A 41,076-nucleotide genomic window follows, 5' to 3' on the forward strand; every position below is an offset into this window, starting at 1 on the left:
AGAACCGAAGAAGTTACGAAGGGGAGAACCGAAGAAGTTACGAAGGGGAGAACCGAAGAAGTTACGAAGGGGAGAACCGAAGAAGTTAAAGTCCCCCTTTTTAAGGGGGATTTAGGGGGATCTGTTACAGATTGAAGGGAAAACGGTCTAATGGGATTATCTGTGCTATCGCATCCATCTCATACCAAATCCGGATCGACAACCCCTCTTATCTTCCTCTTCTTCTTCTTGGCGTTCTACCCTACGGGAAGCCGCTGCGCGTCTATGGCGTCTTGGCGGTTCATTTAAAAAGGGGGTTATGGAAGGAGATTTTGAAAACTACACCCAAACTAACCCCGATACTGAATCCGATAAATCCGGTTATTCGTATCATCGGTTAATAGTAAACTACCATCAGATAAAGTTTGCAAACCTGTAGGTCTTGCCCAAGTCGTCGGCACAGATGGATTTACCAGAAAACCCGTCAGAAAATCTTGGTAATAACCTAAAGGACGACCATCGGCACTAAAAGGTGCAAAGGCAATTTTATAACCCGTTCCTCGATCCCGATTCCAAGAACCTCGAAACGCAACAAACGCACCATTGCGATACTCTTGCGGGAAAGTTTGACCGTCATAAAATTGCAGTCCCAAAGGTGCTGAATGCGCTTGGAACAATACATCAGGCGTTTTAGTACTTGCTGCTAAATCCGGACGTTCGCTTTGTCCGTTAACTGTGCGACGGGGATCGAGTTTATTGGGTGCAAGATAAGTATAAGGCCAACCATAAAATTCGCCTGAACTTAAACTTGTGAGGAAGTCTGGAACCAAGTCATCGCCTAATCCATCCCGTTCGTTGACGACAGTATAAAGTTTGCCGGTAATCGGATTAATATCGAGTCCCGTCGGGTTTCTTAACCCCGAAGCAAAAGTTTGGCGATTCGACCCGTCCAGGTTCATCACAATTACTGAAGCGCGCGGTGCCGGTTCTGGATCGACATTAGATAAAGACCCAATTGAGACATATAATTTCTGTCCATCTGGAGAAACGGCAAGGTTGCGCGTCCAGTGTCCGCCGCTGGGTAGGTCGGCAATTTTTTCCCCCGTTCCTGTTATTTGTAATTCTCCGTTGCTGTAGGGAAACCGCACCACAGCATTCGTATTGCCAAGATAGAAATATCCCCCTGCGAATGCCATGCCAAACGGTAAATTTAACCCATTTTCTGGACCGGCGAAAGTAGTCCGAATATCGGCGACGCCATCCCCGTTGGTATCCCGCAGCAAGCGAATGCGATTTTCTGGCGTTTCGGTTACTAATACATCGCCAGTGGGGGTTGTTGCTAACCAGCGAGGTTTGTCTAATCCGGCGGCAAAAACGTTAACTTGAAAACCGGGTGGGACTTGCAAAACGGGGTTTTCTGGAATCGGAATTACTTGGGCGGGTTTGGCAACGCTGGGAGTTTGGAAAGGTGGGGGTAATGAATCAAGAGTAATATTAATTGGGGTGGAAGATAGGGTTTCGGTTCGCACAATGCTGCTATCTAGAGGGATGGCAGATAGCAGGTTGTTAACCGCATCGCCTTCGGTGGTGAGTAAGGTATCAACAGAGATGAAGCGATCGCTTCCTATTTGATTTGGCAATACTCCTTCCACCCAAGCCAAAATTGCACCCGATGCCCTAATTTTAATCAGCGTATCTCCCATACCGGGACCGAGAGAACCGGGTTCTAAAGCAAGATCCGCTGCGGTTAATCCTCCAGTCAGTCCAATTCGATCCAACCCATTATTAAACTCGCTGATAATATCCGCACTAGCGGCATCATTTACACCTGTATCGGTTCGCAATACTAGGGTATCTTCCCCAGCACCGCCGATTAAAGTATCCCTACCAAAGTCGCCGATTAAAATATCATTTCCTTCTAAACCTGTCAGCAAGTCATCGCCTTTCCCACCCCGCAACGAGTCGTTTCCTTTATCTCCAGAAAGGACATCGTTTCCTTGGTTACCAGAAAGGTAGTCGTCATCTTGACTGCCGAAAACAGTATCCGCACCATCGTCACCAAATAATAGATCCCTACCTTGGTTTCCGATTAAGAGATCTTCGTTCTTACCGCCAAATAGCGCATCGTTTCCCGCCGCACCCATTAAGGTATCGTTACCTTGATTGCCGTAGATAATTTCAGGCGCAGCAGATCCGACGATGCGATCGCTTCCCTCCAACCCACGCAATCCCAATGGCAGTCCAGCCAGAAATCCTACCGTTAACTGAAAATTATCGGCGTTGGTAGTAAGGTCGTAAAAACCATCGGTACTTGCGCCATTCATGGCTATTTCCTCGCTCCAAGTTACCAATTATTTTACCATTTTGTGAACTATTGGTACACAAATTGCGCCAAACCCACGTCAACTACCTACAGCGAGGTATTGCTACCATTGTCGGCGCGAGCGCTCGAATTTTGCAGCGATGCGGATACCTTCAGCAACTCTTTCTCAGTTTTCACTTGAGAAATTGTAATTTCCAGGGCACTTAAGTTATATTTGAGTAGATCTACTTGAGCAGTTTGCAAATCCAAAATAATTTTTAGACAAGCAGCACTATCGGCATCGGCTTTTTGCCGGATAGACCATTCTTTTACTTGAGCTTCATCGCGATTTTGCGCGGATATCCGAGCGCGTCGTTGCCAGTTGTTGGCTAAAGATTGAGCTAAGTAAAATTGTTTTCGAGTATTATTTTCAGCAGTAGTAGCTTGAGTAGTGCAGGCACGGATATAAACTAAATCTGACTGCATTTGCGATATCAGCCACTCCAAACGTTGAATTTGTGCGGAATTAGGTAGGTCGAAATTTGTCAGGATTTCCAATTGTTGCCACCTCGCTTTCAATGCTGATTCAATTTGCTGAATACCTTTGGCATTTATTAGTGCCGCGAGTAATTCTTTTTGGATTTTAATTTCTGAAAGTTTGACTTCCAATTCAATGATGTTTTGTTTAAGCGTATCTAACAAAAGCAATTGCCAATCCAAACTAAATCTCAGCGAAGCCGCAATACTGGCGTTCGCTTTCTGCCGGTATAAAGCTTCTTTAGCTAAATTTTCATGGCCTTTTTGCAAGGCAATTTGAGCGCGCGTTTCCCAGTTATTAGCTATCGATTGAGCAAAGTTATACTGTTTTTCGGTATGCTTTTGAGTAGTAAAAGCCTTAGCCATTGCCTGACGCATCTGCACCAATTCTGACTGCATTTGAGCAAGACTCGATTCTAATTGTTGAATTTGCTCGTCAGTTGGTTGTTGGTAACCCGTCAGGGTTTCCAACTTTTGCAAACAAGCTGCAAACGCTGTTTCTAATTGATCGTAGGTGTAGAGATCTATCAATTCCGCCAGTAGGGGCGACTTTAACGAAATATCTAGTGCCTCGCCACACTGGTCGGTAACACCCGCCGCTACAGTTCCTGGCACGATTAAATCTGGCAAGGAGTTTTCTTCCATCGCATGTTGTAAATCGAGTTCCATATGATTTGGGATAATTTTAGTTTTTTCTGTTGTGAAAAAATATCCTGGTTGGTTTCGCACCCATTTTTGTCAGATCCCGCCTCTTGCTGCTGCGACAGTCTGTCGCGCAAAAGGTTAATATCCAGACTGGGGATGCGATCGCACAGTCCAAACGACTGTTGCCAAAGTCTGGTAGCACCTTCTGGGTGCGTATCGCGCTGTTCCACCTGTTGTTCCTGCATGACAATAAGGGAGCGATAGTACCTTCTCAACGTTTTTCGCGCTAAATTCGCCACGCCAGGAAATATGGCAAAAAATTCTTAATACGACCCGCCTGAAGCATACCTATTTAACTCAAGTTGGTAGTTATCTCTCGCAGCGTTGCTAATCGCTAATGGCTAATGGCTAAGGTCAGTAAAAATCCTATATTAGCAATTAGCAATTAGCCATTAGCAACGCGCTTGTTTATAACTAGCAAATTACGTTATTTAACAAACTTTATGCTATTTTTTCCCCCTGGGAAAGAGGCGTTCCAAACTCTCTTGCAGATGTTTATGAGGGTAAATGTCTGCCTTTTTGCTCCAAATGTAATCCAGAGTTTGTTGGTAACTCCAATCAGGATGCTTGTAAAAACAATAGGCAATGCTCGCAGAGCCACTCCTGCCAATACCTGCTCTACAATTGATTAACACCTTCTTTTTTCCATTCTTAACTTGTTCATCTATCCAGTTAACAGCTTCTAATAATACTTCATCACCGATAGGATGTTGCGATCCATCTAAAACTCCCAGTTTTTTAGATACGATGTTAGAATCAGATGGAAAAGTTAAATTAAATTCCGTAGCCAGGTTGAGGACAGCATCTATTCCAAGTTGCTCAGCTTGGGAAGCAGCTATAAAATTTCCCACATAAACATGTGGGAAAAACTCAACGTAACTTGCGCCTTGCGTCCATTTCATCAAGGGAGATGGAGGTTCAACTTTAAGATATCCATTCTGTTTAAACTCTCCTACCCATTGCCAACGATCGTCATCCTCAAGCCCGATTCTATAAGTAAATTGATAAAAACCTTCACTCGTAGGCATGAAACCACCTTGAAAGATGAACGTATCTTCTGCTTCTCTGGATTGGTAGTCAAAGTCTATGGTATGCCAATTTCCTTCGCTGTTTAGCTTGGTTAAAGCATTTGTCCAGATTTGTACTCTCAAGTTTTGGGGTGGATATTTGCTAGCTAATTTAATAGTAGCACCAAAATTCTCCAACATATAGAGAGTAATATCAGAATTGAGGGAAGGATTAACATCTTGGATTTGGACAAAGGGAAATTCACTATCGCGAGACATCTTTTTGAATCTACATATGAGGGATTAGGGATTTTTATATTATACTATTTGAGCGAAGGCAAAACTAAAAAACACTACAATTACCAAATATAAAAAATGATTCTTTCAGAACGGTTTACAGAAGCTCTCACCTATGCAACTAAGCTACACGCAAACCAAGTCCGCAAGGGTAGCGGGGTTCCCTACGTTGCACATTTGTTAGGGGTTGCCAGCATTGCCTTGGAATATGGGGCAAATGAAGAAGAAGCAATCGCTGCCCTCCTGCATGACGCAGTAGAAGATCAAGGCGGAGACCCCACGCGATCAGAAATTCGCCGTCGCTTCGGCGATACCGTCACCGCAATTGTAGATGGTTGCACCGACGCCGATACTACGCCCAAACCTCCCTGGCGACAACGCAAAGAAGCATACATTGCCCACATCCCCACTGCTTCCCCCTCGGTGCTGTTAGTTTCCGCAGCGGATAAATTGCATAATGCGCGCTCAATTTTAAGAGACTATAAAATATTGGGCGAATCGGTTTGGGAACGCTTCAAAGGTGGAAAAGACGGCACGCTGTGGTATTATCGCGCCCTAGTCGAGGCGTTTCGCGGGGCAAGTTCAATGCCGATTGTTGACGAGTTAGAGCAAGTGGTTTCAGAATTAGAAAATCAGGTAATGGGTAATGGGTAATCGCCAATTACCAATTAGCAATTAGCAATTAGCAATTAGCAAAAGGTTTTGATTTGGGTATTCGTCCGGAAGATATAAGAGTGATTGAACCGCAGAGACGCAGAGAACGCAGAGAAGAGGAGGGAGAGTTAGAAGCTTCTGTTAAGGTTTTGGAACCTTTGGGAAGGGAGGTTTTGCTTCGGGTTGGGTTAGATGGGGTGGATGTTCAGATGAATGTTCAGGTGGGGGGAAGTTGGAGGGGGAAGGTTAGCGATCGCATTTCTATCCAATTCGATCTGGATCGGTTGTTTGTTTTTGACCCGACTACGGGTAATGTTTTGTATCCCGTTTAATATTATGTCCGCAACGATCGCAGAATTAGCTACATCGAACTCAGTTTAAGTCAATGAAACATATCGATCCGGAGCGAAGAAAAGCGCTTCTCGCTCGTAGAGAAGAGTTAAAGAAAAAGCTTTATCGTCAACAACAACGCGAGTCCCGAAAAGATTTGCTCAATCAACTTGATGAAAAGTTGGCTCAGTACAAGATTATTTGGGCAGAAGACTCGGTTGCCGATCCCATTTCCGCTTGGATAGGAGAAAGTTTTGCTGTCGCTTGGTGGGGACGAATAGATTGGACTCAGGTTCCAAATTGCGATCAAAGATATTGGAATATTAATCAATATTCCGATTTGCTCGCAACGTTTAAGCAGCTGCTCCTTGACCACCAGTTAGGAGATCCAATTGTGAGAGTAACCTGGGCTGATGCGAATTCGCTGAGCCTCGAACTCAGTCTGTCACTTGTGGCACAGTATGCGGAGTGGGTATTCGAAGAAGGCTGGGACACATGGATAATATGTCTCGAACAAAGCTGGTGTATAGAGTGTTATCACGAAGGTGAGCTTTGCTTCGGCTACTCACAGAAAAAGGTAAATTCAGGATTTAAGCACGAAATCAATCAGCCTATTTAAAAAGTTAACAACCTTCGCAATCGTTGCTTTACTGCTTAATAAATTTTATCTGCGTATCCTTCGGGAAGCCGCTTCGCGTCTTTATCTGCATTTATCTGCGGTTTTTAATCCAAGCTCTAGGACTTTTGCCAGAAGTCTACTGTTGCGCCTTAACGAGAAACCCGGTTTTTCCAAAAAACCGGGTTTCTCTATTGCCGCGTTAATACTAAACTACCTGTTTCGGCATATCCCAGGGGATTTCGTTTACCAAATCGCCAATGTTGTTGATACTTATTCAGGAAGTTTTGACCGATAATGCCGTCGATTCCTAGTAAGTTAAAAAGATTATTGTTTTCCAGAATTACGGTATCTAGTTGACTGGATTCGTATTGTTGTAAGCTGACTTTTTCTAATTTTATTTTCTTTCCTTTTTCGTTGCCGCAAAATCCCATAATGTCGATTTCTTCTGCTTTAGTTGCGTCTATTCCCAATTGTTGAACTAATCTTTTTGAGACTACAACTGTAGAAGCGCCCGTATCTAAAAGGAATGAAAATGTCCCCCTTCCGTTCACCCTAACTTGAGCGATGATACTGCCTAATTTACCTACTAAAGGAATTGCATTTTGTACTGGAGGCGAAGCGGGTAAAAGTTTGAGTTCCTGCTTTTTAGGATTTATTATTAGATCGTAATTGCTTAAAAAATCAAGTCCTAAAACTCCAGATAAATTGCCTGGAATAGATGTTTGGGGCAGTCCCATGCCAAGAATTCCTTCAACCTCCGCACCTGCTACTGTTAGAACGGGTAAGGGATGTAAGTTTACTTGTACGTTGGAGCAGTTATTTCCAACTACGGTATATTTGAACAGTTCGGTGGGAACGGGGGTGCTTTCTAGTTCTAATTGTTTGGCGATTTGACTATCGATAATTGAACCAGAAGCTCCTGTATCTAATAAAAAGGTTTTGGTTTGTCTGCCAATTTGGACGGGAAGGGTAAAAAGTTGGCTATCTGGTAGCAATTTTAGTGGAATGTTTGCTTGACCTTTAGCGACGGGTTGAGGGAAACTAACGCCGCTGAATTGGACAAAGGCGGTGAGGCGATCGCTGGCATCATCTCGGACGGTACCATCAGGATTGAGCAGCACCAAGTCAAACATACACTGGGTGGAAGCTGCTTGCAAAGCCGTCTCACTCAGTTGGTTAGGATTGGTAATTTTACCTTTGACGCATTCGACTACTTGTTGAAACAGTTGTTGACCGAGGTTTTCTGGTGCGGTTGAATTTCTGTTCTGGGTTGCTGGTTTTTGAGAGAGGATTGCAGGTATGCTAACCGCAGGTTGAAATAAACTAGACCCAACAAGGGTCAAAACAATACCTGCAATAAAAATTGCAGCAAAAAGCAGAGGTTTGAAGCGGCGTTTATTGTCTCTATCAAACAACACTTTTTCTCCTCCCTCTCGCTTTTTCTTCTTATCCAGCTTGTCTGGTTTGAAACTGTATCAGCTGACTTGGTGTAACCGCCCCATGTTCGGTAATGATAGCTGTAATTAAGTCGGCTGGGGTGACATCAAACGCGGGGTTATAAAATTCTGCCCCAAATGGAGTTAAGTTTACCTCGCCTACCTGATAAATTTCCGATGGATCTCGTTCTTCGATGGGAATTTCGCTGCCGTCGGGTAAGTCAAAATCAATTGTAGAAAGGGGTGCAGCGACGAAGAAAGGAATTTTATGGGCGTTGGCGACAATTGCCAAACTGTACGTGCCAATTTTATTGGCGGTATCGCCGTTAGCGGCAATTCTATCTGCGCCTACGACTACGGCGTGAATTAAACCTTGTTTCATGCAATGCGCCGCCATGTTATCAGAAATAACTGTAACGGGGATGCGTTCTTGTACGCATTCCCAGGCGGTGAGTTTAGCGCCTTGCAAGCGAGGGCGGGTTTCGTCGGCGTATACTTTGGCTAGACGACCTTCGCGCCATGCAGATCGCACTACCCCTAAAGCAGTGCCGTATCCGCCTGTGGCTAAGGCTCCGGCGTTGCAGTGGGTTAAGATTGTTAGCTGATGCGGGTCTTTGGGTAGAACTTCTAGACCGCGATCGCCTATCATCCTACAAATTTGGATATCGTCGGCGTTGATTTTTTGCGCTTTGGTGAGTAAAACGCTTTTGATGTAGCTTACCGATCCTAGAGTTTGGCGGGCGGTTTTGAGCATTTGCGCGATCGCCCAAAATAAATTTACCGCCGTCGGGCGCGTCGCCCCCAACACTTCGCCTACTTTTTCCAATTCGGCGATAAACTCTTCGCGATCGTCTGTTTCAATCTCCCGCGCCCCCAAGTACATCCCGTAAGCTGCGGCGACTCCTATTGCTGGCGCGCCTCGCACTATCATATTTTTGATCGCCTGCGCCATATCTTCATAACATTTAATTTCTACCATCGCGTACTCGTTGGGCAAGCGAGTTTGGTCGATGAGGAAAACGCGGTCTTCTTCCCAAACTACAGGGTAAACGTTGTTGGTGGGTTGCATATCTGTTGCTCTTTGTAGTCGTCAGTATATTAGTTTCTTATATTTTTGACAACATTCACCAAGATGATACCAGATGCGAAGCTAGATTTCATAATTTTGCTCTAGGGCAACTTTCCCAAAATATAACATTTGAATGAAGATTCTGGACTTTGCTACGCAACTAAAAATCCGCTCGATACTTTCAGGGGTTATAAAATATAGTGCTTTTTCTTTAAGTTCTTCTTCCCTGAGCGTTAAACATAAAAACATCTCTTAAACATTTTATTATTTTTACGCTTCAACTGCCTCTAAAATACCCACCAAAATGCTGACTAAACTCTCTAAATCATCAGGAACTTTAAATAAGTTTAGATCTTGGACAATCTGTTGTTGAGTGCGATCTATTTTGCCAAATTGCCAAACATTACCAATCGTTACGGCTCCATATAATATATCTTGTTCTTCACTTTGCGAAAGCGCAATTAACTCCATTGCTAGCGGAATGAATCCTCTGGTTAGGTCATCATTTTTAGCTTCAATAACTAGGAAATTGGTTTTTGACCGCAACAGATAATCCAAATTGCCTTTCAACCAGTTATTCACAACAAGGGGATATTCAATCCGCAGCTGACATTGGCAATAACGAACCACCTCCAGTATCACTGGAGATACTAAAGTTTCTCTTCTAGCTGTTTCATTACTCAAACTAATAAAGGGTAAGATTTCCTCTATGGTTTGCTTTAGTTGAGGCAGTCGATTTAGTTGCTGAGTTGTTTTAGGTAGAGATAAGCGCGATTTAATCAGCGAGTAATTCAACTCGGCTAGAATATCATCAGCTTCGTAGGGTAACTCGAAGTAGGAGCGAAAGGTATAGGACTGGTCTTCTTGTAAAATCTTTCTTTTAGACATAGATTTATCCATATCGTTCCATATCGTTCCAAGGTTCTACCTTGGAACGCCCTACTAGAGGCTCTGCCTCTATTCTAAGGCGGCAGAGCCGCCGCAAGGCATTTCCAGGCTCCCAGGATCGCTGTCTTGATAAATCACTTGCGATCGGTCTTTTTGACTTTATCTAGCATTATAGTAAGCAGCTGATCTCGCTCAAGGGAGGAGCCATCAAACCATGTGACCTGTCCGAAAGTATCATCAACAATTTTATTTCCCCCTTGATAGATGTGAACGTGAATACCTGTTTCTTGGGGCTGATAGCTAGTCCAGATAATAGCTGGGGTTGATGACCACACCTTTATTTTACAGTCCTGGTAGTTTCTCAGGTCAAGGGTGCGATCGCTCGCAACAAAATCTGAGTTCTTGGTGATATTGTCCGCTATTTCTTTGAGAGGGCTACTGATAATTGGTTCCTTAGACCAGTTAGAATCAACACCGCAATTACCACAAAAGTGCTTCTTGTGTGGGTTTTTAGCAAAATCTCCCAGGTCAAGGTGAGGATGTTGGCAAGTGTGACACTTCAGTGTTCCCAAAGGTAGCTTATTAATCAAGGCTTCTAGGTAGGCTAATGCAGAGGGAGGAGCAACGATAACTCTTTTAATTGAAATGTTTTTAAACAGCGGTGTGTCTTCTGATGAAGTTATTACTACAGCAGGGTAGCTGGTATAGATGCTCTTTTTACCCTGCGGCTGTAGTCTAGCGTGTACGTGAATGGCGACATCTTGTAAATCCGGCTCATCTGTAGTATTGATTGCAGTTGGCAACGCCGCCCAAATACCAATTCCTCCAGCATAATCATCAGGGTTAATCACTAGGGGATTTTTGGTATAATTCATCGGCTGGCTTGCATTCGAGCATCTAATATCCCCTTCATTTTGTACGGCCTGTTGCAAGTCGGCTTTTGTCCCCCAGTGTACTTGGTGAGTGCGACACCACCAGCGCTCCTTGCCATTGCGAAACTTGCCGCATGGAACGATGTCGCAGGGGAGTATTACGCCACAGCCACTATCTTCTTCTGGAAATTTTCCTTTAACTCTCTCGCTAAACGGTACCGCGTTACCCAACGTTCTGCCCTCCGCCCAAACAATAGCGAATTCTTCAGTCATGCTATTGAGCGGAGTTATGGGTTCTTCTACTCCCAAGTCTTTTATTTTTGTGATTTGACCACGCTTCTTTTGAGAGTTATAGCTTTCCTCAACCAGGGACAAATAAGTAACATTATTTTTGGTTTCTCGCTTAATAAGCATAAGTGTCCTTTTGCTCGTTTATTATCGTTACTGTGGTTTTTTATTATTCCTATTCTCGTTATCCTCGTTCCTCGTTCCAAGGTTCTACCTTGGAATGCCCCACTAGAGGCTCTGCCTCTATTCTAAGGCGGCAGAGCCGCCGTAAGGCATTTCCAGGTAGAACCTGGAAACGAGAAAAACAAGAGAAGCTAACTAACAACCGCTGGCTGTTGTTTAAAGAAAGCAGTGCGAATTTGGTCGGCAATTTGAGCGGGCATTAAGCGCAAATCTGCCTTCGATTCGTCTGGTTCGGCATGATCGACTAAAATATCGGGAATGCCAATCCGCTTCACGGGTACGACTACATCGTTATCTAACAAAGATTCAGCAACAGCTGAACCAAAACCGCCGATGACGCAACCTTCTTCTAAGGTGACAACTCGTCCAATTTGTTTCGCTAACGGCGCAATTAATTCAGTATCCAAAGGTTTAGCAAATCGGGCATTAACTACCGTTGCTTCAATTCCATGTTCGCTGAGAATTTCCGCCACTTGCATTGCCGGATATACCATTGTCCCGTAACCCAACAACAGTACATCATCGCCTTGACGCAGAATTTCGGCTTTCCCAATCGGTAATCCTTCCCATCCTTCTTCCATCAAGGGAACGCCGTAACCGTTGCCGCGCGGATACCGCATCGCAATCGGGCCAGCAGTATAATTAACCCCAGTCACGAGCATTTGTTGCAATTCGGCTTCATCTTTGGGTGCCATTAACACCATATTGGGAATGCAACGTAGATAGGCAATATCGTACATTCCTTGGTGCGTTGGGCCATCTGCGCCCACAATTCCCGCCCTGTCCAGACAGAAGAAAACGGGTAAATTTTGAATGCAGATATCGTGAATAATTTGGTCGTAGGCGCGTTGCAGGAATGTAGAATAAATTGCTACAACCGGGCGCATTCCTTCGCAGGCTAAACCAGCGGCGAGGGTAACGGCATGTTGTTCGGCAATGCCTACATCGATATATTGTTTGGGTAGTTTGGCTTGCAGTTTATCTAAACCAGTTCCCGTTGCCATTGCGGCGGTAATGCCGATAATTTTGGGGTTATTTTCGGCAAGTTTAACTAAAGTGTGGGCAAAGACTTTGGCGTAGGCGGGAGGTTTAGGTTTGCTAGAAGGAATCGCTTTTCCAGTTGCTAAATTAAACGGCGATTGGGCGTGGTACCCAACTTGGTCTTTTTCGGCAATTTCGTAGCCTTTTCCTTTGGTTGTTGCCACATGTAGCAAAACTGGTCCGGTAATTTTATGCGCTTGTTGGAATGTGGCAATTAATTCTTCTAAATTATGCCCGTCTACTGGACCGATGTAAGTAAAGCCGAGTTCTTCAAATACCGCCCCGACTTTTGGTACTGCTAGGCGCTTCATCCCTTCTTTTACCCGCGCCAATTCTGGGGATAAAGATTCGCCGACGAAGGGCAGGTGCTTGAACTGCTCTTCTAAATTATCGGTGATAAACTGCACCGGGTCGCTGAGGCGTATTTTGTTTAAATAGCGGGGAATTGCGCCAACGTTGGGCGAAATTGACATTTCGTTGTCGTTTAACACCACTAGCAGGTTGGTTTTGGGCAAGTGTCCCGCATGGTTAATCGCTTCTAGCGCCATACCGCCGGTTAAAGCACCGTCACCAATCACGGCGACGACTTTAAAGTTATCGCCTTTGGCGTCCCGCGCCAAGGCCATGCCCAAACCAGCAGAAATACTGGTGGAAGCATGTCCGGCACCAAAGTGGTCGAATTTGCTTTCGCAGCGTTTGAGATACCCGGCGATACCGTCTTTTTGCCGCAGGGTGTGGAAGCGATGGTAACGCCCGGTAATCATTTTATGGGGATACGCTTGGTGTCCCACGTCCCAGATGACTTTATCCCGGTCTAGGTCTAGAGTCTGGTAAAGTGCTAGTGTTAGTTCCACCACACCCAACCCAGGGCCGAGGTGACCGCCGCTGGTTGCTACGGTTTGTAAATGCTTCTCCCTCATCTGACGGGCAATTTGCTTAAGTTGATGTATCGACAGCCCGTGCAACTGGTTGGGATGGGTGACTTCACTCAAGTGCATGGCATTCTCTCTTGTTTATTGAGATTTTATTTACCTTTATTAATTTAATGGATTTGTTAGTTACTTCTTTGTAAGTAAATATTATTAATATTTAATATAGGTAATATTCCCGATCTATCTGAGGCCGATTCTCCTGCAAGCCTACCCACGAAGCGCTTTTCGTCGGGGCTGAGCCAAATCGAGCGCTCCCCTCCTCATTTGACAATTACAAATAAATATGATATATATAAGAATTTTTCTGTCCGGTGCGTTTACAGAGCGGATAAAAAAGTAGGTAGCGCCAACATAAGGAAAACGGTACAAGATGAAACTTTCTGGTCGAGCTGGGAAACTGGGTACAATTTTTCTCTTGTGGCTAAGTGCCACTAGCTCTGCGTTTGCACAAATCGTCCCCGATCGGACGCTGCCAAACAATACGGTTGTTATCCCCAACGGGAATAATTTTCAAATTGAAGGCGGTACTCAAACTGGCAACAGTTTGTTTCACAGTTTTGGGGAGTTTTCTGTCCCTACAGGCAGTGAGGCATTTTTTAACAATGGTTCAGGGATAGAAAATATCTTTAGCCGCGTCACGGGGGGAAACATTTCTAATATTGATGGATTAATTCGCGCTAACGGAAGCGCTAATTTATTTCTGCTTAATCCCAACGGCATTATTTTTGGTCCCAATGCCAGGTTAAATATCGGTGGTTCGTTTATCGGCAGTACCGCCAACAGCATTAGATTTGCCGATGGTAGTACTTTTTCGGCGACCAATCCCACCGCCCCACCTCTGCTAACAATTAATGTACCCATTGGCTTGCAATTTGGCTCAAATCCAGCCAGGGAAATTCAAGTGCAAGGGTCTAATATTGCCGTAGAAACTGGAAAAACTTTAGCACTGTTGGGAGGGAATATAACGATTTCTGGCAGCAACGATCCGCTGTATTCGGGTTTAACCGCTGGCGGAATTCCCCTAGCCATTGTTGATGGAAATATTGTGCCAACAACCCCAGGGGGACGGATTGAACTTTGGTCGGTTGTTAATGGTGAGTTGTCAGTTAATAATAATGGCAAACTGAGAATTGAAAATCGACAAGTAACGACCGAATTTGGCAATATTCAACTGTTAGGTGGGGCAAGGGTTGATACCAGCGGGACGGGTGGCGGTGCGATTCACGTCGAAGCGCGATCTTTGCGTTTAAGCGAAGGTGCGCGCCTGTCATCTTTTACCTTGGGTGGCCTCGTTGGAGAAAATATTACAGTTAATGCATCCGAGTCGGTAGAAATTATCGGCACTGGCGGATATGAGGAAACAGTCTTGCGATTTGTGACTGGAACCGTCACTCCCACCGACCTAAGAAACGGATTTTTTACCCTCAATTTTGGACCTGGTTTTGCAGGAGCTATTACAGTTAATACTCCGACTTTTCGGCTGCAAAATGGCGCTTATGTTGCCGCTAGCACCTTTGGTGATGCCGGGGAAAATGCAAATATCAAGGGGGGAGATGTCACAATCAATGCTACCAATTCTCTGGAAATGATCGCCGCTTTTATTGCTGCGGGTACGGCAGGGGGAAACGCCAGAAATTCTGGAAATTTGACAGTTAATACGAGCAGAGTTATAGCGCGAGATAACGGAATTCTGACAACAAGCAGTTTTGGCAATGGACGCGGTGGAGATATTACTATTAACGCTGCTGATTCGGTGGAAGTATACAGCGGCAACCCGATTTCTCTAGCAGCTATTTCCCCCGTTGCTAGTGCTTTTGGTGCTGTTTTTACTAGCGGATTTGGCACTGGAGATGCGGGAAAGTTGAACGTAAATACCAGGCGGTTAATTTTGGGTAGCGGTGCTGCTTTAGCAGCGAGTTCGTTTGGTGGAGGAGACGGCGGGGATATTACCATCAACGCCAGCGAGTCGGTGGAATTGGTGGGAACTACCCCCAATGGTCGGCGTTTTAGCGCTATCACTTCGCTGACGGAACTGGGATCTACGGGTAATGGGGGAAACTTGAGGATATATACCGATCGGTTAATTCTGCGAGATAAAGGAAGAGTGAGCATTCGCGCCCAGGGAACGGGGGATGCAGGAAATTTAGAAGTCGTGGCTAATGCCATTTTGATGGACAATGAAGGGGGTTTGGAGGGAACATCAGAAACGGGTGTAGGAGGGAATTTTACCGTGCGATCGCGCTCGCTTGTCATGCGCCGCCACAGCTTTATCTCCGCTACTGCTGGCGATTTAGGCGGAAAGGGAAACGGCGGCAATATTACTATCAATACAGATACCCTAGCTGCTTTAGAAAATAGCGACATCACCGCTAATTCTGTAGCTAGTCTTGGGGGAAATGTGAATATTACTGCCCAAGGTATTTTCGGCGCTCAAGTCCAGCAACGAATCACCCCACAAAGCGACATTACCGCTACTGGAGGGACTCCTGCTTTAAGCGGTACGGTACAAATCAACACCCCCAATCTCGATCCCGCTGCTACCATAGTCCAACTGCCGGAAAATTTCGCCGACCCCAGCAATCAAATTGTCGCTGGATGTGCCGCCGATCGGGGTAATCGTTTTGTCGTTACTGGACGCGGCGGGTTACCTTCAGACCCCTCTCAAACTCTCAGAGGTCGCGCTGTTTGGCGGGATATTCGTCCGGTGTCCTCTGTCGGTCGTTCCAGTACAACCCAGACGCGACAAACGACAACTCATAACCAACCAATTATTGAGGCAACGGGATGGGTAATTAATCGAAATGGTCAAGTAGAACTTGTAGCGAATGCACCTCAAGATTCCTGGTATAGAACAGTTAATTGTACCGATAGATAAAGCCTCGTCAAGCGAGAGGGAAAGGGAAGAAAGTAAATTTATCAGGACTTACGCCAGACCTTGCCATCACCTTTGTTTCTTACTATATCTGTAGTTTTTTCTGGCTCAACGATTTTTCAGAGAAACTTTGGTGTTTGCCTAAGTTCTCAATTTGGTTCTCATAAAAACCTCTTCCCCTTCTTGGTACAGCTCGAATAGCGGTAATTGAGCAAGTCAGCAACGCTTATACCCCTAGCTGACCAGACTATCCGTTTAGGGCAAGAGTTAAAGACCCAATCGACGGATGCTTGCTAGTCCTGAACTCTAGAACCTCACGATTAAACAGCCTTATGGGTTAAACCAGTGTCGTTTGAATAGTACCGACCCTAAACAAAAGCGCGCGCAAACTTTACCTGTAAAAAGGATGCAGCAATGCAAAATTACGTATTCGTTGTTGAGCAAAACTTTCAACCTCTCAACCCAGTCCCTCCAGCACGATTGAGGGAATTGTTGACAAAACAAAAAGCCGCTGTTTTCAGAATGTATCGTTTTACAATCATTGCGAAACACGCAGTTTTGACCCCAGCACCAAAGCCGTTAACCATCAAACTAGACCCTGGTAGCAGATTTACTGGAATCGCAATCGGTGATGATAACAAAGTTATCTGGGCGGCCGAGTTAGAGCATCGAGGATGGCAAATAAAAGACTCTTTGGAATCTAGGCGGTCATTACGTCGTAGTCGTCGTAACCGTAACACTCTGTATCGTCAACCACGCTTTGATAATCGCAAACGCCAAGAAGGATGGCTACCTCCATCGTTGATGCATCCTGTTCTCACTGTTGAGACTTGGGTAAAACGGCTTTGTCAGTATGCACCCATTACTCAAATATCTATGGAGTTGGTGAAGTTCGACACTCAAAAACTTCAAAATCCAGAAATTGATGGTGTTAAGTATCAACAAGGTGAACTTGCTGGGTATGAGGTACGGCAGTACCTCTTAGAGAAGTGGGGTCGCAAATGCGCTTACTGCGATAAACCAGATATCCCGTTGCAAATCGAAGACATTTACCCACGTGCCGGTGGCAGCAACCGAGTTTCTAACCTTACCCTCAGTTGTGAAAAGTGCAACTTAAAAAAAGCAACTAAGTTGGTTGACGAGTTCTGGAAAACCGACAGCGCTAGGTTGGAGAAGATTAAACGTCAAGCAACAGCCTCATTGAAGGATGCGACTGCTGTTAACTCTACTCGGTGGGCATTGTTCCATACATTGGAAGGCATCTTGCCCACAAGGACAGGGACGGGAGGACAAACTAAGTACAACCGAACAAGATTTGAACTACCCAAGCTCTCCAACATTGACAGCATAAAGTTACTAACTCGGCAACGATTGCGAATTAAGTGTACTGGGTGGGGAACTGGCAAAATGTGCGGTACTGACCGCTACGGCTTTCCTACTCGTCACCGCCAACGCCAGCAGGTTCATTTTGGTTTCAGAACTGGCGATATTGTCAAAGCTGTTGTACTTTCCGTGAAAAAAAGTAGGCGAGTATGTTGGACGTTTACTCTGTCGTAAAACTGGAAGCTTTGATATTGCCACGTCCAGAGGTCGCGTTGCTGGCGTTAGTCACAGATTTTGTACACCAATTCATCAAAAGGATGGCTACTCCTATGGCTTTTAACATATCCCCCCAGTCGTGTTTCCTCCCTGGTCTTTTGACACAGGGCTTCCACACTCCCACGGAGGTCTAGGTGATAACAAAAATTATTTCGCCTTTAAAATCCCTTCATTCCAGCGTTTGGTTAGCTTTGCTGACCCTGTTTTTTGTTATAACTGTATTTCCCGCAGCCAGCTTTGATTTTAAATTGGGTCATAGTCAAAAATATAACCAATCGCTTACTACTCACTCTTTTAATCCAAAATATGCTTTCCCAGGTAGGAACCTGGGAACGAGCAAAATCCAGAATAATGCTTTAATTGTTTTAGAACAAGGCAGAACGCTTTACGAGGCGGGACGGTTTTCTGAGGCGGCTGCTGTTTGGCAACAAGCTGTTAAAGAATTGGCAGCACAAGGCGAAGTCTTCCATCTCGCTGTTACCCTCACTTACCTATCTAACGTCTATCAAGAGTTGGGACAGTGGGAACAAGCAAGTGAAACAATTGCCAAAAGTTTGAACTTGATCCAATCGGGGGATAGAACTGGAATCCCAACGCTAATTTTGGCGCAAGCACTCAATACCCAAGCGAGTCTCCAACTCGCACTCGGACAAACTGAAGCTGCTCTCAATACTTGGCAATTAGCCGAAAAAGCTTATACTCAAGCACAAGATGAAACTGGCATACTCGGCAGTCAAATTAACCAAGCTCAAGCGCTGCAAATTTTGGGACTGTACCGACGCGCTCAGGCTATTTTAGAACAAGTCAATCAAAAGCTGCTCGCCTCACCCGATTCCCTGCTAAAAGCTACCGGATTGCGGAGTTTGGGTATCGCTTTGCAAGTTACCGGAGACTTGGAGCGAAGTCAAAAAATTCTCCAGCAAAGTTTGGCGATTGCATCTAAGCTCAACTCTCCCGCCGATATTAGTGCCGCCTATTTCGCCTTGGGCAATACCGCTAGAATCTCACCCGCTCCTAAATTAGCCTTGGAATTATACCAGAAAGCCGCAGAAAATGCAACTAACTCGCTGGCTAAACTGGAAGCCTTACTCAACCAATTAAGCCTCCTAGTACAAACTAAACAGCAAGCAACAGCGAGAGCCTTGTTACCCACTATACAAGCGGAATTAGCCAAACTATCTCCCAGTAGAGATGCGATTTACGCTCAAGTAAACTATGCCCAAAGCCTGATCGAACTAGAGAAAAACAATCAATTACCAACTCCCAATTCCCAAGAAATTGCCAAAATTTTAGCCGTTGCAGTGCAACAGGCGATCTCGCTTAACGATCCCAAAGCCGAATCTTATGCACTGATTGAGCTAGGAAAGTTGTACGAACTTTCCCAGCAGTGGGTAGAGGCGGAAAACTTAACGCAGCAAGCGTTACTAATTGCCCAAAAAATTAGAGCCGATGATATTGTGGCGCGCACTCAGGCGCAACTAGGGCAGATTTTTAAACAGCGGGGAGATTTGCAGCGTGCGATCGCATCCTACACCGAAGCCGTTAAAACCTTCCAATCCCTCCGCAGCGACTTAGTAGCTGTTAATTCCGACGTACAATTCTCGTTTCGCGATAGCGTAGAACCCGTTTACCGCGAGTTAGTCGGATTGCTATTGCAGTTTAATCCCTCCCAAGAAAACATCCAGCAAGCTCGTCAACTCCTGGAAGCGCTGCAACTAGCCGAATTGGAGAATTTTTTCCGGGAAGCTTGTTTGAGAGCCAAACCGCAGCAAATTGACCAAATCGATCCCACCGCAGCCGTCTTCTATCCGATTATTTTAAAAGACCGCTTAGAAGTTATCGTCTCCCTACCAGGAGAATCTTTGCGCCGCTACACGAGCGAACTACCCCAAAGCGAAATAGAAAAGGCCATCGATGAGTTGCTAGAATCCCTCAACCCATTTTTCTCTTCTCGCGATCGCTTGCGCGTTTCCCAGAAAATTTATGACTGGCTGATCCGACCAATTGAAGCCGAACTAGCTGGGAGTCAGGTAAAAACACTAGTATTCATTTTAGATGGTTCTCTACGTAATTTACCGATGGCGGCGCTACACAACGGTCAGTATTATCTGATAGAAAAATATAATATCGCAGTGACACCGGGTTTGCAGTTGTTGGAGGCGCGCGCGCTGGCTCAAGCACAGCTCAAAGTCTTAACAGCCGGACTCACCGAAGCCCGTCAAGGCTTTGCAGCACTGCCAGGAGTCAAACTGGAAGTCGAACAAATTGCTGCTGAGTTGCCGGCTAGAACCTTCCTAGATCGGGAATTTACGGAAAAAAATTTGCAAAAACAAATCCAAGCGACTTCTTTTCCTATAATTCACCTAGCCACTCACGGTCAGTTTAGTTCCAATCCAGAACAAACCTTTATTCTCACTTGGGATGAAAAAATTAAAGTCAAAGAATTTGAAGATTTATTGCGGTTTAGAGAACAAGGCAATGCCAATCCGATTGAATTGCTCGTTCTCAGTGCCTGTCAAACCGCCGCTGGCGACAAGCGAGCTGCATTGGGATTGGCAGGCGTGGCGGTGCGCTCTGGTGCCCGCAGTACCCTGGCAACTCTGTGGTCGGTGAAAGACGAATCCACCGCCCAACTGATGTCGGAATTTTACCAGGAACTATCCAAAGGAGTCCGCAAAGCCGAAGCGCTTCGCACCGCACAGCTCAACCTGCTCAAGCAAACTAAGTACCAGCATCCCTTTTACTGGGCACCCTTTGTTTTAGTGGGAAATTGGCTGTGAAGGCGTCTGTTCAAATGCCATGAAGGCGAGCCAGAAGCGGAAGATAAGGGAAATCAATTTCCTGCCCTAACCGACTTTTCCGACTTTTCCTACTTTTCTCACGTTCGTATCAGGAAAGATGCCGTGAAAAATCAGCGTTACCAGCAGCGAGCTAGACAGAGGCTCTTGGCGTGAAGTGTTGACTGTAAGGACTGAATCGATCAGAGACGCCATATTATCCAAGCAAAAATTAAATCGTAAAAAGTCACAAATAATTCATGAATTTTTGACGGATCCGTATTAATATAGATTTAGGAATTGTAACGGAGAAGGGGGGCTCGATAAGATGAAGATATGATGAAGGAGCAACGACTTATATGAAGATATAATGAAGATTATAATTTTTTTACATCCCATCCCATACCACCATCAAAGCAAGTAAGTCGGGTCGAGAATCAAAAGGGTGTAAGTTCGTAAGACAAAGAAAGCACAAGTTCAGAGGTTACAAGCTCATGGCTAAGCAAAAATCTATTCAATTTCTGGGGCTGCTGTCCACCGCCCTATTTTTAGAACTCGTTGTCGCACCAAGCTTGTTAACAAAAGTACAAGCTCAAACTGCGTCGCAGAACAGCGCCCAAACCCAACGGATTAGTACGCTGGCTCGCGTCACCTTCGAACCCCCCGGAGATGGAAAACCCGACGACACCGCAGGGGGAGCATCCCGGAACGGTGGATGCTTGCAAGGGGTGACAAATAGCGGCGGATGTATCGTACCGTTGATGCCAGCAACGAAAGACGGTTTAACCACAACGGAACGTCCGACGTTCTTTGTATACGTTGCCGACAGCGCGGCAAAAGAGCTATTTTTTAGCCTGAGAGATGACAGGGACAATGCTGTTTATCAGGCCAAAATCCCGATCAACGGTCAAACGGGGATTGTCAGCGTCAAACTGCCAGATAACGCCCCCGCGCTAGAAGTTGGCAAGACTTATCAGTGGGCGTTTATTATGGTGGGCGAGCAAGGACTAAGACCCGATAGTCCGGGAGTACGCGGGGAAGTGAGGCGAGTTGAACTAAACCCAGAACTCAAGAGCGAAATAGCCCAGGGGAAACCGCTGGAACGGGCAGAGTTGTATGGAAAAAACGGCATTTGGTTCGATACCGTGGCAACCCTAGCCCAAGCAAGACGCGAGCAGCCAAATGATACGACGTTAGTCGCTAATTGGCAAGACCTGCTGAAATCGGTGGGTTTGGATGCGATCGCCAAAGAGCCGTTACTCTAAAAAATTGCATAGGAGCTAGGAACTAACTTGATTTACCAACTCCGCCCTTGCAACCCGGTTTCTGGCAGAAACCGGGTTTTCGGTGATAGGGACAAGAAACCGGGTTTGTTGCTGGGTTCGCTCGTTCCGTTTCCCAAGGATTTTTCCGACAAACCCGGTTTCTTTGCCTAAGTTCGGAGCGAATAAAATGGGGCAGACTACCCAGATTCTCATCATATCGCTGGGTATACAAGATCGATGTGGTCAAAACTCAGACAAAGCATTTGGGAGTACCGGGGGATATTGACAATTGCCCCCAGCGTAGCAGGATTAGTCATGACTGCCAGTTCCCTGGGATTATTCCAACTCATGGAGTGGGCGACCCTAGATCAATTTTTTCGCTGGCGTCCCCGGGAACCCGTCGATCCCCGCATTACGATTGTCACCATTGACGAGTCAGACATCACCCACGTTGGACAATGGCCAGTTCCCGATGCCGTTCTAGCTAAATTAATCGAAAATCTGCGAAAGCACAACCCCAAAGCGATTGGCTTGGATTTGTATCGAGATTTACCCGTAGAACCGGGTCATCAAGCATTAGTTGAATTATTCAAGAATACACCCAACTTAATCGGCGTTGAGAAAGCAGTAGGCAATGCGGTTCCCCCACCGCCGATTTTAAAGCAACTCGATCGCGTAGGATTGGCAGATTTAGTATTGGATGCCGATGGCAAGGTGCGTCGGGGTTTGATTTCTGTCAGAACAGGGGAAGGTCAAACAAAATTAGGTTTGGGAACAACCCTGGCTTTAATGTATTTGGAAGCCGAGGGAATTAAGCTGAAAATGCTCGATGCCAAGAAGAAGTACTTGGGGTTGGGTAAAGCTGTATTTATGCCGCTGATGGGAAATGAAGGCGGCTACGTACGTGCCAATACGGGTGGTTACCAAATTTTATTGAACTATCGGGGAAAGCTAGAAAATTTTGAGCATCTATCGATGAAGGATGTTCTAGAGAACAGGATACCGCCAAATAGTTTACGCGATCGGATTATTTTAATCGGTGCCACGGGGGCTAGCCTCAACGACCTTTTCTTTACACCCTACACATACGGAGGGGAAGGCAGCCCTCAGCGAACTCCCGGTGTTGTCATTCATGCCAACATCACCAGCCAAATTTTAAGTGCTGCGATTGAAGGGCGTCGCTTTATCCGAGTTTGGGACGAACCGATAGAATGGCTGTGGATTTTGGTTTGGTCGTTTGCGGGTGCTGGCACCAGTTGGATCGTACTTGCAGCCAAACCACTTGCCGATCGTCTTGCCCTCAAAGCAACGGTTTTTTTGATTAGCCTGTTACTTGGCGGGGTGATGCTAGTCGGTGGCAGCTATGTCGCTTTTCTGGCAAGCTGGTGGTTTCCGGTTATTGCCCCGTTGGTAGCATTCACCGGATCTGGGATAGCGATCGCCGGTTATAACAGCCTAGAATTACAGCAGGAAAAAGCCGACCTAGAAATTTTGCTGGAAACGACAACCGAACACGCAGATGCCCTTGCTACCGATTTAGAACATAAAGCCTCTGAAGCAATTCGCGAAAGCGAACGCAAACTGGCTCAATTCCTAGAAGCCGTACCCGTAGGAGTAGTCGTCGCCGATGCCAGCGGTAAACTTTATTACTTTAACCACGCCGCACAGCAGCTTTTGGGCAAAGGAGTCGTACCCGATGCCACCGCAGAGCAAATAGCAGAAGTTTACCAAACCTATATTGCCGGAACCAATCAACTATACCCGGTGGAAAAGTTGCCAATAGTAAGGGCATTGAGGGGCGAAATTTCTGCCGTGGAAGATATAGAAATCCACCAAGAACATAAGATTATTCCCATAGAAGTTTGGGGCACTCCCATCTACGATCGAGATGGCAAAGTTAACTATGCCATCATCGTTTTTCGAGATATTACCGAACGCAAAAAAGCCGAAGCAGACCGGATAAAATTAACCACGGAACTAATTCAACTCAACGTAGCCTACTCGCGCTTTGTCCCGCGACAATTTCTCCAACTTTTAAACAAAGAAAGCATTATTGATGTTCAATTAGGAGACCAAGTACAGCAAGAAATGTCGGTATTATTTTCCGATATTCGCGACTTCACAACTCTCTCGGAAACGATGACCCCGTCAGAAAACTTCAAATTTATTAATGCCTATCTCAGTCGTATGGAACCGGCGATTCAGGAAAATAATGGGTTTATAGATAAATACATCGGCGATGCGATTATGGCACTCTTTAGCGGTAGCGCAGATGATGCCGTCAAAGCGGGAATTGCCATGTTGCAAAGACTAGCCGAATTTAACACAAACAGGGGCAGACTGGGTCGTCCTCACATCAAAATTGGCATTGGCATCAATACAGGTTCGATGATGCTGGGTACAGTCGGGGGACACTCACGCATGGATGGTACAGCAATTAGCGATGCCGTTAATTTAGCTTCTCGGCTGGAAGGATTAACTAAAAATTATGGCGTGGCGCTGTTAATTTCTGAGAAAACTTTTTTAGCCTTAAATAATCCTGCAGATTATGCCATCCGCCGGATCGATCGAGTAAAAGTTAAAGGAAAATCCGAACAAGTAATTGTCTATGAAGTATTTGATGCCGATGCGCCAGAAGTCAAAGAAGGTAAACTTTTCACCGCGGCAGTATTTAAACAAGCCATTGTCCTATATAATTCAGGGAATTTATCAGAAGCAGCACAACTATTTTCCCATTGCCTACACCTTAACCCAGGGGATAAAGTGGCAAAAATTTACCTGGAACGCTGTCAGCAACAAGAAACCGTAGAAGCCTTGAACCACAATGTATAAAAGCCAAGGAAATATTACCGCTCGCTCAATCCAACAATACCCATCTCTTCCTGACTCTCTTCCTCTTCTTCTTGGCGTCCTACTCTTCGAGAAGACGCTACCCTTGTCTATGGCGTCTTGGCGGTTGATTAAAAACGGGGACGTAGAACCGAAGCGAGCGATCAAACGCACCCAATGCCTTATAATGAGAATTTAAGTTTCATTTTTTTATAACATGACCTCCCCAATCCCTAAAATAGAATTTTTTGAAGGAATTCCAGAAGAACTAAGCGATGTCAGTCTGCGGCGAAATCGCTCTTCGGGAGTTCGGTCAGTCATGATGACATTCAAGCAATTGAAAGCCACCGAAAAATTTAACAGCTTTACAAAAAGATCTTCTAACTCAATGCGGTTAATTGATACTGAAGGAGTCATAAGCGTTGAGCCAAGTTCGGTAAAATTCATCTTCAGCGGACCAGAAGGAGATGAACTAGAGCGGGTAGAATGCAAATTTGAACTTGATAGGGAAGACCATTGGGAACGATTCATGCGGTTTATGAAGCGCTACGCTGAAGCGAATGGTATGGAGTACGGCGAAAATCCTAGTAACGCAAGTTGCTAGTTATAAACTTTGGCGTTGCAAGCTTGCTAATTGCTAATTGCTAATATAGGATTTTTACTGACATTAGCCATGAGCCATTAGCGATTAGCTGCTATGCATAAGATAACTAACAACTTGAGTTAGTAGTAACGGGTAGGCAAGAGAGGAGAAAATGAAAGTAGCTGTAACGGGTGCAACGGGATTTGTCGGTAGTCGCTTGGTGGAAAGACTGCAAACCCAAGGAAATCAAGTGTTAATTTTAACTCGCAACGGGGAGCGAGCGAGGCGCGTTTTTCCCAGCAGTGCGTTTCCCAATCTGGAAATAGTTACATATGCGCCAAGAGAATACGGTGCTTGGGAACAAAGTTTATCCGGATGCGATGGCGTAGTCAATTTAGCAGGAGAATCAATCGCAGAGGGTCGCTGGACACCAGAACGAAAACAGGCGATTATCGATAGTCGTAAGCTCGGCACCCAAAGGTTAGTCGAAGCAATAGCAAAAGCTAACCCCAAACCTTCAGTATTGGTAAATGCCTCTGCTATTGGATATTACGGCACTAGCGAAACTGCCACCTTTGAAGAAACAAGTACCCCAGGCAGGGATTTTCTAGCACAAGTGTGTCAAGTTTGGGAAGCAGAAGCCCAAAAAGTTAAAGATGCGGGCGTCCGTTTGGTAATTATCCGAACTGGGATTGTTTTAGGGATGGGGGGTGCGCTGGCAAAAATGCTACCACCATTTCAACTATTTGCCGGTGGCCCAATTGGTAGCGGGCGTCAGTGGTTTTCCTGGATTCACCGGGAAGATTTAGTCAACCTAATTCTACAAGCTTTGACTCGCGAAGAAATGGAAGGCGTTTTCAACGGTACTGCCCCCAATCCCGTCCCCATGGCAGAATTTTGCCAAACTTTAGGACAAGTTCTCAATCGTCCTTCTTGGTTGCCTGTACCCGATTTCGCTTTAGAATTGCTGTTGGGCGACGGCGCCAAGGTGGTTTTGGAAGGTCAGCAGGTTTTACCCAAACGCACGTTAGCATCTGGCTTTCAATTTCAATATCCCAATTTGAAACAAGCTCTAGAATCGATTTTAAGCCAAGCGTGAGGCAGCAGGTGAGCAGGTGAGCTCCAGGAGATGGGGAGCTCCAGGAGATGGGGAGCAAGGGAGCTTCACGAGAATGTAGATTCAAATGCCGCTTTTGCCCCTTTTGCCGCTTTTGCCCCTCTGCACACCTGCACACCCGCGCTATACCCGATTGAGTCGTTTCGAGATCCAACTAATTAGGCCGCTCGTCATCGCTCCCGCCATTAAAATACCGATAGCTGGGGTAAATACGGGTTCCCAGAGTTTGTACCACAGATCGAGTCCCAAAGGAATGTTAGCTGCTTTACCAGCGACAGCGATCGCTAGCCATGCAAAACTGGCTAAAACCAGGAACGTATCGAACACCAAAAACGAGTTTAACCAGCCAAGGATTTTATCTTTCATAGTGATTGGTAATTGGTAATTGGTAATTGGTAATCGATCAAGCGCCTTATCCCTATGACCCATTACCAAATATAAAAAATCTGGCTGTACCTGAAATCAGGACAGCCTGGTCGATTAAGTATGATACAATCTATGAAGTTGGATTAATCGAGGGCAATACCAGAAACATCCGGCAATTGCAAGTCATCTGGATCTACGTAGTGGCAGGTGGCCTCATCCATACAAATTAGCGCCCATCCAGACTGATCGACACCCATCAGTTTGTATGCTGCTTCGTGGATAAAAAAGCCTTTGTGATTGCGAGTTTCTGGCTTAACTGCAACGATGTCCATATTTTGTGCACCTAAAATCCCTGTTAAAAATGACTCAACGATTGGTTATTAGGGCAACTAATCGTTGAGTTCAAAAAATAATATCATGCCAGTTTCTAGATATGGCATTAATTTATTAAAGGAATCGTTACGAACTGAAAAGTTTTATCGCAGCTTGGAAACGATTAGCAGAGTAACGGCTCAAGCATCAAACAACCAGGTTTTAATCCGGTTTAAACTATCCCAATCAGGTTTTCTGCTGAAACCATCTTTAAGGCTTTCCTCAATGTCTGGGCGCAACTCGGCATCGAGGAAGAGCATTTGGCGAACAAGATCGATATGCTGCCGCACGCCGGTTTGCTTTGTTTCCAGCATGGCAGTTGCCAGGTTAATGCGTGCTTGGGGGTCTTGGGGGTTTAACTTGACAGCTTTTTGGGCTGCTTTGTAAGCTCGCTCCGGTTGATTATCGAGCAGGTACAACCAAGACAAACAAGTCCAGGCGGCGCCGGTTTTGGGAGAGCGAGCGCAAATTTCTTTAAACACCGGCAGTAAAGTTTCCGGCCCTTCCCCGGCTTTGTAACGTTCGATACCCGTATCAAAAAGAGTTGCAACTGATTCAGTCATTGGTGAATTGGGAATTGGGAATTGGTTATTGGTAATTGGTGATTGGTTGGATGTTGACCCATGACCGATTACCCAAAAAAATATACCAGACCTCGGTTAGGGATCGGGTCTGGCAGGGGTGTGACTGCAAGCTATAGATATGAGTTTTTGCCTATTTAGACGGCGAAAGACTTACCGCAGCCACAGGTTTGAGAGGCGTTGGGGTTGGTGAATTGGAAGCCACCGCCGATCATGGCATCGCTGTAGTCTAGCACTAGACCGTAAAGGTAAAGCAAGCTCTTGGGATCGCACACGAGTTGGAAGCCATCGTGATCAAAAACTTGATCGTCCTCTCTAGCAGTACTCGGATCGATAAAATCCATCATGTAGGACATCCCAGAACAGCCACCTTGACGGACTCCCACCCGCAGGCAGAGGTCTTTGCCCTGTTTTTCGCGCAAGAATGAAATTTGGCGCACGGCAGCATCGGTCAGCTGAATCCCCCGTTGTTGTGACTGAGTAGCTGATGTCATTTTTGCCTCGACTCCTTATGCCAGTTGCACTATACTGGCTGTTTACTGATACATCCATTGTATCGGGGTTCTTAAATTTCTTAGCCCCTGGGAGCCGAGCAAGGCAAAAACTCTCTATCAAAACATAGTGGGAGGGTGAGAACCCCTAGTCTAAAGACAGGGGATGAAACCCGACAAGCGCAGGTTTAAACCTGTTGTTTCTCTTTCTTATGTTATGCTGATGTCATGGTAAGACAGGATGAAAAACTGCAAAAAAAACAACCGTGATGCCATACTGAACCATGACAACTGAAGATATGGAGTTGCACCAAGAAGTGTAGAAATACAGCCGTTGGTGCGTAAAATCTTCACGGATATGTGATACCAAATTCACCGCACATCTTAGCAACAAGCCGAGGCGGGTAGGGCGTTTTGAATGCGCCAAAATTTGATCGTTCAAAGAGAAATGAAGTGAAGCGACGTGGTTTTAAACCGCGCTTGTAACAACGTTTTAGCATCCAGGTTTTTCAAAGCGTGGAGAAGTCAAACTTTACTGGCAAGCCACTAACGTGGGAAAAACATTTTATGACCTAAACCAGAAAAGCGACTGTTGCAGGCTACCAGCCTAAAGCGGGAAAATACACTTGTTTGGGGAAAAGGGAAAAGCGAAAAGCGGGAAGGATGAACAAACCCTTTCGCTTTTCCCCCTTACCCCTTCCCCATTTGCCAGAATGTCCCATCTTAGATTGGTAGCCCGGTTGCAAGTCAAAGCGGTCTTTTAAGGGTTAGTGTTGATCAGAGGTTTGCTCGTTCGACCCGCAAGCCCAATTTTTCATTTGTTCCCTTAGTCTATGACAGCTCTCAATCGCTCTACCCGTCGTCGGTTACAACAGTTACAGCAAATTCCCAGCGTGTGGGAGGGCGATCGCCGTCCGCTATCGGCGCCTGTCGAGTTGGAAGACGAAGCCAAAGGCGACTGTATTTTATGGGTAGATGGTTCCCAAGGTGTTGTGCGCGCGATGGATATGGTAGCGCCAGACACTGGACCGGAAGCGGTTGTACGTACCTTGCTGCGGGCAATGGAACATCCCCACGGCCCGATGCCCCCCGGACGACCGCAAAAAATAGTCGTGCGCGATCGCGAAATTCAGTTCTACCTGCGGGGCGTCCTGCAAGAGTTAGGAATTTCTATTGACTACGCACCGTCGCTGCCTTTAATTGACGAACTGTTTCGCGAATTTGAAGAAAGCGCTTATGCTCACCCTCCCCAGTTACCTCCCCAGTACGCAGAAAAATTGGTGGAAGAAGCGTATAAAATTTGGCAAGCTGCTCCTTGGGAATACCTAGCAGAACATCAAATCCTATCGATTGAACTCAATCAATGGGATATCGGCACGCTTTATGCCTGCGTCATGGGAATGTCGGGGATGGAGTACGGAATTTTGCTGTATCGTTCCCTCGACTCGCTCAAGCGATTTCGCGCCGCAGTTATACACCGGGAAGACTCGATCGAAAGCCTAGAAGAAGCCTTTTTGGGGCAAGATTGCCTGTTTATAACTTTCGAGCCAGCAGGGGATCGAGATGATGAGGATGAAGATATCGATTTAGCTGAATTACCGATATCGCTGATCGAGCCAAGCTTTGGTAACATTCATCCTTTAGAAGGGCTGCGGTCTTCGCTTTATGAAGAAGAAGCAGTCGTAGTTTTAGTAGCCCTTTTGGCTCTCAATCGCTTTTTCCGCGCCTCGCGCCGCAAACTGGCAGGGGAAGATTTCCCCAGCATCACCAGTCGCTATCGCATTCCCTCTCCCGATCAGCCTGAAGCAACTGCGCCTTTGTCTGTGAAGGTGGCAACGCTACCAAAGGTAGCAGACGAGCTGTACGATATGGTTCAACTCGACTCCGACAGCGATGACGCGACGGGAAAAGCAATGCCACCCCTGCGCGATGACCTAGTGCCGCAAAATTCTTTCCTCAGCATTGGCATGGTGCCTTGGGAAATGGTGGAATATTTGCGGACGACTTCGGGGAATTACCAAGCTGATATGAAGATACAGGCGGCGGGAGATGGACTTCCGGTGATTTTGATCCAAACTTCCCGCCCCAAAGCTAAGATGCTGATCGAAAAAATCCAGGCGTCAGGCGGACTCAAAGGGATTTTGTTTAATCCGGGGGAAGACCCGTTTGAGGAGACTCGCTACGATATCGGCATTATCCAAACTAATAATGGAGAGATGCATTTGTTTGGCGAGTTTGTCAAGGATGAACCAATTCACGTCGAAGCGCGCAAGCGCTGGGATCAGCGGTGCAAGAAAACTAAGGGCTACTGCGGCTTAGTGATTGCTAAAGGACTGACAGGCGCTTCGCGGGGAAATCCCCAACTGCCAGATATGATGGCTTTGTTTGAAGCGCGAAGTCTTTCGGGTAAGGAGTTGGGATTGGGTACGCTGCAACGCATCGTTCACCTTGATTTTGAGTGAATTTAGCGGGGAGAGGCAGAAGTTGGCTCGGGGGTTTGACCCCCTGCTCCGCTTTTTATTTCGCAGAATAAATTTCGAGCGAAATCAATAGAACAGGACTTACGCAAGGGCGTTGCCAGAAACCCGGTTTCTGAGTCGTTCGCGAAGCGTCGGGTATGCATATCTCTGGTTCCCTTTCCCAACGATTTTTCCTAGAAACCGGGTTTCTTTGTGTAAGTCCTGTAGAATCTGGGTCATGGTGTAGCAATCGCGCGGGCGGGCGATCCCCCACCAACTTCCGGACTTCGCAACAAGCTTTGCAGAGTTAAACCATAACCCTTGCCGAAATCTGCTTCAAAAACCCCTTTTTTGCCAACTTCTCTCATCTTTCCCCATTCGTCCCCCTTCCTTTTCAGGAAATTAATTAGGTGTGATTTGGATCGCCTCAAAAATCAGCTTGGCATGATGTAATTACGGATAGGGAAATAACAGAGGAATTTCCCTACTTGAGTTCTCAATTTTTTATTTTTACGTAAAAAATACGTAAAGTTTATAAAAACTTAAAATAAATTCAAAAGGGGTCAGCAAAATCCACATGGTCAAAACCACGGTTGACAACATACCTTTAAGATAGGTGGTGGGAAAAGACCTTCACAAGACAAATGGAGAAAACTTTAAAATGATGAAGCAAAATCCAAATCAGGGTGAAGAAAGCATCAATCAAACTCCGCTCCAATACCTGGCAAAATTCTGGGCTAAAAAATATATCCAAAATTTAGAAAACAAGGAAGCAGCGACGGGAGAAAAACCCTGGGTAAGTGCTTACGGGAAAGAAAGGTTTGAGATTGCTGAAAAGTTAATGTACTCGCTGCGATATACGAGCCTTCAAGCTTGGCAAAAAACAGAGTACCTGATTGGTAGAGAAATTCAGAGACATCAAATAAATCCCAAATTAATCGATCCGTGGCAAATATCGGAAGATGCGTTTGAAATATATGAAAAAGCTTTAGAAAGCTACGCCAAGATGATTGCACCGCAGCATATGGCAAGAATTATCGGCGCATACCTGGGACGCATACGCGATAAATATACTTCCTCGGATCCCAGAACAATAGGGTTTGTTGCCTTGCAGTTCCACTACACGGGACAAATGTTGCTGTCTGAAGTGTATAGCCAGTGGGAACAAAACCAATTGTTGGCCTATTTCAAAGTAATTGACGACCATTTATATATGCCGCTGCAAAGACTTTATGATGCAGCAGCTAGCCATGATTACAACTCGCTAGCTTTGTCAGCTGTCCAGACCCTATTGCCGTGCAGTACTGAGATTGCGAGCAATATTTGTCAGCGAGTTATCGAATTATATCCCCGGTACTTGAGCCACAGCGGTTCGCTTCATCATCCAGTGGTTAAAACTTCCAGCATCCGCGATGTGGAAATGTTCCAGGTATATTTGTGGGTATGCGTTCTGGAAAATAACATCGCCGCAATTCAACAAGAGTTGTTCCCGTTGTGCGTGATGCTTTATCCCGCATTGAAAGTACACTGGGAGCTAGTGCGGCAAATGATCAATTTAATCGGGAAAGAATTTAGCAGCCGCGTTAAACCAGAACAACGGTCACTATTCGTACCTTATTTTCAAGCATTGCGGGAAATGTTCTCGCCAGAGGTGTTCCCGGAAAGTATCGACGATGAAATGCACCGGACAGCGCGGTCCATGGGTGCAACGTTGTAGCAGAATATCTGGCTGGGCAGCCTGCCAATATTCTCAAAACGTTTAGCCCCTGTCTAGGCGTGGAAAAACCCTTATTTGTTTACAATATGTAAAGAAATTGAGCAGGAACAGGGAATGCGTGTTGCAATCGTAGGAGCGGGATTGGCTGGAATGGCTGCGGCTGTCGATTTAGCTGATGCCGGATGCGAAGTGGAAATCTTTGAGTCCCGTCCTTTTGTGGGGGGTAAAGTCGGTAGTTGGGTAGATGCCCAGGGTAACCACATCGAGATGGGTTTGCACGTCTTTTTTGGCAACTACTACCAGCTACTAGAGTTAATGCATAAAGTGGGGGCTGGCGGCAACTTGCGCCTGAAAGAACATGTCCACACCTTCATCAATTCTGGGGGTAGGACGGGTGCGTTAGATTTTCGCTTTATTACGGGTGCGCCGTTTAATGGGTTGAAGGCGTTTTTCACTACGTCCCAACTATCGCTGCAAGATAAAATTCAAAATGCGATCGCTCTCGGCACCAGTCCCATCGTTCGCGGTTTGCTGGACTTTGACGGCGCGATGAAAACTATCCGCAAACTCGATCGGATCAGCTTTGCCGACTGGTTCCGCAGTCACGGCGGCAGCGATGGCAGCATCAAGCGCATGTGGAACCCCATCGCCTACGCACTCGGTTTTATCGACTGCGAAAATATCTCCGCCCGTTGCATGTTAACTATTTTCCAGATGTTCGCCGCCCGTACTGAGGCGTCCAAGTTGCGGATGCTGGAAGGCTCTCCCTACGAGGATTTACACAAACCAATCGTTGATTACATAGAAGCAAGGGGAGCAAAAATTTATACTCGCCGTCGCCTACGTGAAATCCTGTATGCTAAAGACGGGGAACAAACGCGAGTGACGGGTATTGTGGTAGCCTCTGGCGAGACGGAAGAAACCATTACCGCCGATGCCTATGTCTGCGCTTGTGATGTGCCGGGAATTCAGCGCCTGTTGCCTCAAGAATGGCGTCAATGGCAGCAATTTGACAATATTTATAAACTCGATACCGTTCCCGTGGCGACGGTGCAACTGCGGTTTGACGGTTGGGTAACCGAACTGCACAATGCTCAAGAGAGGAAACAATTACAGCGAGCAGCGGGAATTGATAATTTACTTTATACTCCCGATGCTGACTTTTCTTGTTTTGCCGACTTGGCTTTAACCAGTCCGGGGGATTACTATCGGGAAGGGCAAGGTTCCCTGTTGCAGTTAGTGCTGACACCGGGAGATCCTTTTATTAAGGAGAGTAACGAAGCGATCGCTCAACACGTCCTCAAGCAAGTTCATGACCTATTCCCCTCTGCTCGCGAACTCAACATGACCTGGTACAGTGTAGTTAAGCTGGCTCAATCACTCTACCGCGAAGCCCCCGGCATGGAACCCTATCGTCCCGATCAAAAAACACCCATTGCCAATTTCTTCCTAGCGGGTAGTTACACGCAACAAGATTATATCGATAGCATGGAAGGTGCGACCATTTCCGGGCGCCGCGCCGCCAAGGCAATCCTTGAACAGAAAAAATAGGTAGTTGGTAATTGGTAATTGGTAATTGGTAATTGTAAATGGCAAGTTTTACAGCGCCGATTACCAATTTAATTTTGCAATTACCCATTACCCATTACCTATGACCCATTACCCATTACCTATTATCAAAATGACAGATTGGCTAGAACACAGCGTACAGGTAGAAGTAGAAGTTCCCATTGAGTTAGTGTGGAATCTTTGGTCAGATTTAGAACAAATGCCCCGCTGGATGAAGTGGATTGAATCGGTTAAAGTCCTAGAAGATAATCCAGATTTATCTCGCTGGAAACTTGGGACTGGAGGGCTTGAATTTACCTGGCTTTCTCGGATTCTAAAAATAGTTCCCCACCAAATTATTCAATGGGAATCTGTAGATGGTTTGCCTAACCGAGGCGCAATTCGCTTTTACGATCGCAAAGGTAGCAGCATCGTTAAGTTAACAGTAGCCTACGGGATACCTGGGTGGCTTGGTAAGTTGATGGATAATCTATTTTTAGGGCGGGTAGTTGAATCGACTCTTCAGGCAGATTTAGAACGGTTCAAAGAATACGCGCTCAAAGCTTACGCTCAATCTTAAGCACTATTTTGAGTAGGTGGTTTGTCGGGGCGGGTTTAATATCGTTGACCGTTACATCTGGGCGATTAAAATTGATTGTAGGGACTAAGGCTAAAGAAAGTTTTATCGCCAGGGCAAAGTTTTTGTCCCTACCAATGATTCAGATACAACCGGAATCGATATAACGAGATATTTCGTGATTACTGTAGGGACGGGTTTAACGACATATCTCTTAGTTCCGCAGACTGGTTGGTAAAACCCGCCCTACTACAAACTGGTGCGTTCGCTTGTTATTTTATCTCAAATTATTCCCAAATAAATTGCAAATTCAAAACCAAACCCGGTAAGACATCTTCCCCCGATAATGCAGTAGGAGATTCTAAAACTTCTGGGGTTTGTCCTGGGCGATAAATTTCCACGCGGCGGGTTTTGGGGTTAATTAACCAACCGAGTCTCACCTTGTTTTCCATATATTCCTGCATTTTGGCTTGCGTGTCTCTCAAACTATCATTAGGAGACATTAACTCTAAAACAAAATCGGGGGCGATGGGAGGGAATTTCGCTTTTTCTTCGGCGGTGAGTTCATGCCATCTTTCTATTGTTATCCAAGCAACATCGGGGGAGCGATTGCTGCCATTGGGGAGTTTGAAACAAGTAGAAGAATCAAAGCAAACTCCCAGTCTGGTTTGTCGGTTCCAAATGACGAAATCAGCGTTGAGTTCTGAGTTCCAGTATCCAGTTTCTCCCCCGGTAGGTGACATTACGATAACTTCTCCTCTAGCATTACGTTCAAATTTTACCTCCGGATTGGAGCGACAAAGTTGATAAAATTGGTCGTCAGTCAGTTCGATGATCGGTTTGAGGTTAAGGGTAACAGCAGTCATGGGAGTGGGTGCTTTTCGCAACTGTACTGTGCCAATTTTAACGAACGGGGGTTCTCCTAATCCCAATGCCAACAGACTTGTCTAGCACTAGAGTGGACTCACCACCATTTGTTGGGTCAGAATTTACAACCTTCTTCTGGGCCTGTGGAGAGGCGTGGCTGGTGAGGTGATTGGCATCTGACATATAATTCGGGTTAGATCTGGCCTTTTTTTGTTGTTCAAGTGCTATCTGCAGTTTTTGGAGTTCAAGACGAGCTTTATCAAGTTCTTGGCGTTGCTTGGTTAATTGTTCTTGTTGTACTCTCAGTTCCATCTCGCGGCGATTGAGTTCCGCAGATTGATGGGTAAGAGCTTCTTTCCAAAAATCTCTTTCTTTTTCCTTAGCTTCCCATTTTTCTTGCAGATAAGAGAAATTTTGTAAAATTTTGACTAATGAAGGCGCTGCTTCCCGAATATTCTGTGCTTTTTTACTCGCCGTCACGTCAACTAGCACCAATACCCCCCCGTTGAACTTACTCGCCTCTGGTGCTGGGATGACTTCATCCCCGGATACGGGACTCCAGCTGTTATCCCCTCGCTTACAAGCTAGCAGTTTGAGTTCCGTCTTCACAGTGCTGAAGAATCTGGTTTGCTTTTGAACGGTCGCTAGGTAGAGCATAATCTTCCTCTAGAACTAAGTCGGTATCACCCTTCTGCTTACATATATATCTGGGTGGAGAGGACTTATGCAGTTACCTCAAAATCAATCAGAGACAGATCCAGTAGGATCTTCCGTTTTTACCCTTGCTGTACGAGGTGAGGAAGATCCCGAAGCTGGGGAAGATAACCCAGGTGGGAAAGTAAAAATGTTCTTATAAGAACATTTTGCTGGGGAGGAACCAGGCAACCAGCTATATGTGCCGCTCGCGATCCACTAAAATTTACTTTGAGGGAAGCATCGCTGAGTATAGTGCAATGCTCAGCCCTCTATAAATCTACGATTAACCCGAACCACCCACAGTCGGAACTGGGCAAACATATTGGCTACGATTGCGTCAAGGGCGATTGATAAACAGTTAAAGAGCTAAGGGAATCCCAAAAAGTGACAAAAAACCACCCGAAAAACCTGGAATTAAATATAATATATATTCTGGAAAAATCTAGCTCAATTTGGGAGCGTTTAACCGGAAATTATCTTCCCAAATTGAACGCAGAATGTGAAACAAAAAGCCAAAAAAGAATAGAAAATTGGTGTGAAATAATTGCCAAAGGAAACTGGGATAATTTTAGAAAACGCTGCGATTGGGATGGAATTGAGCTGGATAATATTCAGCAATTATTAGGGGGAGTTTACTTAAAAAACAGAAAAGAATTACCGGAATGGGCAAAGATTTTACAATAAGTATTGAACTCTATACCCGATATTAAAAAGGATGTTAGTTTAGGCGAGGGCAAGCAATTTCAAGTAAAGTACCCTTTTGGAGAAATTTTGTATACCTTTGTTTTAATAGCAAAAAAAAGATTAATTGCCCAAGTGGGTTCAGTGTATGAAATATTGACACCAGAAGCAGCATCTTGCCTAGAATTAAATTTAATCAAAGACCTTTCTTGGATAGCAAGCAATGCGCTATATCTCGAATTTGGTATCTTTCGTTCGCGGAAAATATCTGCTTTACAGCGCCTAATTTTGGAAAAAAGCGAAGAAAAAAGTACGAAAGTATATGAAGAATTTGTCTCTAGTATGTTTGAAGGCAAGCTGCTTTCATTTCTCGAAGAGTATGCTGTATTAGCACGCTTGCTATCAACAACAACAAATTTGTGGATCGAGGCAAATGCAGAGTTTTTGCAGAGGTTATCTTCAGACTGGCAAAAAATTAAGAGTAATTTTTTTAATAGCCGAGAAATCGGGCGAGTAGTAGAGTTAAAGCCTGCACTTTCTGACTATCACAACGGCAGGCGCTCGGTGATAATTTTGCAGTTTGAGTCTGGCGATAAACTCGTTTATAAGCCCAAAAATTTAGGAATTGACTGCGCCTATTTCGAGTTTCTAGAATGGTTGAATCTGCAAGGAATAACGCTACCCTTCAAATCCCTGAAAGTTATCAACCAGAAAGATTACGGATGGGTAGAGTATGCCGAGAACCTGCCTTGTGAGAATGTTGATGCTGCGCGCCGATTTTACCAGCGTGCGGGGATGCTGCTGTGCTTGATGTATTTCCTGCAAGGAGTGGACTGTTTTTATGAAAATATCATTGCTAGCGGTGAGTATCCATTGCTAGTAGATATGGAAGCGTTGATGCACAACAACTTCAAGCTAGAGCGAGAATACTCCCAAAGCTATCACATCAGACCGATCGATATCATCTGGTGGAATTCTGTATTTCGCGTGGGATTGCTGCCTACATGGCGGCTAAGCGCTGATGGGAAGATGGCCTACGATATTGGAGGTCTGAGGGAGGCGGGTAAATTGGTATTGCCCTTTAAAAGACCAGTATGGCAAGACGCCAACTCGGATGCTATGAAGCGAGACTATCAACCTATGGAGATCGACGTGAAAGCGAGCGTGCCTCATATCAATGGTACCTACTTGAAAGCAACCGATTACGTGGGCGAGGTTGTAGCTGGTTTCCAGCAGATGTATCGTTTTCTGATGGATAAAAAAAATGAGTTACTCGCTCCCCACAGTCCCCTACAAAACTTGGCTGAGCAAAAAGTGCGCTACATTCTACGCAACACCAAGTTTTATACATCGACCTTGCAAACGCTGCTGGAACCGGAATATTTAAGAGATGGAGCGGATAGAAGCATCGAAATGGATGTTGTCAGTCGCATGTCTCTGGACACAGGCAACAAAGCGATTCATTGGCCTTTAGTCAAGTTTGAAACCGCAGCTTTAGAACAGATGGATATCCCCTTGTTTTCGATACGTGCAAATAGCACGGCGATAGATTTGCCCGATGGGGAAGTCCTGCAAGGCTTCTGTGAAAATACAAGTATTGAGAACGCAATCAATCGCCTTAATTCTTTTAACGAACAAGATCTAAACGCGCAAATTCGTTTAATCGAAAGTACCCTGCATCTGAGTGCCGTCTCTGGCAAACACAGCAATTATTTAGTAGAGAAGGAAAAAGAAGATGAGAGTGCTGTACTTTCGCCCGACGAGCTAGTTGCCTGTGCCAAGGAGATCGCTCTTGAGTTACAAGAACTAGCAATTTACTCCCATGACGGTAGCGCCACTTGGATCGCTCCCCAACTGCAAGCCGAAAAATATATATTACAGCCTCTGCGATTAGATCTTTACGGGGGAGTCGCTGGCGTTGTTGTCTTCTTGGCAGGGTTGGAAAAAGTAACTGGTGGCGCTGGATATGCAGAACTGATTAACAGCGCGATCGCTCCCTTACGAGAAGCGATCGCCACCACACCAATTCAAACTTTGTCTCGCAACGGATATACCATTGGCGGCGTAGCTGGTATCGCTTCCCTCGTCTATGCTTTTACCCGCATTTCTGAGTTTTTGCACCAGCCCTCCTGGCTCCAAGATGCTAAACTGGCTGCATCATTAATTTCTCCCCAGCAGATTGCCAGCGACAAAAATTTGGATGTGGTAAATGGATCGGCAGGGGCGATTTTGGGATTATTAGCTCTGTATGAAAAAACGAAGGCTGCCGAGATTTTGGCAACAGCTTTCTGCTGCGGCGAGCATTTATTAAACACTCGAACGACAAACAACTTGGGATGGAAAGCTTGGCATAGAATTGGCGCCGACTTTGTGACTGGATTTTCTCATGGTGCGGCGGGGATTGCCTATGCTCTGTTACCCAAGATTAAAGGGTGAAAGCCCCTGCATTTATGCATGGGGATGAAACCCGTAGGGGAATTTATTCCCCGTCAATTTTTTGTGCCCATTGTTCAATTAGCTCGCTAACGGAAATGTCATTTAGCCAAGCAATAGATTGTAGTTTTTTCCACGAAGTTGGGGTCAGAAATATATGGTGTCTGGTTTTAACCTCATCGGGCAAAACTGGTTGATTTCTTAACCTTTTTTTTCCTTTTATGTTTGACCACTTTTAGATATTGGGGTTATACTAGGAGTATAGCATTAGAGCGATAAGAGAGGGGATGTTAAGTGCAAGTTCGGTGTAACTTTAAGTTAAAACAAACAAAAAATCGGTGGTTGGTGACACTGAGAAAACACCGTAACTATGCATTGCGAGAAAGAGAAACTGGATCTAACACAAATAATCAAAATGTAGACTCACAAGTTGTTTATGCTTGGGGTAGTTGGTGTGACATTGAATCAAAGATTGAATATGGTTCTTGCTGTCCGCTAACTTGTCCAGTGATAAAACATGGTGTAATTCCACAAGATATATCAATGGGATTAAAAACCTCAAAAGAGAAAGTAAATCCCAAAACAGGAGAAATAATTAAGCCAAGTGTTGTCTTGTGGGATAGCGCATCAGGTATTCAGTCCAAGGTGACAACACAACTACGTCACGATCGAGATAACTTTGCTCAAATAGATTCAAGTGTTTTGCAAAGAAATTTAGCTAAACTTGATACCGCGTACAATAATTTTTTCAAACACGGTAGGGGTTTTCCAAATTATCTAGGGATTTTGAATTCATTTGAATATCCACCCGGACGTATCAAATTAATTGAGATTAAAGATAATTATGGCATTATTTATCTACCTGGTATTGGTCATGTAAAGTTTCACAATAGTCGCGATTTTAGTCAAGTTATTGATACTAGAACTTGCACTGTTAAACGTAAAGGCGGTTATTGGTTTATTTCAATGTTAGTTGAAATACCGTGGACTTTACCTGAACAAAAACCACTTGAAGAAGTTAAATCAGTAGTAGGTATCGATGTAGGAGTTAACAAGCTAGTTGCATTTAGTGATGGTAGCTTTGCAGAGAATATTAAACCTACAAATAATAAAAGAAATGCGCGGCGTTTAAGAATGCGTCAACGCAGTATTAGCCGAAAAGTAAAAGGATCAAAAAATAGAAAAAAAGCTGTTGAGAGATGATCTCGCACTCAGCACAAATTAGAACAAAAACGTGATGGGTATAATTGGCAAGTAGCTAACATTGCTGTTAAAAAAGCTGATGCGGTTGCACGGGAAGATATTAAAATCAAAAATATGGTAAAGCGTGCAAAACCTAAACATGATGGCAATGGTGGCTACAAAAGAAATGGCGCTTCTCGTAAAACAGGTTTAAATAAAGTTATCCTTGACTGCGGTTGGGGTGATTTGTTTGATAAAATTGCTTGGCTTGCGCTTAAAGCTGGTAAACCTGTTATTTTGGTTAATCCTAAACACTCATCGCAAGAGTGTCCAGCTTGTGGACAGGTTGACAAAACTAACCGTGATGGTGAAAAATTTCTCTGCACTGAATGCGGATATACCGCGCACGCTGACACTAAGGCCAGCAGAACAGTAGCAAATCGAACGGGATTGGTCTTCCCTAAAAAACAGAAGTCTAAAAAACAGACCCTACCTGCGGACGGCGGGAAAGTCACGCAAGCGCAGTTATCAATCCGTACGGGTTGAGGCTAGGAACCATGCCTACGACCAGATTGGCGTTCAATTAACTTTGTTTGATTTAGAACCATACCAGTCTGGTGATAGTCGGAAAACTAGGAAATACGGCAGAACAACAAGCGTGAATCCCCTTGCCTTTAGGCATGGGGAGAGGTCAACACGGCAACTGCATTGCAAGCATTGCAGCGCGTTAGTGAGTTTGGGTTCTGTAAACAATGAATAAACAGAGCAACTACCCCTCACTCTCCCACCTAAAGAAAATCGGGAGTCGGGGAGCCACGTCAATTTATTGCGTGGAGGAACGACGACTCGCTGATTTTAATCAGCGTCAATCATTCGTGCCAACTGTTCAATTATTTCACTGATACTTATCCCTTTATTGTTGGCG

The 41,076-nt window shown here is 45.3% G+C and carries 36 protein-coding genes and 1 pseudogene; 19 read left to right on the forward strand and 18 right to left on the reverse strand.

Annotated elements, in window-relative coordinates; all coding sequences use genetic code 11:
* Positions 1 to 329 precede the first annotated feature (329 nt).
* The 4 genes from ACE1CM_RS35630 to ACE1CM_RS35645 all read right to left on the reverse strand — a co-directional run bounded on the left by ACE1CM_RS35630 (position 330) and on the right by ACE1CM_RS35645 (position 4,809).
* Positions 330 to 2,303 carry a PQQ-dependent sugar dehydrogenase gene (locus ACE1CM_RS35630; protein ID WP_374883641.1) on the reverse strand — a complete coding sequence of 658 codons (1,974 nt, stop codon included), beginning with the start codon at positions 2,301 to 2,303 and terminating at the stop codon, positions 330 to 332.
* Between the two features lie 86 nt (positions 2,304 to 2,389).
* Positions 2,390 to 3,487, reverse strand: a complete 1,098-nt coding sequence (locus ACE1CM_RS35635) for a PspA/IM30 family protein (protein WP_374883642.1) — start codon at positions 3,485 to 3,487, stop codon at positions 2,390 to 2,392.
* Positions 3,436 to 3,708, reverse strand: coding sequence for a hypothetical protein (locus ACE1CM_RS35640; protein ID WP_374883643.1), 273 nt, complete (start codon positions 3,706 to 3,708; stop codon positions 3,436 to 3,438). The genes ACE1CM_RS35635 and ACE1CM_RS35640 overlap by 52 nt, the downstream gene beginning before the upstream one ends.
* A gap of 261 nt (positions 3,709 to 3,969) precedes the next feature.
* Positions 3,970 to 4,809, reverse strand: coding sequence for a dual specificity protein phosphatase family protein (locus tag ACE1CM_RS35645; protein ID WP_374883644.1), 840 nt, complete (start codon positions 4,807 to 4,809; stop codon positions 3,970 to 3,972).
* Positions 4,810 to 4,905: 96 nt separating this feature from the next.
* On the opposite strand from ACE1CM_RS35645, the gene ACE1CM_RS35650 reads away from it, so the two are divergent.
* From ACE1CM_RS35650 to ACE1CM_RS35660, 3 genes are read left to right on the forward strand one after another with little or no spacing between them, the layout of a single operon-like run.
* The gene (locus tag ACE1CM_RS35650; RefSeq protein ID WP_374883646.1) at positions 4,906 to 5,481 is read left to right on the forward strand and encodes an HD domain-containing protein; all 576 of its coding nucleotides are present in this window, start codon (positions 4,906 to 4,908) and stop codon (positions 5,479 to 5,481) included.
* A gap of 53 nt (positions 5,482 to 5,534) precedes the next feature.
* Positions 5,535 to 5,813, forward strand: a complete 279-nt coding sequence (locus ACE1CM_RS35655; protein ID WP_374883647.1) for a TOBE domain-containing protein — start codon at positions 5,535 to 5,537, stop codon at positions 5,811 to 5,813.
* A gap of 53 nt (positions 5,814 to 5,866) precedes the next feature.
* Positions 5,867 to 6,430 carry a hypothetical protein gene (locus ACE1CM_RS35660; protein WP_374883648.1) on the forward strand — a complete coding sequence of 188 codons (564 nt, stop codon included), beginning with the start codon at positions 5,867 to 5,869 and terminating at the stop codon, positions 6,428 to 6,430.
* Positions 6,431 to 6,618: 188 nt separating this feature from the next.
* Here the strand turns inward: ACE1CM_RS35660 and ACE1CM_RS35665 are convergent, their stop codons facing one another.
* The 5 genes from ACE1CM_RS35665 to dxs form a co-directional block, all read right to left on the reverse strand.
* On the reverse strand, positions 6,619 to 7,845 hold the full coding sequence (locus ACE1CM_RS35665; protein ID WP_374883649.1) for a retropepsin-like aspartic protease: 1,227 nt from the start codon (positions 7,843 to 7,845) through the stop codon (positions 6,619 to 6,621).
* Positions 7,846 to 7,876: 31 nt separating this feature from the next.
* The gene (gene mtnA / locus ACE1CM_RS35670; RefSeq protein WP_374883650.1) at positions 7,877 to 8,935 is read right to left on the reverse strand and encodes an S-methyl-5-thioribose-1-phosphate isomerase; all 1,059 of its coding nucleotides are present in this window, start codon (positions 8,933 to 8,935) and stop codon (positions 7,877 to 7,879) included.
* A 270-nt stretch (positions 8,936 to 9,205) separates the two neighbouring features.
* Positions 9,206 to 9,823 (reverse strand): hypothetical protein, encoded by a 618-nt coding sequence (locus tag ACE1CM_RS35675; RefSeq protein ID WP_374883651.1) that lies wholly within the window; start codon positions 9,821 to 9,823, stop codon positions 9,206 to 9,208.
* Positions 9,824 to 9,957: 134 nt separating this feature from the next.
* The gene (locus tag ACE1CM_RS35680; protein WP_374883652.1) at positions 9,958 to 11,109 is read right to left on the reverse strand and encodes a hypothetical protein; all 1,152 of its coding nucleotides are present in this window, start codon (positions 11,107 to 11,109) and stop codon (positions 9,958 to 9,960) included.
* Between the two features lie 188 nt (positions 11,110 to 11,297).
* Positions 11,298 to 13,205 (reverse strand): 1-deoxy-D-xylulose-5-phosphate synthase, encoded by a 1,908-nt coding sequence (gene dxs / locus ACE1CM_RS35685; RefSeq protein ID WP_374883653.1) that lies wholly within the window; start codon positions 13,203 to 13,205, stop codon positions 11,298 to 11,300.
* 304 nt (positions 13,206 to 13,509) lie between these two features.
* Here dxs and ACE1CM_RS35690 point away from each other — a divergent pair, with 304 nt between their 5' ends.
* The 3 genes and pseudogenes from ACE1CM_RS35690 to ACE1CM_RS35700 all read left to right on the forward strand — a co-directional run bounded on the left by ACE1CM_RS35690 (position 13,510) and on the right by ACE1CM_RS35700 (position 20,390).
* Entirely contained in the window at positions 13,510 to 16,014 is a 2,505-nt protein-coding gene (locus ACE1CM_RS35690; protein ID WP_374883654.1) for a filamentous hemagglutinin N-terminal domain-containing protein, read from the forward strand.
* A gap of 411 nt (positions 16,015 to 16,425) precedes the next feature.
* A pseudogene (gene iscB / locus ACE1CM_RS35695) lies at positions 16,426 to 17,674 on the forward strand (RNA-guided endonuclease IscB).
* Between the two features lie 70 nt (positions 17,675 to 17,744).
* A complete protein-coding gene (locus tag ACE1CM_RS35700) occupies positions 17,745 to 20,390 on the forward strand; it encodes a CHAT domain-containing protein (protein ID WP_374883656.1) in 2,646 nt (881 codons plus the stop codon).
* Between the two features lie 66 nt (positions 20,391 to 20,456).
* Here ACE1CM_RS35700 and ACE1CM_RS35705 read toward each other — a convergent pair whose 3' ends face one another.
* On the reverse strand, positions 20,457 to 20,603 hold the full coding sequence (locus ACE1CM_RS35705) for a hypothetical protein (protein WP_374883658.1): 147 nt from the start codon (positions 20,601 to 20,603) through the stop codon (positions 20,457 to 20,459).
* Between the two features lie 278 nt (positions 20,604 to 20,881).
* On the opposite strand from ACE1CM_RS35705, the gene ACE1CM_RS35710 reads away from it, so the two are divergent.
* The 4 genes from ACE1CM_RS35710 (at position 20,882) to ACE1CM_RS35725 (ending at position 26,163) form a co-directional block, all read left to right on the forward strand.
* Positions 20,882 to 21,652, forward strand: coding sequence for a DUF928 domain-containing protein (locus ACE1CM_RS35710; RefSeq protein ID WP_374883659.1), 771 nt, complete (start codon positions 20,882 to 20,884; stop codon positions 21,650 to 21,652).
* Between the two features lie 237 nt (positions 21,653 to 21,889).
* On the forward strand, positions 21,890 to 24,484 hold the full coding sequence (locus tag ACE1CM_RS35715) for a CHASE2 domain-containing protein (protein ID WP_374883660.1): 2,595 nt from the start codon (positions 21,890 to 21,892) through the stop codon (positions 24,482 to 24,484).
* 214 nt (positions 24,485 to 24,698) lie between these two features.
* On the forward strand, positions 24,699 to 25,085 hold the full coding sequence (gene psb28 / locus ACE1CM_RS35720) for a photosystem II reaction center protein Psb28 (RefSeq protein WP_374883661.1): 387 nt from the start codon (positions 24,699 to 24,701) through the stop codon (positions 25,083 to 25,085).
* A gap of 151 nt (positions 25,086 to 25,236) precedes the next feature.
* On the forward strand, positions 25,237 to 26,163 hold the full coding sequence (locus ACE1CM_RS35725; protein WP_374883662.1) for a TIGR01777 family oxidoreductase: 927 nt from the start codon (positions 25,237 to 25,239) through the stop codon (positions 26,161 to 26,163).
* A gap of 141 nt (positions 26,164 to 26,304) precedes the next feature.
* Here the strand turns inward: ACE1CM_RS35725 and ACE1CM_RS35730 are convergent, their stop codons facing one another.
* The 4 genes from ACE1CM_RS35730 to ACE1CM_RS35745 form a co-directional block, all read right to left on the reverse strand.
* Positions 26,305 to 26,547: a hypothetical protein gene (locus tag ACE1CM_RS35730; protein WP_374883663.1), complete on the reverse strand. Its 243-nt coding sequence runs from the start codon at positions 26,545 to 26,547 to the stop codon at positions 26,305 to 26,307.
* A 143-nt stretch (positions 26,548 to 26,690) separates the two neighbouring features.
* Entirely contained in the window at positions 26,691 to 26,879 is a 189-nt protein-coding gene (locus tag ACE1CM_RS35735) for a hypothetical protein (protein WP_374883664.1), read from the reverse strand.
* 180 nt (positions 26,880 to 27,059) lie between these two features.
* Positions 27,060 to 27,482 carry a tetratricopeptide repeat protein gene (locus ACE1CM_RS35740; RefSeq protein ID WP_374883665.1) on the reverse strand — a complete coding sequence of 141 codons (423 nt, stop codon included), beginning with the start codon at positions 27,480 to 27,482 and terminating at the stop codon, positions 27,060 to 27,062.
* A gap of 155 nt (positions 27,483 to 27,637) precedes the next feature.
* Positions 27,638 to 27,994 (reverse strand): HesB/IscA family protein, encoded by a 357-nt coding sequence (locus ACE1CM_RS35745; protein ID WP_374883666.1) that lies wholly within the window; start codon positions 27,992 to 27,994, stop codon positions 27,638 to 27,640.
* A gap of 830 nt (positions 27,995 to 28,824) precedes the next feature.
* On the opposite strand from ACE1CM_RS35745, the gene ACE1CM_RS35750 reads away from it, so the two are divergent.
* Entirely contained in the window at positions 28,825 to 30,453 is a 1,629-nt protein-coding gene (locus tag ACE1CM_RS35750; RefSeq protein ID WP_374883668.1) for a hypothetical protein, read from the forward strand.
* Between the two features lie 233 nt (positions 30,454 to 30,686).
* Here ACE1CM_RS35750 and ACE1CM_RS35755 read toward each other — a convergent pair whose 3' ends face one another.
* Complete coding sequence (locus ACE1CM_RS35755) at positions 30,687 to 30,818, reverse strand: hypothetical protein (RefSeq protein WP_374883669.1); 132 nt, start codon at positions 30,816 to 30,818, stop codon at positions 30,687 to 30,689.
* 293 nt (positions 30,819 to 31,111) lie between these two features.
* Here ACE1CM_RS35755 and ACE1CM_RS35760 point away from each other — a divergent pair, with 293 nt between their 5' ends.
* The 3 genes from ACE1CM_RS35760 to ACE1CM_RS35770 all read left to right on the forward strand — a co-directional run bounded on the left by ACE1CM_RS35760 (position 31,112) and on the right by ACE1CM_RS35770 (position 34,295).
* Positions 31,112 to 32,167, forward strand: a complete 1,056-nt coding sequence (locus tag ACE1CM_RS35760; protein WP_374883670.1) for a hypothetical protein — start codon at positions 31,112 to 31,114, stop codon at positions 32,165 to 32,167.
* A gap of 114 nt (positions 32,168 to 32,281) precedes the next feature.
* Positions 32,282 to 33,718, forward strand: coding sequence for a 9,9'-di-cis-zeta-carotene desaturase (gene zds, locus ACE1CM_RS35765; RefSeq protein WP_374883671.1), 1,437 nt, complete (start codon positions 32,282 to 32,284; stop codon positions 33,716 to 33,718).
* A 130-nt stretch (positions 33,719 to 33,848) separates the two neighbouring features.
* Positions 33,849 to 34,295, forward strand: coding sequence for an SRPBCC family protein (locus ACE1CM_RS35770; RefSeq protein ID WP_374883681.1), 447 nt, complete (start codon positions 33,849 to 33,851; stop codon positions 34,293 to 34,295).
* Positions 34,296 to 34,579: 284 nt separating this feature from the next.
* Here the strand turns inward: ACE1CM_RS35770 and ACE1CM_RS35775 are convergent, their stop codons facing one another.
* Positions 34,580 to 35,158, reverse strand: a complete 579-nt coding sequence (locus ACE1CM_RS35775) for a Uma2 family endonuclease (protein ID WP_374883682.1) — start codon at positions 35,156 to 35,158, stop codon at positions 34,580 to 34,582.
* 37 nt (positions 35,159 to 35,195) lie between these two features.
* A complete protein-coding gene (locus tag ACE1CM_RS35780; protein ID WP_374883672.1) occupies positions 35,196 to 35,816 on the reverse strand; it encodes a hypothetical protein in 621 nt (206 codons plus the stop codon).
* 67 nt (positions 35,817 to 35,883) lie between these two features.
* Here ACE1CM_RS35780 and ACE1CM_RS35785 point away from each other — a divergent pair, with 67 nt between their 5' ends.
* The 5 genes from ACE1CM_RS35785 (at position 35,884) to ACE1CM_RS35805 (ending at position 40,697) form a co-directional block, all read left to right on the forward strand.
* Positions 35,884 to 36,015, forward strand: a complete 132-nt coding sequence (locus ACE1CM_RS35785) for a hypothetical protein (protein ID WP_374883674.1) — start codon at positions 35,884 to 35,886, stop codon at positions 36,013 to 36,015.
* A gap of 224 nt (positions 36,016 to 36,239) precedes the next feature.
* On the forward strand, positions 36,240 to 36,539 hold the full coding sequence (locus ACE1CM_RS35790; RefSeq protein ID WP_374883675.1) for a hypothetical protein: 300 nt from the start codon (positions 36,240 to 36,242) through the stop codon (positions 36,537 to 36,539).
* Between the two features lie 3 nt (positions 36,540 to 36,542).
* Positions 36,543 to 38,972, forward strand: coding sequence for a type 2 lanthipeptide synthetase LanM family protein (locus ACE1CM_RS35795; protein ID WP_374883676.1), 2,430 nt, complete (start codon positions 36,543 to 36,545; stop codon positions 38,970 to 38,972).
* Between the two features lie 342 nt (positions 38,973 to 39,314).
* Positions 39,315 to 40,172, forward strand: coding sequence for an RNA-guided endonuclease InsQ/TnpB family protein (locus tag ACE1CM_RS35800; RefSeq protein ID WP_374883678.1), 858 nt, complete (start codon positions 39,315 to 39,317; stop codon positions 40,170 to 40,172).
* Positions 40,173 to 40,286: 114 nt separating this feature from the next.
* Positions 40,287 to 40,697, forward strand: a complete 411-nt coding sequence (locus ACE1CM_RS35805) for a zinc ribbon domain-containing protein (RefSeq protein WP_374883679.1) — start codon at positions 40,287 to 40,289, stop codon at positions 40,695 to 40,697.
* A 128-nt stretch (positions 40,698 to 40,825) separates the two neighbouring features.
* Here ACE1CM_RS35805 and ACE1CM_RS35810 read toward each other — a convergent pair whose 3' ends face one another.
* A complete protein-coding gene (locus ACE1CM_RS35810) occupies positions 40,826 to 40,915 on the reverse strand; it encodes a hypothetical protein (protein WP_374883683.1) in 90 nt (29 codons plus the stop codon).
* Positions 40,916 to 41,076: the final 161 nt, after the last annotated feature.

Source organism: Microseira sp. BLCC-F43, assembly GCF_041929235.1.
In the GTDB taxonomy this organism is placed as follows: Bacteria; Cyanobacteriota; Cyanobacteriia; order Cyanobacteriales; family Aerosakkonemataceae; genus Microseira.

Coding starts and splice junctions, on each gene's coding strand:
- ACE1CM_RS35675 (WP_374883651.1), bottom strand. CDS start 9,823: ATGTCTAAAAGAAAGATTTTACAAGAAGACCAGTCCTATACCTTTCGC.
- ACE1CM_RS35635 (WP_374883642.1), bottom strand. CDS start 3,487: ATGGAACTCGATTTACAACATGCGATGGAAGAAAACTCCTTGCCAGAT.
- ACE1CM_RS35750 (WP_374883668.1), top strand. CDS start 28,825: ATGACAGCTCTCAATCGCTCTACCCGTCGTCGGTTACAACAGTTACAG.
- ACE1CM_RS35745 (WP_374883666.1), bottom strand. CDS start 27,994: ATGACATCAGCTACTCAGTCACAACAACGGGGGATTCAGCTGACCGAT.
- ACE1CM_RS35740 (WP_374883665.1), bottom strand. CDS start 27,482: ATGACTGAATCAGTTGCAACTCTTTTTGATACGGGTATCGAACGTTAC.
- ACE1CM_RS35770 (WP_374883681.1), top strand. CDS start 33,849: ATGACAGATTGGCTAGAACACAGCGTACAGGTAGAAGTAGAAGTTCCC.
- ACE1CM_RS35735 (WP_374883664.1), bottom strand. CDS start 26,879: ATGGACATCGTTGCAGTTAAGCCAGAAACTCGCAATCACAAAGGCTTT.
- ACE1CM_RS35760 (WP_374883670.1), top strand. CDS start 31,112: ATGATGAAGCAAAATCCAAATCAGGGTGAAGAAAGCATCAATCAAACT.
- ACE1CM_RS35805 (WP_374883679.1), top strand. CDS start 40,287: ATGGTAAAGCGTGCAAAACCTAAACATGATGGCAATGGTGGCTACAAA.
- ACE1CM_RS35755 (WP_374883669.1), bottom strand. CDS start 30,818: ATGAGAGAAGTTGGCAAAAAAGGGGTTTTTGAAGCAGATTTCGGCAAG.
- ACE1CM_RS35650 (WP_374883646.1), top strand. CDS start 4,906: ATGATTCTTTCAGAACGGTTTACAGAAGCTCTCACCTATGCAACTAAG.
- ACE1CM_RS35710 (WP_374883659.1), top strand. CDS start 20,882: ATGGCTAAGCAAAAATCTATTCAATTTCTGGGGCTGCTGTCCACCGCC.
- mtnA (WP_374883650.1), bottom strand. CDS start 8,935: ATGCAACCCACCAACAACGTTTACCCTGTAGTTTGGGAAGAAGACCGC.
- ACE1CM_RS35660 (WP_374883648.1), top strand. CDS start 5,867: ATGAAACATATCGATCCGGAGCGAAGAAAAGCGCTTCTCGCTCGTAGA.
- ACE1CM_RS35775 (WP_374883682.1), bottom strand. CDS start 35,158: ATGACTGCTGTTACCCTTAACCTCAAACCGATCATCGAACTGACTGAC.
- psb28 (WP_374883661.1), top strand. CDS start 24,699: ATGACCTCCCCAATCCCTAAAATAGAATTTTTTGAAGGAATTCCAGAA.
- ACE1CM_RS35725 (WP_374883662.1), top strand. CDS start 25,237: ATGAAAGTAGCTGTAACGGGTGCAACGGGATTTGTCGGTAGTCGCTTG.
- ACE1CM_RS35780 (WP_374883672.1), bottom strand. CDS start 35,816: ATGCTCTACCTAGCGACCGTTCAAAAGCAAACCAGATTCTTCAGCACT.
- ACE1CM_RS35645 (WP_374883644.1), bottom strand. CDS start 4,809: ATGTCTCGCGATAGTGAATTTCCCTTTGTCCAAATCCAAGATGTTAAT.
- ACE1CM_RS35690 (WP_374883654.1), top strand. CDS start 13,510: ATGAAACTTTCTGGTCGAGCTGGGAAACTGGGTACAATTTTTCTCTTG.
- ACE1CM_RS35640 (WP_374883643.1), bottom strand. CDS start 3,708: ATGCAGGAACAACAGGTGGAACAGCGCGATACGCACCCAGAAGGTGCT.
- dxs (WP_374883653.1), bottom strand. CDS start 13,205: ATGCACTTGAGTGAAGTCACCCATCCCAACCAGTTGCACGGGCTGTCG.
- zds (WP_374883671.1), top strand. CDS start 32,282: ATGCGTGTTGCAATCGTAGGAGCGGGATTGGCTGGAATGGCTGCGGCT.
- ACE1CM_RS35680 (WP_374883652.1), bottom strand. CDS start 11,109: ATGCTTATTAAGCGAGAAACCAAAAATAATGTTACTTATTTGTCCCTG.
- ACE1CM_RS35785 (WP_374883674.1), top strand. CDS start 35,884: ATGCAGTTACCTCAAAATCAATCAGAGACAGATCCAGTAGGATCTTCC.
- ACE1CM_RS35705 (WP_374883658.1), bottom strand. CDS start 20,603: ATGGCGTCTCTGATCGATTCAGTCCTTACAGTCAACACTTCACGCCAA.
- ACE1CM_RS35715 (WP_374883660.1), top strand. CDS start 21,890: ATGTGGTCAAAACTCAGACAAAGCATTTGGGAGTACCGGGGGATATTG.
- ACE1CM_RS35630 (WP_374883641.1), bottom strand. CDS start 2,303: ATGAATGGCGCAAGTACCGATGGTTTTTACGACCTTACTACCAACGCC.
- ACE1CM_RS35730 (WP_374883663.1), bottom strand. CDS start 26,547: ATGAAAGATAAAATCCTTGGCTGGTTAAACTCGTTTTTGGTGTTCGAT.